The sequence below is a fragment of the Streptomyces sp. NPDC101178 genome, assembly GCF_044767965.1.
GTDB lineage: Bacteria > Actinomycetota > Actinomycetes > Streptomycetales > Streptomycetaceae > Streptomyces.
Genome location: NZ_JBIWOZ010000004.1, coordinates 62,415 through 117,608, shown reverse-complemented (window position 1 = coordinate 117,608; position 55,194 = coordinate 62,415). Strand labels below are relative to the sequence as shown.

Sequence of the window (55,194 nt, the reverse complement as noted above, 5' to 3'; positions counted from 1 at the left end):
TGCCGGTACAGCTCGCCGAAGACCATCGCGGTCTCGGTGGAGGCGTCCTCGCTCAGGTCGTACCGGGCCAGCTCCACACCGTTCGCGCGATTCACCACGCGGATGAACGCGTTGCGCACCTGGCCGAAGCTCTGGCCACGGCTCTGGGCGTCATGGATGGAGACCGGGAACACGATCTTCGCGATCTCGGCGGGGACCGAGGCCAGGTCGACCTCGACCGACTCGTCGTCGCCCTCGCCCTCACCCGTCAGGTTGTCGCCGGTGTGGCGGACGGAACCGTCGGGGCTGTTGAGGTTGTTGTAGAAGACGAAGTGGGCGTCGGAGAGGACCTTGCCCGCCTCGGAGCACAGCAGCGCACTGGCATCCAGGTCGTGATCGGCTCCGGTCGTGGTCCGTACGTCCCAGCCGAGGCCGACCGTGACGGCTGTCAGGCCGGGGGCCTCCTTCGACAGGGAGACGTTGCCGCCCTTCGCCAGGCTCACACCCATGAATTTCCTCCAGTGTTCCGTCGGTCCGCACGTCTGATCGGCCGGTCCCTAGATATCGGCCGGTCTCCAGATCCTGCGATCCGTGCTACGTCGCTGTCACTACATGTACCGCTACTGGTACGAACGCCCCGAGCCGCCACCAAGGTTCCCGGATTGCGCAAACCGTGAAATGAACGGTGGCCGAGTGCCCGGTCCGGGGCACCGGGCCCGGGGCCGAATCAGCGGGCTTCCTCGTCCTTCATGGCCTTCGCCTCGCTCTTGAGGATGCGCACCGACTTCCCCAGGGCGCGGGCGGTGTCCGGCAGCTTCTTCGAACCGAAGAGCACGATCACCACGACGGCCAGGATCAGCAGGTGCCAGGGCTCCAGCCCGTTGCGCAACATTCTGGTCCCGCCCTTCTCTCCGTCCATGCGGCAACAGCTGCCGCGTACGGCAACACTTGCCGCATTGCGCAACTGTACAACTGTCGCTCGGGGACCCTACGGCCACCCCTCAGCGCTCGGCGACGGCCTTGCGCAGGCCCGGTTCCGGTTCGGCGCCGGCCGCCCGGCGCCGTTCGTAGCGCCTCCGCGCAGCCGTGAGCCCCACCGCGTACAGGCCCAGCACCGAGCCGAGCAGCAGGTAATAGAGAGGCGGCAGAGCACTCATCTCCAGCCAGAGACCCAGCGGGGTCAGGGGAAGGAGCACGCCGACCACCGCGAGTCCGGCCGCGGCTGCCCGCAGAGCACCGCCGGCCCGCCGCTCGGCGGCGCTGCGGCCGGTCCGGAGCAGGACCATCACGAGAGCCTGGGTCAGCAGGTTCTCGGTGAACCACCCGGCGTGGAACGCCGCTTCGCCGTCGGTCCCGGCGGCGTTGTGAAGAGCCAGGGCCAGCACTCCGAAGGTGGCGAGGTCGGCGGCGGCGTTGAGCAGTCCGAAGCCGGTGATGAAGCGCAGGAAGTCCCGGGAGCGCAGGACCGTGGGCCGGCGCAGCGCGGACTTGCCCGGGCGGTCGAACGCGAAGGCGAGCTGCGCAGCGTCGAAGCAGAGGTTCTGCACCAGCACCTGCGCCGGGAGCATCGGGAGGAAGGGCAGCATGAGCCCGGCCGTCAGCATGGCGATGACGTTGCCGAGGTTGGAGGAGAGGGTGATGCGCAGGTACGTGGCGATGTTCGCGCTGCTGTGCCGCCCGGCCAGCACCGCCCGGTCGATCGCGGTGAGGTCCTTCTCCGCCAGCACGACGTCGGCCGCCTCGCGCGCCACATCGACGGCGTTGCGCGGGCAGATGCCGACGTCGGCCGCGTGCAGGGCGGGCAGGTCGTTGACGCCGTCGCCGAGGAACCCGGTGGTGTGCCCGGCGGCGCGCAGTGCCGAGACGATCCGCGCCTTGTGCTCCGGAGTGCAGCGCGCGAAGACGGTCGCCCGGTCCGCGACCCGCGCCAGCTCCGCGTCCGACAGCGTGTCCACCAGCTCGGCCGTCACCACGTCGCCGTACCCGCCCGCCGCATCCGTGCGCAGCCCCAGGTCCTCGCACGCGCGGGCCGCCGTGCCCGGGTGGTCGCCGGTCAGCACCTTGACGGTCACTCCGCGCCGGGCCAGTACGCCGAGGGCCTCGGCGGCGCTCGGCGCGGGGACGTCCCGCAGAGTCAGCAGGCCCACGAAGGCCAGTCCGCGCTCGTCCGCCGGGGTGTACGCGCCCGGCCGCGCGGGCCGGTCGGCGCGGGCCACGGCCAGCAGGCGCAGCCCCGACTCCGCCTTCCGGGCGGCGAGGGCGAGCAGCCGCTCCCGCTCGTCCCCGTCCAGCGCGCACCGCTCCAGCACCGCCTCCACGGCCCCCTTGGTCACCAGCGTGTGGACGCCGAGCCGGCCAGGCCGCCGGACCACCGCGGTCGCGACCCGCCGCACCGGATCGAAGGGCAGCGCGGCCACCCCTTCGTATGCCGAAGCCTCCAGGTGCTCCGTGTCCTCCGCGGCGTCCAGCACCGCCTCGTCGAGGGCGTCCGGTGCGGGCAGCTCCGCCAACTGGAGCGTCCACAACGCGCTGAGCGCCGCCCACCGCAGCACCTCGGGATCGGGCCGGTCCGAGCCGTCGACCGCCGCCTCCACGACGGGCCGGTCCTCGGTCAGCGTCCCTGTCTTGTCCAGGCACAGCACATCGACCGCGCCCAGGTCGTGCAGCGCGGGCAGCCGTTTGACGATGACTCCGCTGGTACGGGCGAGCCGGGCCGCTCCCCGTGCGAGGGCCGTCGTGACGATGACGGGCAGCATCTCGGGTGTGAGCCCCACCGCGACGGCCACGGCGAACGGCAGCGTCTCCAGCCCCCGGCCCCGCAACGCGGCGTTGGCCATCAGTACCAGCGGCGGGGTCAGCAGCATGAACCGAATCAGCGTCCAGGAGATGCCCTGCACCGACCGGTCGAAGGCGCTGGCACCCCGCTGCCGGACCCGGCCGTCGTACGCGGCGGCGAACCGGGTCGCCCCTCCGGTGGCCACGATCACCGCCGTACCGCTTCCGGAGGTGACGCTGCTGCCCTGGAAACACAGCTGCGGCTGCGCGAAGGGCCCGGCCCCCAAGAGCGCGGGGTCCGGTACGTCGAGGGGGTGCTTCGCCACCGGCGCCGACTCGCCGGTCAGGGCCGACTGGTGCACCGCGAGCCCGCCGGAGCGCAACACCTGCACATCGGCCGGTACCAGGTCGCCCGGCGCCAGCCGGATCACATCGCCGGGCACGAGATCGGCCACCGGAACCTCCCGCTCCCGGGGTGCCGCGTCCGCCGAGCTCCGGCGCACCACGGTCGCCGTGGTCGCCACCAGCTCCCTGAGCGCGGCCGTCGAACGGTCGGCGCGGTGTTCCTCGGCCGAGCGCAGCAGGCAGCTGACCACGACCAGCGCGAGGATCACACAGGCCGTGCCCCATGCGGAGACGAGGGCCGAGACCAGTCCCAGGCAGAGCAGTACGGAGGTGAAGGGATCCCTGAGACTGCGGACGAAACGCCGGGGCCAGGGAACCGGTCGCCAGGCGGGCAGTACGTTCTCGCCGAACCGCGCGAGCCGCTCCTCGGCCCGCGCCTCCACCAGACCGCGCGGACCGCTGTCCAGCGAGCGCAGTATCTGCAGGGAGGTCTCCACCGGTGGCCGACCGGACCCGCCGCCGGGAGGCGGGCCGGCGGTACGGAACTCCGCGCCGGCGGTACCGGGCTCCGCGCCGGCGATCAGTGGTACGGACTCGGTGCCGGCGACGGGAGGCACGGGCGCCGACGCAGCCGGGGCGGCGGCCGGGAACGGTGTCACGGAGGCCGGGGTGCCGGGGGTGGTCCGGCCGGATCCCGCGGCTGCGCTGCCCTCAGGCACCGAGCTCACGCAGGCGGACGGGCTCCTTCTGGGCGGGGTGGCCGGCGCGCTCGGTGAGCTGGCCGACCATGAGCCGGACGACCGTCACCACGTCGGGGTCGTCGACCAGATAGACCTGTCGGCGGCCCTCACGGCGCGAACGCACGAGACCGGCCAGCTTGAGCTTGGTCAGATGCTGGCTGACGGAGGGGAGCGTGCCGCCCACCCGTTCGGCGAGGCCCGTCACATCGCTCTCGCCCTGGGCCAGCGCCCACACGATGTGCAGCCTCGCGGGTGTCGCCAGGAGTCCGAAGGCGGCTGCGGCCTCGGCCAGCACCTCGGCGGGCGGATCCTGGAAACCGCCGCCGGTACCTGTCGACACGCTTGCTCTCTTCCGTCCGTGGGTCGCCTGCCCGGACCCGTCACCGCATCCGTCGCCGCGACCGAAAGAAACCAGTGTAGAGGCCATGCCGAAGAGGGACGAGATGCGGCAGGAGTGGGCGGTCAAGGTCCGCATCGATCAACAACGATCAACCGCCTCCAGTCGTCCGGCCGATTGCCATGCTGTCCGGGCAGCGGTGTCCGAACGGTCGAACAGAGCTTCGCCAGGCGTGTGCGGCTCAGTCGCGGGAGAAGTGGTCGATGTCCTCCGAGTACGTCGAGAACGCGCACAGCAACGACGGCACCCGCAGCGGCTATGGCCGCGACGACTCCGCGATGGCGCTGAAGATCCTCGTGGCCGGTGGCTTCGGAGCCGGGAAGACGACCCTGGTCGGCGCGGTCAGCGACATCCGGCCGCTGCGGACCGAGGAGCCGCTGAGTGCGGCAGGACGCGATGTGGACGATACGGAAGGGGTGGCACGGAAGACCGCCTCGACCGTAGCGATGGATTTCGGCCGTATCACGATCCACGCCGGTCTGTCGCTGTACCTGTTCGGCACACCGGGGCAGGACCGCTTCTGGTTCCTGTGGGACGAGCTGTCCGAAGGCGCGCTGGCGGCGGTCGTCCTCGCCGACACCCGGCGGCTCGAGAACTGCTTCGCGGCCGTCGACTACTTCGAACGCCGCCGCATACCGTTCGTCGTCGCCGTCAACCGCTTCCCCGGCGCGCGCGTCTACGCCGAGCACGATGTCTCGCACGCCCTCGACCTGGACCGGGGCACACCTGTCGTGCTCTGCGACGCACGCGACCGGACCTCCGGAAAAGATGTCCTGATCCGTACGGTCGAGTACGCCGGGCGGGTGCACACCGCCCGGCTCCTCGACTCCGTGAGCTGACCGCCGACGGCGGCGAACGGCTGCTCAGTCGGCCATGTCCGCCAGGGCGATCACCTTGTCGATCCGCACCCGCACCAGCAGTTCACCGGCCACCCCGTTGCGTCGGCCGAACTCCTCGGCGTCCTCCGGCCCGACGTAGCGCCCGGCGATGCGCGTCGCCCACCGCAGCAGCTCCTCGGGGTCCTCGCTCAGCTCCGCGTGCCCCTGCACCACGGCGAACGCGTACGGCGGCCGGTCGTCGTCGACGCACAGGGAGACCCGGCCGTCGCGCTCCAGATTGCGGCCTTTCACACTCTTCTTGCCGGTGTTGAAGACCAGTGAGTCGCCGTCGAGCAGGAACCAGACGGGCGCGATGTGCGGACTGCCGTCTGCTCGCACGGTCGAAACCTTCGCGGTGCGGGTGCCCTCGGAGAGGAAGGCCCGCCATTCTTCATCGGTCATGTGATGTGCCATGCGCTCATCCTGGGCTCGTTCGCCGCATGGCGCGAAGCGGCGCCCCGGCATGCGGGGGGACCTTGCCCGTACGGAGGCGGTGCGCAAGGCTTACGCGCGTAGCGGGGCACGGGGAACGAAGGCACGGGGAGGACGAGCAGATGGCGCTTGACCGGGGACTTGACTGGCTCCTTGACGATCTCACCAGCAGGGTGCGGTACGTACGGCACGCCTTGGTGCTCTCCAACGACGGCCTGGTCACCGGGGCCAGCACCGGACTGGCCCGCGAGGACGCCGAACACCTCGCCGCGGTCTCCTCCGGCCTGCACAGCCTGGCGCGCGGTTCAGGGCGGCACTTCCGGGCCGGGCGGGCCCGCCAGACCATGGTCGAGTTCGACGAGGCGTTGCTCTTCGTGACCGCCGCGGGTGACGGCAGCTGCCTGTGTGTGCTCACCGCCGCCGAGGCCGACGTCGGGCAGGTGGCGTACGAGATGACCCTGCTCGTCAACCGGGTCGGCGAGCACCTCGGTGTATCGGTCCGCCAGAGCGGCCCCGAGGACGAGAAGCCTTTCTGAACCCCTCTGACCTGCGTTTTTCTGTGGCTGGGAAGAGTTATCCACAGGCTGGTGCGAAGCAGGCCCTGCCGGGCTACCGTGATCACTGAGAGTAACTCGACGTTCACGGGGAGGACGGCCATGATGGTGAAGGAAGCGATCCGCGCGCGGGCCGGGAGCGCGCACGGTATCCGAGGTGGCGAGGCAAGCCGGGACGAGGCCGCGCCCGCCTCGTCCGAAGCGGCGGCGGCCACGGGGGTCACGACGGCCACGGGGCTCACGACTGCCACGGTGGCTGCCGGTCGGGCGGCACAGGAGCTGGGTCTCAGGCGCAGCGAGTTCGAGCTCGCCGTGCACCTGGGGCTGATCGTGGTCACCGCCGGGCCCGGTGGCGGGCGGCCGCGGGTGCGCGAGCGGGAGATCGCGCGGCTGCGCGAGGACCCGGGGTTTCCCGACGGGTTGGCCGAGCGGGTGCGCACCGTCGGCACCGCGGAGGGCGCCGCTCTGCTCGGCATCGCCCCCGCGCGGTTCACGAGGCTGGCCCGGGCGGGCTGCTTCTCGCCGGTCACGTTCTATCTGAACCGGTACCGCGCGGTGGTCTGGCTCTATCTCGCGGACGAGCTGGCCTCGTTCGCGGTGCGGGAGCCCGAACTGCTCGCAGGCCGCACGCCGCTCGGGCTGCGCACGATGCTGGAGGCGGGCGGAGACCGGAGGGCGCGAAACTGGCGGACCCAGCGCATCGAGCGGCTGCTGAAACGGACGGATGACCCTTGGGCGAGGGCCGCGGTCGAGGCGTCCACCCTGGACGCCGCGCACCTGGCGGAGGTGGTCGAGGACCCCTATGAGCGTGCCCATCTCGTACGGGTCAGGCCCGAGCCCGTCTTCGGGCGGCCTGGTTCCGTGGCGGCCAGGGAGACCATGGGGGAGCTGATGCTGGCGGACGGTCCGGACGAGATCCTGTGGCGGCGGATCAATCTGGCACTGAGTCTCGACCGCGCCCGTGACGTCCGGCCGGCCCCCCGGCCGGGCGACGATCCGGAGGCGCGGATGGCGGCCGCCGTTCCGCTCTCCATCCCGTTCGCCACCCCGCTCCCCACCCTGAGCGCGGCCCCACCACGCGCTCTGCCCGACGCGGGGACGGCACCGGTCCCGTCGCCACTCGCCTCGGACTTGCCCTTCGGTGCGCGGGAGTCCGGCGGGAAACGGCTGTTGGCCAGGCTGGGGTGGCGCCGGTGGACCACCGGATAGCCATTGGCCGACAGGTGCTCCCGTTCGGCATCATGTCCGGATGTTGATCAGAGAAGCAGTCACCGAGGACTGGCCCGCCATCTGGCCGTTCTTCCACGGGATCATCGCCGCCGGCGAGACCCTCACCTACCCGCTGGACCTCGGGAAGGAGGACGCCCAGGGGTGGTGGTTCGTCGCCGCGCCGAGCCGTGTGGTCGTCGCCGTCGACGACGCGGGGGAGGTCCTCGGCACCGCGAAGATGAACCGGAACCACATGGGCAACGGCTCGCACGTGGCCAGCGCCACGTACATGGTCGACCCCGCCCACTCGGGCAAGGGCGTGGGGCGGGCCCTGTGCGAGTACTCGGTCGAGTGGGCCCGGACGTCGGGTTACCGGGCGATGCAGTTCAACGCGGTCGTCGAGACGAATACCCGTGCGGTCAAGTTGTACGAGTCCATCGGCTTCGAGGTGATCGGCACGCTTCCCGAGGGGTTCAACCATCCGACCGAGGGCTATGTGGGCCTGCACATCATGCACAAGGCCCTCTGAAACCTCCGCTCGGCGCCGTCCGTCGGCGGCACTTGCCTCCGCTTGGGCCGTCGTCGGCGGACAGTGGCGCGAAGTTGCTGTCCGTCTTGTCGGAAGTGGCGGAGGTATGGCGGGAGTTCGTCCGGGGAGTGACGCACGGGGCGGGTGCGTCTTCGAGGGGAGATGGCAGTACTGTGCGCCCCACCGCCATTCGGGCGATGAGATTCAGCTGGAGGAAGTATCCATGACCATACCCAGGAGATCGTGGCGTGGCGCGGGAGCACTCGTGGCCGCTGCGGTCGTCGGTCTGACCGGAGGCGTCATCTCCGCCGGTCCGGCTGCTGCTCACACCCCCACCTGGGCCGTGACCTGCGATGAGGTGACCATCGACCTCAAGTACTACACGCCGGACGTCCCCAACACGGTGACCGTCACGGTGGACGGCGAGGACCTGCTGCCCACCGAGACGTTCGGCAAGGAGTTCAGCAAGAAGCTCACGCTTCCCGAGCACTCCGAGAAGCTGACCGTGCGACTGGTCGTCAAGGACGGCAGCAAGGGCGGCAACCACTCGTTCGAAGACGAGAAGACGGCTGAGGTGTGCGAGGGGGAGGAGACCCCCACGCCGCCGCCGACCGAGCCCACGCCGACGGAGCCGACTCCTGAGGAGCCGACGCCGACCGAGCCGGCGCCGTCGGAGACTCCGGGCACAGAGACGCCCGAGCCGAGCGCCACGCCCGCGGAGCCTTCGGAGTCCGCGCCCGCGGTGCCCGCTCCGAGCGAGAGCTCGCCGCCGCTGGCCGAGACCGGTTCGTCCTCCACCACGCCGGTCATCGCCGGCGCCGCTCTCGCGGTGCTGCTCGCCGGTGGCGGAATCCTGTGGGCCGTCCGCAAGCGGCGTACCGCCTAGGGTGTGTCCGGCAGATCCTGACCGGGTCCGCGACGCCTGAGCGTTCGGCGTGGCTCCTGCCTCCGAGGCGGTGAGCGGCGTCGGGCCGCCCGAGGCGTCGGAGCGAGCCGCCGGTCGAGGGGCGTGCCGCATCGTTGAAGACGATGCGGCACGCCCCTCATCGCTGTCCGGCGGTCGGGGCCTGCTCGACGGCGGCCGGGAGCGGCGCGGTTGCGGGCGGGGGAGCGGGACCGATCTCGCACCAGACGGCCTTGCCCTCGCCGCGGGGTTCGATGCCCCAGCGGTTGGCGACCGCGTCGAGAAGGAGCAGTCCCCGGCCCGAGGTGGAGGTCTCTCCCGGGGTACGCCGACGGGGCCAGGCACTCGACCGGTCCTGCACCGAGAGCCGGATCCGCCGCACGGGCTCGGGCAGCACCTCCAGAGTCAGGACGGCCCCGCCCTCCGTGTGCAGCAGGACGTTCACCAGCAGCTCACCGGTGACCAGTTCGGCGTCGTCGGCGAACTCGGCCATGTCCCAGTCGGCGAGCGCCTGGCGCACGATGGCCCGGGCGTCCGACAGCCCTTCCGGGTCCGCCTGATGGATGTACTGGTGCAGCCGCGGCGCGTGCGAGGACCCGACGTCGGGGCTACGCCGCAGGACCAGGAGCGCCACGTCGTCCCCCGACCCCCAGCGTTCCCAGAGCCGGTCCGAGAGATGGTCGGCCAGCGCCTCGGCGCCCGCGGGCCCCGCGCTCACCTCGTTGCGCAGCGCGTCCACGCCGGTGTCAAGGTCGGCGCCCGGCTCCTCCACCAGCCCGTCCGTGTACAGCACGAACGTCTCGCCGGGCACCAGGTCCAGCCGGGTCTCCGGGTACTCCTCGTCCTGGAACTCCGTGGAGATGCCCAGCGGCAGACCTCCGCGCACCTGCGGGGTGCCGACCCGCCCGTCGGTATGGCGGATCAGCGGTCCGAGGTGCCCGGCCCGGACCACCCGCGCCGCACCCGTCGCCAGGTCGACCTGGGCGTAGGTGCAGGTCGCGAAGCGGTCGGTGTCCAGTTCGGAGAGGAAGCGCGAAGCCCGCGCCAGCACGGTCGCCGGCGGGTGCCCCTCGGCGGCGTACGCGCGCAGGGCGATGCGCAACTGGCCCATGATCGCGGCAGCGTGGGTGTCGTGGCCCTGGACGTCCCCGACGACGAGCCCGTAGCGGTTCTTGGGCAGGGCGATCACGTCGTACCAGTCGCCGCCGACCTGCCGTCCGCTCCACGCGGCGTGGTACCGCACCGCGATCTCGCCGCCCTCGATGTCCTGTATGCGCGGAGGGAGCATCGCGGACTGGAGCTGGGTGGCGAACTCCCGCTCCTCGTCGAAGAGCATCGCCCGCTGGAGCGACTGCGCCACGATGGCCGCGAGACCCAGGCAGAGGATCCGTTCGTCGGCGTTGAAGACCGTGCGCTCCCGGTAGAACAAGGCGAGCCCGCCGAGCGACCTGGCCTGCGCGACGAGCGGCAGATAAGCCGCGGCCCGGAACCTGAGCGTGCCCAGATGCGGCTCAAGGACCGGATACCGACGAGCCAGCGCCGCCAGCGACGTGATGAACCGCGGCCGCCCGCTGCGGATCGCGTCGGCCAGCGGAAGGTTGCGCTCCAGGTCCCCGGAGCCGAGCCCGTCGAGCGCCTCCAGCGACTCGCCGCTCAGCGCCACGATGTTCAGCGCGGAGTTCTCCACGAGCCCCAGAGCCAGTCCGTCCGCCCCCAGCCGCGCCAGCCCGCCCGGACCGGTGAGCGCGGCCGTCACGTCGTCCACGGTCACCGCACGTGACATCGCGCTGGTCGTACGCTCGACGATGTTGGTCTGCCGCTGCCGGCGCTTTTCCAGATCGAGGACGAAGGCCGAATGGGTGACTTCCGCCGTCGCGTCGCGGACGACCCCCACGATCCGGTGGGCCTTCCCGTCCTTCGACCGGAGGATGCGGGCCTGCACATGGGTCCACTGGGTCGTCCCGTCGTCCAGCGGAACCCGGAAGTGAACGTTGTACGAGTTGCCGCCGCCGGTGATGGCCTCGTCGATCGTGACGTCGAGCCGGGCCCGTTCTGCCGGCTCCAGCCGCTCCACCAGCGCACCGGGACGTGAGTCGAAGGTCGCCGGGTCCACGCCGAAGACCGCGAGCCCGGCGTCGTCGATGTCCAGGGTCCGGGCATCGAGGTCCCAGTCGAAGCTCCCGGTCCGGTTCATGGCGAGGCGCTCCGTCGGCCCGATCTCACCGTTGGCTCTCCGGTCGATCCGGCGGAGCGGAGAGGCTTCGGTGTCCCGCCGCCGTTCGTGGTCGGTCAATGCATGCTCCGGAGGTCGTCCGGCGGGGCGCGCGGCGACGCGCCCCGTAGGCCTCAATTGTCGAGGTGCTTCCACCGGAGTGCCACAGCGGAGCACCACCGAAGTTCCCTCGGACCACGCGCCGGATCCCCCGGCCGACCCGCTGTCCGTAGAGCGGCCGCGGGGTCGCAGAATGGCGGGAGCGGACCGTCCGGCGGTGAGGGACGGCCCTCAAGTCTCCACCGTGCCCAGTGAGCGGAGTGCACACATGATCGACGACCGGCCCGTCCTGCTGGAGACCCGAGGGCGCTCCCTGCACATCACCCTGAACCGGCCCCGCGCCATCAACGCCCTCACCCACACCATGGTGCGGCTGCTGGACGAGGCACTCGCCGACGCTGAGCGGGACGAGGCGGTCACCTCGGTCGTCCTGGCCGGAGCGGGCGACCGCGGCCTGTGCGCGGGCGGTGACATCCGGGCCCTCCACGACGACACCCGCGCCGGAGGCCGTGAGTCGCTGGACTTCTGGCGCGACGAGTACCGGCTGAACGCCCGTATCGCCCGGTTCCCCAAGCCGTACGTGGCCCTGATGGACGGCATCGTGATGGGCGGCGGAGTCGGCGTCTCGGCCCACGGGTCGCTCCGGATCGTCACGGAGCGCTCACGTGTGGCCATGCCCGAGACCGGTATCGGCTTCGTCCCCGATGTCGGCGGCACCCACCTGCTGGCCGCCGCCCCCGGCGAGCTGGGCACCCACCTGGCGCTCACCGGCCGTGCCGTCGGACCGGCCGACGCCCTGCTGTGCGGCCTCGCCGACCATTACGTACCCGCGCGGCGCCTGCCGGAGCTCACCGAGGCCCTGGCCACGGCGGCGAGCGCCGAGGAGGTCGCGCGTTGCGTGCAGGCGTTCGCCGAGGAGCCGCCGGCCGGTGAGCTCGCCGCGCAGCGCGACCGGATCGACGCGAGCTACGCGGCGGACACGGTCGAAGAGATCGTCCAGCGGCTCCGGGGCGGCTCCGGCCCAGCAGGGGACGAGGCGCCGGCAGCGGCGTACGACGAACTCGCCGGCAGGTCGCCTCTCGCGCTCAAGGTCACTCTCGCCGCCGTCCGCCGGGCCGCCCGGCTCGACAGCCTGGAAGCCGTCCTCGACCAGGAGTTCCGCGTCTCCGCCCGGATCCGTGAGGAGCCCGACTTCGTGGAAGGCGTCCGCGCGCGGATCATCGACAAGGACGGCAGCCCACAGTGGAAACCGGCCACCCTCGCCGAGGTGGACGACACCGCGGTCGCCCGCTTCTTCGACCCCCTCGGACCGGACGAGCGGGAACTCGGTCTCGCCCCCGGCAAGACACCTTGAGACCGAGCCCCCGCCCGGAAGCCCCCTCCCGGCTTCCTTCCGCCTACCTGTCGCTGCCGGAGAGGCTCGGCTGCAACTCCCGTACCAGCGCGAACAGCCGGTCCTCGTTCCCCGTCAGCCCCGCTCCGCGCAGGGCGCGGTCGGCCTCCCGCATCGGAGAGGTGAGCAGCGGCAGATACAGGGGCGCCTCTTCCGGGTCCGCGAGCGCGGCCCGGGTGGCCTCCAGCAGGCGGACATACGCCTGCGCCGCGGCGAGCTCGTCTTTGTCCATCTCAGCGTCTCCTGGTCGAAGGTGTCGGACCGTCAAGCATCTCCCATGGGTCTGACAACGCCTCTCCGCGCCCGCTACCGCACTCCGGGAACTCCCGCCGGTGGCTCAATCTCCAGATACCGCCGCCGGCGAGGACCCCGGTAGAGCAGCACGGTCCAGCCGAGCCCGCGCAGCACCTCGGCGCACCCGGCCAGCGCCTCCTCCTCGTGGTTCGCGGCACCGCTGCCCGGCGGCCCGGCCCAGTCGACCCGCACCGACCCGGCCGACTCGCCCGTGCGCACCCGGTATCCGGCCGACACCCGCTGCCCCGCCGCGTCGACGGCCGAGGGAGGGGCTCCGGAACTCTCCAGGGCCAACGCGACCGCCCGTACCGGCCGGTTAAGCTCCCACGGCGCAGGCACGTCCTCCGGACGATCCGCCCGCACATCCCCGGTCAGACGGCGGATCTGCAGCAGACCATCGAAGGCGGTCCGCACCGAGGCGGCGCGCGCCTTTGCACTTTCGGTGAGCGGCGGCCCGTCCCCGGTCGCGGGCTCGAACCCGGCGCCCTCCGCACCGCCCATAGGTCTCTCCCCCCCCCGTGCTCCGAGTCCGGATCCCGCGTCCGTGATCCAGTGTGCACCGGGGCACTGACACCGCCCGTCGCGCGGACGGACGGTGCCGTGCGGGCACGGCAGGCTCAGGCGGCTCCCCGGAGGTCCTCCTCCAGGGCGGCCTTCAGGCGTTCGAGGGTGATCCGGATGTTGCCGCGCTGGAACTGCGCGAAGGTCTTGCCCCTCGTCGCGACCCGGTCGAAGCCGTTGGCCAGGAAGTCCGGCCAGGAGCGCCGGTCGTCGGTCCAGGTCTCGGTCACCCGGGTCCCGCCGTCCACCGCTTCGAACCGGTACTCCCAGGTCGCGATGGGCCCGGGCAGGCGTGGCCGCCGGGCGCCGATGGCATGGACCCGGAAGGCGAAGCGCTCGCCCGGATCGGCCGCCGTCACGGTGCACCGGGTCGTCCAGCTCACGCCGCCGCGCTTGTTCCGGCCCTCGAAGACCATCCCGACGTACGCGCTCCGCCGCTCTCCCCGTACGGTGGCCCCGCGGTTCTCGGGGCTCCAACGGCCCATCGCGGTGGGGTCGCTGAGCTGTTCGTACACGTGTGCCGGAGGGGCGTCGATGACGATGCTGTCCGCCACGGACATGGTGCGGGGCATGGAGCGGCTCCTCGTCCACGGTCGTCGTCGGGCCGGATGCGGGATGCGGCGGACCGTGGCGCCGCGTCCCGGGCCCACCTTACTCGCGAGTAGGTGGTGGGGGAGTGGCCTGGAGCACCGGCACCCACGGTTCAGCGTGCGCGCCGCTCCCGCCGGTTCGCGACCCTCACCCGTACGTCGGTCGGCAGAGCGTGTACGCCCGCGCAGCGTCGTGCGTCCGCCACCACGCCGGCGGCGACCTGGCGTACGACCTCCGCGGGCCGGGCCTCCGGCTCGACCACCAGCGTCACCGCGGCCCGCAGCGGCCGGCCCGCCAGGCGTACCCGGGCGTGCGCGACACCGTCGACCGCGGCCGCCTGCGAGGTCATCGCCCGCTCCCATGCCCGCCGCCGCAGCGCCAGCCCGGCGCTCCGCAGGCTCACCCACCGCGGTCCGGACGCCGACACCTGCCCGGCGAACCACCGGATGGACAGTGCCAGTACAAGGACGAGTGCCACGATCACGACAGGGGTCCACCAGCCGTTCTCCCGCACCCGGGCCAGACCATCGCGGTCCAGCAGCACCCCGTCGGCCGCGCGCTCTGACCACCAGTCCGGTACCTCACGTCCCACCGGGCCCAGCCCCGAACCGTCCCCGACGGCCAGCAGAAGTCCGCCGCCCAGCAGGGCGAGGCCGACCGTCCCGAGGACCACCCGGTTCACCGCGCCACGCCCGATCACCGACATGCTCCCCACTTCCTCTCGCCGCCATCGGCCAGGCGGCCGTCCGTCACGCGGCTCACGCTTCCCCACCGTCCCGAAGCCCCTGCGGAGGATCGTGCCGAGCCTTGCTCAGCATCCCGGACGCAGCGGTGTCCACCGGCCGGTCCGCCGCTGCCGGTCCCGCCGGTCCCGACACCGGCTCCGACACCGGCTCCGGCTCCGGCACCGGCTCCGGCACCGAGGAGGCCAGCCACCCCGCCTCCCGCCGCACCCGGACCCGCAACACGGGCGGACGGGCCAGGCCCAGTTCCAGCAGGCCCGCGCCCAGTACCCGTACGGCCTCGGCGTGTACCTCCTCCGGGTCCCCGTACCCCACGGCGGCCCGCACCAGCGCCCGCCGGTGACGCACGCGCACCCGCGCCCCGACGACCCCGGGGACGCCCAGAGCCCGCTCTCGCAGGGTCCGGGCCGCCGCCGTACGGTCCAGGGCCGCCCGTACCTCCGGGGCCGGCGCCGCCATCCGGAGGCGTCGCCGCAGTCCGGGCAGGAGTGCGCACCCCAGCAGCCAGAGGCCCGCGACTGCCGCGACCGCCCCGCCGAGCCGCACCACCGAGTCCGACGGACCGTGGGTCGCCGCCCAGTCGACCACCGTCGTACGCCATCCGGCGGGCGCGCCCCCGAACCTGACCGCGACCACGTCGGCCAGCACCAGTCCGCACGCCACGGCCCCCACGGCAGCCAGCACCGCCGCCGGGACACGCCGTTGCGACCTGATACGGGGGCCGGGGCGGCGGCCCTTGGCGGTGTCCGGGCCCGGGGCCACCTCGACACCCCGAGGAACCACCGGTGCGGGACCCACCGCCAGCGCGTCGACGCGGACCTCGGCGCGGGGCACTGCCAGCCCCGTCAAGGCCGCCGTCCGGAACTCCGCCCGCTCCCGGATCCGCCGCGCGGCCTCGTCGGCCCGCACCGGATACGGCAGCCGCACTCCGACCGCGATCCGCGCGGAGGCCCCGCGCACGTCGGCCGAGCCCCGGACCACCGACCCACCGTCGGGCAGGGCCTCTGCGGCGGCCCGCTCGGCGATCCGCCGGACCGCCCGCGGGGCCACCGTCGTCGTACCGCGCCCGGCGGCGGGAACCGTCACGGCCGCCTCCCGGCCAGCGAGTCGAGGAACTCCCGCAGCCCGGTGCCCCGGTCCACGAGGTGACCGGCCAGCCAGCCCAGCGCGCCGAGCGCGGCGACCACGAGGAACGCCCCGAACCCGCCGAACCAGCCCGCGAACCCCAGCGCCATGCCCGCCGCGGCTCCGACCGTGCCCCGGCCCGGCCCACCGTCCACCAGGCCGGGCCCGTCCACCCTCCGTGTCACGCGATCACGCCACACGGGTCTCGGTGGGAGCGGCCTCGTCGTCGTCCTCGGGCAGGTGCACGTCGTTGACGGTCACGTTGACCTCGACGACCTCCAGGCCCGTCGTCCGCTCCACCGCGGCGATGACGTTCTCACGTACGTCGCGCGCCACATCGGTGATCGGGACGCCGTACTCGACGACGAGATCCAGGTCGATCGCCGTCTGACGCTCGCCCACCTCGACCTTGACGCCCCGTCCGACGTTCGGCCGCCCGCCGGGCACCCGGTCGCGCACCGCGCCGAGCGTGCGCGAGAGCCCGCCGCCCATGTCGTACACGCCCGGGATCTCCCGGGCCGCCATCCCCGCGATCTTCACGACGACGGTGTCCGCGATCGAGGTGCGGCCCCGCGTCGCCGCGGGCTCGGAAGCGCCGGTGGCCCCGCGTCCCACGGTGGTCGTACCGCCGACTCCGGTGCTCGGCTTCGGTCCGCCGGAACCCGGTCCCGTACCCGCGGCGGGGACGGCTGCGGCTGTCTCGGTGCTGGTCATGGAAACTCCTCGCGTATCGCTCGACTCGTAACGCCTGGCATCTCGTTGGACACGCAGTCCGCCGATTCGTCACGCGAGTTCCCGGAATCTTTCCGCTGATCCCTGATCGGTCGGCGCGGTCCGGGCAGTCCGGTGCGTGACGTTCTGCCGTTCCAGGTGTCCAACGGGAAGAAGCGAGCAGACCGAGAGGGTGTCGTGCAACCGACTGAGGGAGGGGCTGGTCCGTGCCCGGCAACGGGAATCAGATGACGGAACGGGCGCCGGAAGGCGTCCGGGCCGACGAGGCGCTGCTGGTCGTACGGGCCGGAGAAGGCGACGAGGAGGCGTTCGAGGCACTGGTGCGGCGGCACAGCCCGGCCATGCTGCAACTCGCGCTGCGGCTCCTGGGCGACCGGGCGGACGCGGAGGACGCCGTTCAGGACGCCTTCGTCAGCGCCTGGCGCAAACTTCCCGAATTCCGCCGGGACGCCTCCTTCCACACCTGGATGCACCGCATCGTCACCAACCGCTGTCTCAACCGGCTCCGGTCCCGCAGACCGTCGGCGGACCTCGACTCGGTGCCCGAGCAGGCCGCCCCGGAACACCAGGCGTCACCCGCCCGCGCCTTCGAGTCACGGGCCGCGGCCGACGCGCTGGCCGAGGCGATGGCGGGCCTGTCGCCCGAACAACGGGTCTGCTGGGTGCTCCGCGAGATGCAGGGACTGTCGTACGAGACCATCGCGGACACGGTCGGAATCAGTCTGCACGCGGTCCGCGGCCGGGTCTTCCGGGCCCGCCGCTACCTGACGGAGGCGATGAGCGCATGGCGATGAGCGCCAACCCCGAACGGCCGGAAGCGAGCCGGTCGCAGGAGATCCGGCCGGAAGAGAGCCGGTACGAAGAGGAGGAGAGGCTCGCCTGCGGGCGCCTGCTGAGCGGTGTCTGGGACGCCGGTGACGCCGGCCGGACAGCCGACGACCCGCACCTCCTCACCTGCCCGCACTGCTCGGCCGCCCTGGCCGAACTCACCGGCCTCGGCGATGCCGTACGCCGTACCTGCGCCGAGGAGCCCGGAGTGCCCGAGGCGGCCACCGCCGCGATCACGGCCCGTGTGATGGACCTTGTACGCCTCGAACTGCGCCCCGGCCGCCCGCTTCCGCTCGGAGAACCGGAGGAGGACCACTGGATCGTCGAGGCGGCGGCCGCACGGCTGCTGCGGGCGGCGGTCGACGCCCTGCCGGGCGTACGCGCCGGGAGCTGCCGGATCGCTCCGCTCGACCCGGCCGACCCGACGGGCCCGGTCCGCGTACGCGTCGAGGTCGCGGCGAGCCTGGACCGGTCACTGCCGGACGTGGCCGACGCCGTACGCGCGCGGATCGCCGCGGTCGCCGACCAGGACATCGGAATCCTGCTCGGCGCGGCGGACGTCCTGGTCGTCGACATCCTGGACGACGAGCACGGCGACGGTGACGACGAACAGAGCTACGGCAGGGGAGGAGCAGCGTGATGACCGCCGACACACTCCGGGACCGGCTCGCGGAAGCGGCGGCCGGGGCCGCTCAGGACGTCCCCGGCGTCGCCTTTCTGAGCCCCGGCGTCGTCGACCTGCTGCTGACGCGCGTGGCCGACCGGGCCCCGCGTCTCGCGGCGGGGTCCGGACCGCGGACGCAGGGGGTGCGGGTGAGCCGGGACGAGGCAGCCGGTGCCTGGCACATCGACATCCGCCTCGTCCTGCGCCGCGGCCACCGGGCCCTCGACGTCACCCGGGCCGTGCACGCCGCGACGCTGGCGGCGGTCCGCGCCGAGCCGGAGGTCGCGGCGCGAGTGACGGTGACCGTGACGGGGGTGGTCTGAGCGGACCGGGCCGCCCGTCCCGCAAACCGCCGGTCCGCCCGCCCCGGAAATCAGGCGCTGGATCAGGCGCGCCACTCAGCCGTGCGCTCCGGCGACGCCTCCGCCAGCGCCTTCACGATCGCGTCCGCGTCGCCCTGGAAGCCGTACACCGGCGTCCCCGGCTGCTGACGCCACGAATCGTCCAGGCCGCCCGCGTCGACCGTGTCGAAACCGAGTTCGTCGACGAGGTCGCGTACGGCCTGCTTGGCCGCCGGGTCGTCGCCGGCCACCGGCAGCGCCTGCCGGCCGGGGGTGCCCTGCGGACGGCCACGGTCCAGGATGTCCTGCGCGTACGTCCCGTTGAAGGCCTTGATCACCGGGTGGCCGATCTGCTGCTCGGTCCACCGGCTCTCCGGCAGCCCGTCCTCGATGGCGGCGATCCGCCCGTCGCGCTGCGGGTAGTAGTTGCCGGTGTCGATGACCGCGACGCCGTCCGCCGCCCCGTCCAGGAACCCGGCGGGCAGGTCGGGTACGGCCTTCAGCGGGACGGTCACGACGACGACACGGGCGTCCCGCGCCGCCTCGGACGCGGCGACAGGCGTGGCTCCGGTCTCCTCGGCCAGGGCCGTCAGGGTCTCGGGGCCGCGGGAGTTGGCGACCGACACGTCATGTCCGAGTGCGGTCAGGCGCCTGGTGAGATTTCCGCCGATGTTGCCCGCGCCGATGATGCCGATCTTCATGGATCCGACCTTCCGGTACTTGCTGAGTGGACAGAGGTGGTTCTGTCGCTCCACCAACTCCGCTGTCCGGTCGGCTATTCCGGACCGGTGCAGTTCGGTGTGGGCCATTTGAGTGTCCTTGCCGGGCGCTCGCACGGGACGGGGAAGGATGTCCCACCGGACCGATCACCGCGGGTCCATCCTGGTCGCCGAGTCCATACGGGCCGTTGACCGAAGGAGCGTCGCAGTGACGACGAGGGGCATCTCGCAACCGGTGGAGACCGGTGCCGCGGAAGAGGACGAACTGCCGGTACGGCGCAAGGAGCCGGGCAACGTCGTCGTCAAGTGGATGACCACCACGGACCACAAGACGATCGGCACGCTCTATCTCACCACCTCTTTCGCCTTCTTCTGCGTCGGAGGACTGCTGGCCCTGGTGATGCGCGCCGAACTGGCGCGGCCCGGAACCCAGCTGATCTCGAACGAACAATTCAATCAAGCGTTCACGATGCACGGCACGATCATGCTGCTGATGTTCGCGACGCCGCTGTTCGCCGGATTCGCCAACTGGATCATGCCGCTGCAGATCGGCGCGCCCGACGTGGCGTTCCCGCGGCTGAACATGTTCGCGTACTGGCTGTACCTCTTCGGCTCGCTCATCGCGGTGGCCGGCTTCCTCACGCCCCAAGGGGCCGCCGACTTCGGCTGGTTCGCCTACGCGCCGCTAAACGATGCCGTTCGCTCGCCGGGCATCGGCGCCGACATGTGGATCATGGGTCTGGCCTTCTCCGGCTTCGGCACGATCCTCGGCTCGGTCAACTTCATCACCACGATCATCTGCATGCGCGCCCCCGGCATGACGATGTTCCGCATGCCGATCTTCACCTGGAACGTCCTGCTGACCGGTGTCCTGGTCCTGCTCGCCTTCCCGGTCCTGGCCGCCGCCCTGCTGGCCCTGGAGGCGGACCGCAAGTTCGGCGCCCACGTCTTCGACGCGGCCAACGGCGGCGCGCTGCTGTGGCAGCACCTCTTCTGGTTCTTCGGACACCCAGAGGTCTACATCATCGCTCTGCCGTTCTTCGGCATCGTCACCGAGATCTTCCCGGTCTTCAGCCGCAAGCCGGTTTTCGGCTATATCGGTCTGGTCGCCGCCACCATCGCCATCGCCGGACTCTCCGCGACCGTGTGGGCGCACCACATGTTCGTCACGGGTGCGGTATTGCTGCCGTTCTTCTCGTTCATGACCTTCCTCATCGCGGTGCCGACCGGTGTGAAGTTCTTCAACTGGATCGGCACGATGTGGAAGGGGTCGATCTCCCTCGAAACCCCGATGCTCTGGTCGATCGGATTCCTGGTCACCTTCCTCTTCGGAGGACTGACCGGCATCATTCTCGCCTCGCCGCCGATGGACTTCCACGTCTCGGACTCGTACTTCGTCGTCGCGCACTTCCATTACGTGGTCTTCGGCACCGTCGTCTTCGCGATGTTCGCCGGATTTCACTTCTGGTGGCCGAAGTTCACCGGCAAGATGCTGGACGAGCGGCTCGGGAAGATCACCTTCTGGACGCTCTTCATCGGTTTCCACGGAACGTTCCTCGTGCAGCACTGGCTCGGTGCCGAAGGAATGCCACGCCGTTACGCCGACTATCTCGCGGCGGACGGATTCACCGCGCTCAACACCATCTCCACCATTTCCTCCTTCGTGCTCGGCCTCTCCCTCCTGCCGTTCTTCCACAACATCTGGAAGACCGCCAAGTACGGCGAGAAGATCCTCGTGGACGATCCGTGGGGCTACGGCCGTTCGCTGGAGTGGGCGACCTCGTGCCCGCCGCCGCGCCACAACTTCGTCACCCTGCCGCGGATCCGCTCCGAATCCCCGGCCTTCGACCTGCACCACCCTTCCCTGCGGGTGATCGACGAGGCCGCCAACCGGCACGACACCTCCGTGACCGTGGCGCCGGGGGACAACCAGGAGTGAGCGCGGCCCGCCCCGAACCGGAGAGTGCGACGAGAGGAGGACGCGTGAACCCCGACAAGGACAGCGCCCGCGGCCTGGCCCAGCTGGAGGGCTACCTGCTGTGGAACGCCGAACTCGACAGGGCGCGAGCGCAGGCGCGCCGCTTCACCGACGAGCTGCCCTGGCTCACCACCGCCCAGCGCGAGGACGTGGAACGCGTCTACCTCACCGACCGGGTCGCCGTCTCCCGCGAATCGCTCACCCGGGTCCGCGACCGCGCGGCCGAACTGCGCGGGGAGTACAGCGCACGCTACGAGCGGCTCCGGGCCCGCTGCGTCGCGCTCTCGGTCGTGGCGGTGGGCGCGGTCACCTGCGTCGGTACGTCGCTGACTCTGCTGCTGCGCTGAGCCGGCCGGGATCCGGTGCGGCCCGGAGGCGGCCGCCCGGATCCCGGCCGCGCGACGGTTGCCGCCCGCCGCCCGGTGGACCACGCGTCGTCCGGGGCCCACCGCCGGACGTCCCGTCAGGCAGGCACGCCGGACCGCCTGGACGCGCGGTGCGCCGCGTCCAGATCGGCCAGCTGCGCCGCGATCCGTTCGGCGTGCGCCGGAGGCAGCGCGGCGGCCGGGTCGTGGAGGTGGACCGCGCAGGCCGTCGTCGTGTCCACGAGGCGCTCCACGGCGCCGGCCACCTCCTCGAACGCGGCCGTACTCCCCGCGACCGGCGGGAGTTCGGCCGCCGAGAGGTCCAGCGCGGCCCGCGCCACGGCGAGCGAGCGGTAGGCGTCGCGGCGCAGCGCCCCGCGCCCCGGGCCGTCCTGAGGGTGGGCCAGTACGTGGCGGAGATACCGGTGCGCCGCCGCCACCGCCGTGTCCACCGCGTCCCGCACCCGGTGGCCCCGCTGTCCGGGCAGCGGCAGATGTCCCGCCAGCAGCACGATCGCGCAGGCCGTCAGCGACTCCACGACCCGGCCCCACGCGGCCTGCGGTTCGCCCGCCAGGAGGACGAGGGAGAGCACCAGCACCGTGACGACCGCCGTCTGGGCGGCGAAGTGCCGGGTGGCGACGGGGATCAGCGCCCCGCACACGGCGACGGCCGCGACGGCCACCAGCGGCTGGGCCACCGACACTCCCGCCACCGACACTCCCGCCACCGACACTCCCGCCACTGATGCTCCTGCCAGCGCGAGGAATCCGGCGAAGACGGCGGCGCCCGCCACCGTCCCCGCGGCCCGGCTCAGCACGCGGGAGACGAGCGGCCCCAGATCCGGCTTCACCAGGAACACCGCCGTCGCCGGCATCCAGTACCAGTGCTCGTGCTCCAGGCCGAGTGCCACCGCCGCACTGATCCCGCAGCACAGCGCCACGCGGAACCCGTACTCCCGCCCCGCCGGCCCGAAAGCCCGGCGCAGCAGCGGAGCGAGCCCGGACCGCCGGCGCGCGGTCCGCAACGACTGGCCGGCCCGGTGGTCGAACGCCTCCGCAGCCGCGAGGAGGGCGTCGTCCAGCGCGCGGAACCCCGCACCGGCCCGTACCGGCGCCGGCAGCGACCCGCAGGGACTTCCCGTACGCACCGCGCGCGCCAGCCGCAGCGGCCCCTCCGCGACCCGGTCGGGCAGCGGCTCACCGGCCCAGGCCAGCGCCGTCGCCGCCTCGGCCAGCGGCAGCGCCGCCGTGTACTGGGCGTGCAGCCGCCGCTCGGCCGCCGAACGCGCCTGCCGCCGCAGCCGGGGCCCGGAGAGCGCGTCCTGCGCCTGGTCGAGTGCGGCCGTGAGCGCCGCCCGCCGGGCCGGAGCCCGTGTACCGCCCGCCGCGCGCAGCAGCTCGGCCACCGCCGCGTACACCGAGGCCACCGCCTCGCGCTCACCGTCGTACCGGTAGGGGCCTGCGGCGGTCCGCCGCCGCGACGGCAGCACCAGCCGCAGGAACAGCGCCCACCCCGCACCTGCCAGGAACAGCAGCGCCCGCTCCCCACCGGACTCCGGCAGCGGCATGCCCGCCCCGACCACCGCCGCGACCAGCAACTGCGTACCGCACGCCGAGGCCACGGGCCCCGTCGAGCTGAGCGCCCCCGCGACCAGCCCCAGCAGACCGAGCAGCACCGGCAGCACGAACGACGCGGCGCCCGGCGGACCGACCGCCGGCAGCGCCGACCCGATCAGCAGCCCGGTTCCACCCGCGAGCGCAGGGATCCCCACCCGCGAGACGGACGAGCGCCGACCGCCCGGCCGGTCGTTGATCCCGGCGAACATCGCCCCCAGCGCAGCCGGAACACCCGCTGTCGGCCGGTCGGCGATGACCGCGAGGAGCAGCGGCAGCATGGCGAGCGCCCCGCGCACCACCGCACCACCGTGGACAGGTCCGCGCTGGGTGCGCAGCACATGGCCGAGCCAGAGCGGCAGCGGCCGTGGCGCGGGAGGGGAAACGGGTGACACCACCGGGCTCCGGTCCACAGGGGGAGGGGGATCCGCCGGGGGACGTCATCGGCCCGGGCGCTGCCACCAGTGTGGATCACCGAGGTGGAGGCGGTGCTTCACCGGCGTTTCCGCCAGGTGAAAGATCACTGCGCGCCCCTGAGGCCATCGCGTGCCCGTAAAGGTCACCGCCGGCTCGTAAAAGGGCACCGGGAAGGCCACCGCATCACCCTCACTGTGTCCCGAACTTCTGCGTCCACACAGGCCCGCCGCCGGAGTCCACCTTTCCGATGCCCATCTCCTTGAACGAGCAGTTCAGAATGTTCGCGCGGTGGCCCGGACTGTTCATCCACGACTCCATCACATCGGCCGGAGTCCGCTGGCCCTTGGCGATGTTCTCGCCGTAGGTGCTCCACCGGTATCCGGCCGCGGTGATCCGGTCGCCCGGGTCGCGGCCGTCCAGCGAGGTGTGGGAGAAGTAGTCCTGGGCCGCCATGTCGGCGGAGTGCCGCCGCGCCGCCGTCGCCAGCAGATCGTTGGAGGTCACCGGCTCGCACCCCTCCTTCGCTCGCTCGGCGTTGACGATCTGGAGGACCTCGCCGTCCTCCGAGGCCGGCGGAGCGGGCGCCGGCGGCGGCGGGGGCTGCGGGGCCGGGGCGGCGGTGCTCGGGGCAGGCGGCCGGGTGCTCTTCGTCGGTGAGGGCTTCGGCTTCGGCTCGGCCGACGGGCTCGCCGACGGCGAGGCGCTGGCCGACGGCGACGCGGACGAGGCCTTGGCCGACGGTGACGCGGTCGTCGGCGTGGGGGAGGGGCCGTCACTCGCGGTGGGGAGGGTCGCGCTCTCGGACGGGACCCCGGCGCTGAGCGTCGTCGCGTCCCGGTCCTCCTCGTCGGTGTACAGGTGCACGGCCGCGCCACCGGTCCCGAGCGCGGCGACGGCGATCACGGCGGCGATGGCCGAGTTGCGGCGCCGCCGCCGTACCTGACCGCGCCGGCGCTCGGCCCGTCCGGCACCGGTGGTGGAGGGCACCGTGAGGTGTGCGGCCGTCGTCAGCAGCTCCGGGGCCACCGCGCCTCCCGCCGCCCCGGCCACCGGGACCAGCGCCAGACCGACCAGCAGCCCCTCCGCCGGTACGAGCCCCGAGCCGTGGCCCGAGCAGACGGTGCAGTCGCGGGCGTGGCGGGCCAGCCGCTTGCGCCACAGGGCCGACGGGATCCCGTCCCAGCCGGCGAGGATGTCCTCCAGCAGCACGCACGGCGGGTCGGCCGCCAGCGCGCCCACCACGACCCGGGCCGCCTCCAGCTGGGCCTTCATCCGCTGCACGCGTACGGCGGTGTGCTGCGGGGTGAGCTCCAGGGCCGCGGCGACCTCGGCCCGGGACAGATGGCCCGCCGTCTCCAGCCACCAGAGCGACAGCAGCGCGCGGTCGTCCTCGTCCAGCCACCGCGTCGCCTCCGCCACCTGGCGCCGCTGGCCGGTCAGCCCGAGCCGGAGAATGGTCAGCTCGACGAAGTCGGCGCGCGGATCGGCCAGATCGAACGTGTCGTCCAGCCGGCCGGCCGAGATTGCGTCCGACTGGCCCTCGCGCCAGTGCCGGCGTATCTCGTTCATGGCGATCGCCACCAGCCAGGAACGGAATCTCTCCGGGTCCCGCAGCTCGGGCAGGCTGCGCAGCATGCGCAGCACCGTCTCCTGGACCACGTCGTCCACGTCCGCGTGCCCGTTCAACGCCCGTCCGACGACGTTGTAGAGCAACGGCAGGTACGACGCGACGAGCCGGTCCTTGGCCTCCTGGTCGCCGTTCCGCGCCGCCGCGATCAAGGCCGTCCCGTGATCCTTGCCCATGCTGTGCTCACTCTTCCGGGGTCCGGTGCTGTCACTTCCCACACTCGGGAGATGCGGTGCGGGCCGGACGATAACAAGAATCGGATAAGCATCCCGGAATTCTTCCGGTCCCTCCCGCGGCCCCTCCCGCGCCCCGGAACATCCGACAAGGCCACACCCGGTCCGTGCGACGGGATGCGACCCGTGGCACGGACCGGGTGTGAGCGGACGGGGCCGGCCGGTCACCGGCGACGGTTCAGGTGCGCGGCGGCCCGTCCTGGTCGCGCTCCGTGCCGAACTGCTGGCGGAGCTTGTCCTGAGCGCCGTCGACCTGGCCGCTGTATTTGCCCTTGGTCCGGTCGTCGACCATGTCTCCGGCCTTGTCGATGCCCTTGCCGGCCTGGTCCTCATGGCCCTTGAGCATCTTCTTGATCTTGTCCAGTGCGGACATGCCTGACCCTCCTCACTCGGCACCCCCCACCCATCAAGGGTCACCGCACGCGGCCCGACTCGCATCCCCGCGCCGGCGCCGAGGAGTCCGCACGGTGGACGCGAGGTGTGAACCCGAGCCGACTGGGCAGATACCGGTCACCTGGAGGAGGTGGTGGCCATGGGCCGCATCCGCATCGTTGTCCGTCGACCCCCGCCCCCGTCCGGGCCGCCCCCGCTCGACCTGCGAACCCCGTCAGGGCGCCCGCTGCCCTACTGAAGGGTTCGCGCCGACGGGTTCGCGTGCCGGATTCGCGAGGCCACCGCCCGGCATCGCGCCGGCCCGTCACCGACCGGAGTACGGCGGCCCGTCGTCGTACCGCGTCGATGGCGGCCCCGGTAGCGGTGCGAGCTGTTCCACCAGCGCTTCCAGCTCCACGACCGCGTTCTCCGTCTCATGGCGGATGTTCTGGTGCTCGGCCACGATCGCCCCGAGCAGCAGCGCCGTGAGTGCCACGCACCCGTTGAGCACGGTGAGGTTGGCCATGATCTCCATGAGCGAGTGGCCCGCGAACGGACCCAGAGCGTCCGTACCGGCGGTGATCGCCAGTACCGACACCACCAGGGCGCACGGCGCGCTGCCGGGCAGCTGGAAACGGAGAGCCGCCCAGATGATCACCGGGAACACCAGGTAGATCATGGAGAGCGAGCTCCGAGTGGAGACGAGCCCCGCCACGACCACCACGCCCGCGAGCAGGCACGCCTCCGGCCACCGGTCGGACAGCCGGGGCCACCGCGCCCGGCTCAGCACCAGCAGTACGGGGGTGACCACGAGGACCCCCATGGCGTCCCCGGCCCACCAGGACGACCAGACCAGCCAGAACCGCCCCGGCGGAACCTTGTCGTCCAGCATCAGCGTCACACTTCCTGCGGTGGCGCTGATCAGCATCCCGGCGAACGCGCCGAGGAAGACCAGACAGACCCCGTCCCGCAGCCGGGCCAGCTCGCTGCGGAAACCGACCCTCCGCAGCAGCGCGTACGCGGCCAGCGGCGCGAGCGTGTTCCCGAGGACGATGCCGAGACGGGACACGGTGAACGCGTCACCGATGGCGGAGACCGTGAAGAGCGCGCCCAGGGCGATGCCCGGCCAGGTCCGGGCGCCGAGGTACAGCAGAGCGGCTAGCGAGATCCCGGTGGGCGGCCAGAGCGGCGTGACCACGGCGCCGTCCACCACCACCTGGCGCGTCAGCCCGAGCCGGCCGGACAGGTAGTAGGCACCGGTCACGCCCAGGATCTGAGCCACGTACACGGCCCGACGTCTGGCTTCCTTGCTGCGGATCACAGCACTCATCAGACACCGGCCGCGCGGAGGAGGCGGCCGGTGACACGCGCCCCGCCGCCTCGCGTCAGCGCGCCCGGGCCGGAGCGTGCCGCAGGACGAGCACCGCCGCGTCGTCCTCGTGGCCCGTCAGCTCCGCGGCCCCGAGGACCCCGTCGGCCAGCGCGTCCGCACTCGCCCCGGCATGTGCGGCGACCAGCCGCCGTACCCGGTCGAGGCCCTCCTCGATCACCAGCGATGGACCCTCGACGACTCCGTCGGTCAGCAGCACGATCGCACCGTCCGCGTCCAGGGTCCGCCGGGTGACGGGATACCTCTCGCCCGTCTGGATGCCCAGCGGCAGGCCCCCCGGGTCCTCCGTGACGCCCGACCGCCCGTCCACGGTCCCCCACACGCTCGCCACGTGCCCGGCCCGCGCGCTGTGCAGCTCCCAGGTGTGCGGGTCCAGCCGCAGGAACGTACAGGTCGCGAAGAGGCCGGAGTCCACCGACAGCAGCAGGTCGTTGGTGCGGCCCATGACCTCACCCGGGTCGGAGACCGTCCCCGCGATCGCCCGCATCGCGATCCGCACCTGGCCCATGAAGGCGGCCGCCTCGACGTCGTGCCCCTGGACGTCGCCGATCGCGAACCCCAGAGCGCCGTCCGCCAGCGCGAACCCGTCGTACCAGTCACCCCCGATGTCCAGCCCGTCACGGGCGGGCGCGTACCGTGCGGCGGACCGGAGGCCGGGAAGCTCGGGAAGGGTCGCCGGAAGCATGTCGCGCTGAAGGGCCTGCGCGAGTTCCACTCTGGCCTGGTGGAATTCCACCTCCCGCCGAGCGCGGGCAGTGAGGCTCTGCAACGTGGTGAGCAGATCCTCGGCGCTCACCGAGCGGGGAGTCCGACGCCGGTTCATGGGCTGCTCCGCGGTGCGTGAGTCCCTGAATCATATGGTGCCCTCCCCGCGGCGGCGACTTCGCCGACGACCGGCCTGCGCCCGTGGCCGGATGGCCCCGCACGCCGGGCCGTTGTCAGTGGCCGGTGGGATGCTGCCTGCATGGACGAGCTGATGAGGCAGCGACGGGTGTACGGCACCGACCACGACGATCCGCACCCCGGCCCGAGGCCGGGCCACGACTACCGGGAGCTGGTCGGCGGCCCGCTCGACGGGCTGCTCCTGGACGTCACCGGCTGGAGCGAGAGCGCCTTGCGCGAGGGCGTCGGGCTGGTCACCGAGATAGGTGCCTACGGACCGGGCGGCCGTGCGGAGTACGCGCCCCGTTCACTCGACGGCCACCACTGGGACTGGCGGGGCGACGTGCGTTAGGACCAGCGGCGGACCGGGGGAGAGGGCGCTGCTCACCGTCCGATAGGTTCTGCGGTCATGTGGGCTTTGAGTGCTGTCGGATACCGTCGGCTGGGTGCGGCCGCCGCCCTGGCGACCGCCGTGGGCGGCTGGATCTCCGGAAAGCTGCCGGCCCACGACCCCTGGGGTCTCTGGACCGGCCACGGCTCCGCCGTGACCACGGCCGCGGCCGTCCTCGCCTACGCCGGACTCACGGTCCTCGTCGTCGCCTGGTGGCAGTACGGCAGAACCGCCTCCTCCGTCCGCGAGACACTCACCACCCTCGCCTGGTGGACCGCCCCGTTCCTGCTCACGCCTCCGCTCTACAGCGCCGACGTCTACAGCTACATCGCGCAGGGCGCGATGGTCGTCGAAGGCCTCGACGTCTACACCCTCGGCCCCTCCAGCCTGGATCCCGCCGGGATCGGCGGTGACGCGGCGGCGAGCGTGGGCAACCACTGGCGTGACACCCCGGCACCGTACGGACCGCTCTTCCTCCTGCTCTCCGCCGCCGTCGCGAAGACGACCGGCGGCACGATCGTCCCCGCCGTCCTGGCGATGCGGCTCATCGCGCTCGCCTCCCTCGTCCTCATCGTCTGGGCCCTGCGGCGGCTGGCCCGGGAGCACGGCATGAGCGAGAGCCGCGCCCTGTGGCTGGGTGCGCTCAATCCGCTGCTGCTGATGCACGTCGTCGCGGGCATGCACAACGACGGCCTGATGATCGGCCTCATGCTGGCCGGCCTCGCGCTCGCGCTGCGCGGCCGCTGGGTGGCCGGCAGCGCGCTGGTCGGGCTCGCGATGATGGTCAAGTCCCCGGCCGCCGTGTCGCTGCTGTTCATCGGCGTGATGGTGCACGCGTCCGCGGCCGGGCCGCAGATCCGGCGGTGGGCCAAGGGGCTTCTCGCGCCCGGCCTCGTCGCCTGCGCCGTCGCCGGTTCGGCGACGGTGGTCAGCGGCACCGGCTTCGGCTGGCTCAGGACCCAGGGCGTCGCGGGCAACATCCACACGGCGCTCTCCGTCGTCAGCGACCTCGGCCTCGGTCTGGGCGAGCTGGGCCGCCTGCTCCTGGGCACCGACCCGGAACCGGTGAAGTCCTTCGTGCAGAACCTCGGCCTGGCGGCGGCGGTCGTCCTGATCCTCGTCCTGGCACGGCGGTCGATGAAGGGCCTCCTGCCACCGGTCCACGCCCTGGGCCTGGGACTGCTGGCGCTGGTCGCGCTCTCGCCGATGGTGCAGCCCTGGTACCTCCTGTGGGGACTGGTGGTCGTGGCCGCCACCCAGCAGTACGGCCGGATCCCCACGGTCCTGATCGTGCTCTCGGCGGCGCTCGTCTACGAGACCCACCCCACGGGCGCCACTCCGCCGTTCGGATTCGCCCTCGCCGGGCTCGCCGCCCTCCTCGCCACCGTCGCCGTACGCCGGTCCCCGTTCCTCCCGGACACCGCATCCGTGCCCGCACCCCGCAGCGGTCCGCTGAAGCCCCCGCTCACCACCGAGGCCCCGCAGGGCACCGCGTAGACAGTCCCTCGACGCCCCACGCGGGCCTCCGGTAGGCTCGTCGCGTCCTGTTGTCGCCGATAGAGGTGGACGTTGCGCATCTGAGGTCCGCGATCATCACGCGGTACGGCCTGGCCCGTACACCGGTCACGACGCTGTCGGCATGCCTGCCGCCCGTGATCTCCGCGTGGATGCGACCTCGGTGCCGAGCCGTCCCCCACCTGCGCAGGGCAGTTCTCCCACCACTCTCCGGTCCCCGAGCCGGGTCGCCGCGTGCTGTTCGCCACGAAGCCCCCCGACCCTCATGCTTCCGACTGCGAGAACACACCATGAGCCATCCCACCGCGCCCAGCGCCTCCGTGGCCCTCTCCGACGTCACCTTCCGGTGGCCTGACGGCACCGGCCCCTTCGACGGCCTCTCCCTCACCGTCCCGCGCGGCCGGACCGGCCTCGTCGGCACCAACGGCACCGGCAAATCGACCCTGCTGCGCCTACTCGCCGGACACCTGCGCCCCACGGAAGGGTCCGTCACCGTGGGCGGAAACCTCGCCTACCTGCCGCAGGACATCACCCTCGACACCGGCCTGCGCGTCGACGCGGCCCTCGGTATCGCCGAACGGCGGACCGCCCTGCGCGCCATCGAATCCGGAGACGTAACGGAGGAGCACTTCGAGACGGTCGGCGACGACTGGGACGTGGAGGAACGCGCCCTGGCCATGCTCGGCTCCCTCGGCCTCTGCGCCGTCGGACTCGACCGCACCGTCGGGCAGCTCTCCGGCGGCGAGACCGTCCTGCTGTGCCTGGCCGCGCTGCTCCTGGAGCGCCCCGACGTCCTGCTGCTCGACGAGCCGACCAACAACCTGGACCTGTTCGCCCGCCGCAGGCTCTACGACGCCGTCGACTCCTGGCGCACCGGCGTCCTGATCGTCGTCAGCCACGACCGGGAGCTGCTGGAGCGCGTCGACCGCATCGCCGAGCTGCGGTCGGGCTCCGTGAGCTGGTACGGAGGCGGCTGGTCCGCCTACCAGGAGGCCCTGGCCACCCAGCAGGAGGCCGCGGGCCGGATGCTGCGTTCCGCCGAGGCCGACGTACGGCGCCAGCGGCGCGAGCTGGAGGAGACCCGGACCAAGGTGGCCCGCCGCCGGCGCCACGACAAGAAGCTCGACGGTCAGCGGAAGGCGCCGCGCATCGTCGCAGGAGAGCGCAAGCGCTCGGCCCAGGAGTCCGGCGACCGGCTGCGCGGGCTGCACGAGGACCGGCTCGACGAGGCCCGCGAGCGCCGGGAGGAGGCCGCCGAAGCCGTCCGCCGGGACGCCGAGATCAAGGTGAGCCTGCCGCACACCGCCGTACCGGCCGGCCGCACCGTCCTGACCGTACGGAATCTGACCCTGCCCTACGGACGGCTGCGCGAGGCCGGCCTCCAGGTGCAGGGCCCCGAACGCATCGCCTTGGTCGGCCGCAACGGGGCGGGCAAGACGACGCTGCTGCGCACCATCACCGGGGAACTCGCACCGAGCGAGGGCGAGGCCACCGCCTCCGTGCCGCTGAAGTTCCTCCCGCAGCGGCTGGACGTCCTCGACGACGCGCTGAGCGTGGCCGACAACGTCGCCCGTACGGCTCCGGGCACGACCGACAACGAGATCCGCTCCCAGCTCGCCCGGTTCCTCTTCAAGGGCGCCCGGGCCGAACAGCCGGCGGGCACCCTCTCGGGCGGCGAACGCTTCCGGGCAGCGCTCGCGGCGACGATGCTCGCCGCCCCGGCCCCGCAGCTGCTCCTGCTGGACGAGCCGACGAACAACCTGGACGTGGCCAGCGTGCGACAGCTCACCAGCGCTCTGGAGGCCTACGAAGGCGCCCTCGTCATCGCCTGCCACGACCTGGCGTTCCTGGAATCCGTGGGCATCAGCCGCTGGATCCTGCTGGAAGACGAGCTGCGGGAGACCGACGCCGAGGGGGTCCGTGAACTCTTCGGCGCCACGGAGTCCACTGCGGCGGGTCCGTCATGAGGCGGGCGGCAGCCTGCGCTCAGGCCGCTTCGTAGCGGTGGGCCCGCCCGCCCCGCCACTCCACCCAGACCGGGTTGTCCAGGATCCGGTCCGCTTCTTCGAGGCCGGCCTCGTTCAGGAACACGATCACGTCGTGGTCGCTGTGGGCCAGCCCGAGTATCTCGTCCCGGCCTTCGTAGTGCACGGTCACCCGGCGGCCGCCCGAAGAGGTCGGCCGGTGGATGACGATCGGGGGATTAGCCATGGGTCCACCCTGCGACGCGCTCCGCACCCGCGCATCCCCGAACGGTCCGCTCCGCCGCGAACCTGGCCTTCACGGGCGGCGTGAAGGCCCTCACCGCCCGGCGGCACCGATTTCCACCGTTGTGGTGACGCGCACCAGGGACGGGGTGCGCGGCGCGGAGCCGAATCCGAAGGCGACGGGCGGATCGAGCGGCGCGAGCGGCCCCAGGTCCGTCCCGTCCAGCACGGCCTCGGCGGCCAGGACCGGTCGCAGGTCCCGCGCCCCGTACCACTCCCGCCGTCCCGGGCCCGCCCGGCCCAGGGTGCGTACGCCGGGCATCAGCAGCCGGGCCGGCACGTCGCACAGCGCGGCCCAGAGCGGGCTGCGGACGAGCGCGGCCGGTACGGCGGAAAGCAGCCGGCCGAGGGCGGCCCGGCGTCCCGCGCGCAGCCGAAGGCGCAGCGGCCCCGCCGCCACGGTCCAGACGTGCCCGCTACGCGAGACGGAGCCGGTGACGGACACCGGCACCACCTCCACCCGGTCGAAGCGGTAGGTGGCGGCCACGAAGTCCGCGACCCGCCGGGACGGCGCCAGCAGCACCCGCTCGCCGTCGGGATGCTCGACCATCACGTCACTGAACGGCCCGAACGGCGAACGCGGCCAGTGGCCTACCACCAGCCGGGTCCCCGAAGCCGTACCCACACCCGCGATCCAGCCGTCGAACCGCAGCCGCTCGCCCGCCACCGCCGCCTACTCGAAGCGCGAGACGTCGCCGGCGCCCCGGCGGACGATCTCCGGCTCGTCCCCGGAGAAGTCGATCACCGTGGTCGGCTCGGTGCCGCAGTCGCCCGAGTCGATGACGGCGTCCACCTCGTGGTCGAGCCGCTCCTTGATCTCCCAGCCCTGCGTCAGCGGCTCCTCCTCGTCCGGCAGCAGGAGCGTGCTGGAGAGCAGCGGCTCGCCCAGCTCGGCCACCAGCGCCTGGGTCACCACATGATCGGGGATGCGTACGCCGACCGTCTTCTTCTTCGGGTGCAGGAGCTGGCGCGGCACCTCCTTCGTCGCCGGGAGGATGAAGGTGTAGCTGCCGGGCGTGGCCGCCTTGACCGCGCGGAACACGTCGTTGTCGACGCGGACGAACTGCGCGAGCTGCGCGAAGTCGTGGCACACCAGGGTGAAGTGGTGGCGGTCGTCGAGGTCGCGGATGGACCTGATCCGGGCGATGCCGTCGCGGTTGCCCAGCTGACAGCCCAGCGCGTAACAGGAGTCGGTCGGATACGCGACGAGCGCACCGGACCGGATGCTGTCGACCACCGTGCTGATGGTGCGCGGCTGGGGATTCTCGGGGTGCACGTCGAAGTACTTGGCCATCCGCCGAGCTTACGTGTTCACCGGGCGGCCCGTCCGGACAGCGCCGGAGGCGGCCCGGCACACCGGACCGCCTCCCTCTTCGGCTCTCGTACGGTCAGACCGCGGCCGGACCGACCAGCTCCTCCAGGACGTCCTCCATCGTCACGAAGCCGATGACCGTGCCCTTGCCACCGGCGACGGCGGCGAGATGCGTACCGGCGGCGCGCATCGCCGTCAGGGTGTCGTCGAGCGGGGTGTCGATCTCGACCCGGATGACCGGGTGGACCGCGCTCGTGGGCAGCGGCTTGGTGCGCTCCGCGACGCCGAGGGCGTCCTTGATGTGCAGATAGCCCAGCACCCCGTCGTCCGGCCCGGTCACCGGCAGCCGGGAGTAGCCCGAGGCGACCGCGGCCCGCTCCAGCTGCTGCGGGGTGATGCCGAGGTCGACGGTGACGGTCCGGTTCAGCGGGACCATCACCTCGCCGACCGGCCGGGTGCCCAGCTCCAGGGCGTCCCGCAGCCGCTCGCCGTCGGCGGGCGCGAGGAGACCGGCGTCGCTGGAGTCCTTCACCAGCCGGACCAGCTCGTCGTCGGTGAAGACCGAGGCGACCTCGTCCTTGGGCTCCACCTTCAGCAGCCGCAGCAGCATGTTGGCGAACGCGTTGATGCCGAAGATGACCGGGCGCAGCGCCCGGGTCAGCGCCACCAGGGACGGGCCGAGCGCCAGGGCCGTGGCGACGGGCGCGGCGAGCGCGATGTTCTTCGGGATCATCTCACCGATGAGCATGTGGAGGTAGGTCGCCAGGGTCAGCGCGATGACGAAGGCGATCGGGTGGACCAGCGCGTCCGGCACGCCGATCGCGTCGAACGGCGGCTCCAGCAGATGCGCGATCGCCGGTTCGGCGACGGCGCCCAGAACCAGCGAGGAGATCGTGATGCCGAGCTGGGCCGTGGCCATGGCGGCCGACAGGTGCTCGATGCCCCACAGGGTGCTCTTCGCCCGCCGGCTGCCGCCCCGGGCCTGCGGCTCGATCTGGCTGCGGCGCACGGAGATCAGTGCGAACTCCGCGCCGACGAAGAACGCGTTCGTGAGGAGCGTGAACGCGCCGATGAGAAGCTGAACGGTGGTCATCGGACGTCCTCCTCCACGAGGGACAGGGCCGGCAGCGGCGCGGTGATCCGCACCCGGTCGGCGCGGTGGTGCTCGATGTCGAGCACGTCGAACTGCCAGTCGTCGACCTCCACCCGGTCCGTGCGGACGGGGATGCGGGCCAGCTGGTTGGCGAGGAGACCGGCGAGCGTCTCGTACGGTCCTTCCGGCGCGGCGAAGCCGATCCGGTCGAGCTGGTCCAGCCGGATGCTGCCCTCGGCCTCCCAGACCTGGCGGCCGTCGCCGAGCGGCTCGGCCGGTGCCAGGTCGGGGCGCTCGTGCGGATCGTGCTCGTCGCGGACCTCGCCGACGACCTCCTCCACGATGTCCTCCACCGTGGCGACGCCCGCGGTACCGCCGTACTCGTCGATGACGACCGCCATCGTCCGGTGCCGCCGCAGTTGCGCCAGCAGCCGGTCCACCGGCAGGGAGTCCGGTACGAGAAGGGGCTCGGTGGCCAGAGCGGTGACCGGGGTCCGGGTGCGCTCTGACTCGTCCAGGGCCAGCACGTCGCGGATGTGGATCGTCCCGATGACGTGGTCCAGGCTGTCGCGGTAGACCGGGAAGCGGGACAGGCCGGTGGCGAGTGTGAGGTTGGCGGCGTCGGCCGCGGTGGCGTGGGCTTCCAGGGCCCGGACGTCCACGCGGGGCGTCATCACGTTCTCGGCGGACAGCTCCGCCAGGTGCAGGGTCCGGACGAACAGTTCCGCCGAGTCCTGCTCGATGGCGCCCTGGCGGGCCGAGTGCTGCGCGAGGGCGATGAGCTCCTGCGGGGTGCGGGCCGAGGCCAGCTCCTCGGCCGGCTCCAGGCCGAACCGGCGCAGGGCACGGTTCGCGGTGTTGTTGAGGTGGCGGATCAGCGGAGCGAAACAGGCGGTGAACGCCCGCTGCGGGCCGGAGACCACCTTGGCGACGGCGAGCGGGCTGGAGATCGCCCAGTTCTTCGGGACGAGCTCACCGATGACCATCAGGACGACGGTGGAGAGCGCCACACCGAGCAGGGTCGCGACCGTGGAGACGGCACCGGCCGGGACACCCACGGACTCCAGCGGGGAGCGCAGGAGCCCGGCGAGGGCCGGCTCGGCCAGCATGCCGATGACCAGGGAGGTCACGGTGATGCCGAGCTGGGCGCCGGACAGCTGGAACGTGAGCCGCTTGGCGGCCTTGAGCGCGCTTTCGGCTCCGCGCTCACCTGCCTGCGCGGCCCGTTCGAGCTCGCCGCGCTCGATGGTGGTCAACGAGAACTCGGCCGCGACGAACACCGCGCACGCCAGAGTCAGACCAAGGGCGAGAAGGAGCAGGAGTACTTCGCTCACCGTGTCACCTCCGTCCCCTGGTGAGCAGGGGTGGGGATGACACGGTTCGTACTGGGAGGCTCACCCATTGCGGTACCGCAGCTCCTTCTCTGTCCGGGTCGTCGGGTTCGACGTTGGCGGCGGGTGGGAACCCGCCCTGTAGATAGTAAAGGGGCCGCAAAGCAATCGGGAGTGGTGCGCATCACAGGATGGTCCGGATGGGTAGAGAGTGTTCTCAGCACACGATCTGCCCCACGAAGTGCCACACGAAAAAGGAGTGGACGCCGGACATGGTGTTCAAGAAGTTGCTCGGAGCTCTCGGTGTCGGCGGCCCGTCGGTCGACACCGTTCTGCAGCCCGTCCCCGCCCTCCCGGGCGGCCCGCTCTCCGGCGAGGTCCGCCTGCGCGGCGGCGGCAGCGAGGTGACGGTCGAGCAGATCACCCTCCTCCTGGTCGCCCGGGCCGAGGTGGAGGGCCAGGACGAGGAGCACGAGTCCACGGTCGTCCTCGAACGGTTCACCGTCGGCGGCGGGTTCCGGCTCGCCGAGGAGACCGAGCACACGGTGCCGTTCACCGTCACCCTGCCCTGGGAGACCCCGGTCACGGAGCTCCACGGCCAGCCGCTCGGCCCCGTCCTCGGGATCCGTACGGAGCTGGAGGTCGCCGGGGCACGGGACAAGGGCGACCTCGACGCGCTCGCGGTGGCACCACTGCCCGCCCAGGAGGCGGTCCTGGAGGCGTTCGGGCAGCTCGGATACGGCTTCAAGTCGGCCGATCTGGAGCTCGGTCGCATCCGGGGGACCGGTCAGCAGCTGCCGTGCTACCAGGAGATCGAGATCGTGCCGCCCGCCGGACACGCGCACGCGGTCAACGAGATCGAAGTCACCTTCCTCGCCTCGCCCGGCGGCCTGGAGGTGGTGATCGAGGCGGACAAGCGGGCCGGGCTCTTCTCGGGGAGCCACGACACCGTGCACCGCTTCACCACCTCGCACCAGGCTCTGCCGCAGGCCGACCGCAACGCCGAGGTCGACGCCTGGCTGCGCCGGGTGATCGGCGCCCACGCGGCCCACGCCGCGCCGTACGCGTACGCGCAGAGCGGTCATCACCATGACGATCACCACCGCTCCGGCCCCGGGACCGGCGCGGTGGTGGCGGGAGTCGCGGCAGGGGTGGCCGTCGGCGTGGTCGGCGGAATGGTCGCCTCCGAGGTGGTCGACGAGATCGGCGACGCCTTCGAGGGCGACGACGGCGGGGAGGGCGACGAGGAGGAGTGACCCGGCGCGCGGCCCCGCGCGGCCGAACCGGCCGAGCGGGGCCGCAGGCTGCCCCCGGCCGCAGGCTGCCCCCGGCCGCAGGCTGCCCCCGGCCGCAGGCTGCCCCCGGCCGCAGGCTGCCCCCGGCCGCAGGCTGCCCCCGGCCGGGGGCAGCCGCTCCGCCGGCCGAGGGCTGCTTGGTCCGGGTGGAGGCCACGGCAGGTGTGATGAGCCCCGGGCGAGGAAGGTGGGGAGGGAACCGCCGCTCGGACGTCGATGCCGACGAGGAGATCCATGAACGCCGCGCCCCGGCCTCCCGACCCGCCCCACCAGCGCCCCGACGGGGTCACCGACACGACCGTCGCGGCGCTCGGCGCCCTCTCGAAGGCGCTGGAGACCACCGAACGGGCCCGAGGCGCCCTCTACACGTTCCACCAGCTCACCGGCAGCGCCGACCTCAGCCTCGACGACGCGGTACGGCTGCTCCGCGAGGCGGGCCACGGCGCGCAGGCCGACCGGGTCGAGCGGGAGGTCCTCGGCCGCAACGTCATCCCCGGCCACTGGACCTTCCAGATCGTCGAGGAGTACAACGCCACCTACTACGACGTGTTCCGCGCGGTCGAGCAGGAGATCCGGGGCGAACTCGCCGAGGGCCGCGACCACCTGCACGAGGCCGAGATGAAGGAAGCCCGGCGCACGCGTGGCCACCGGGACCACACCGCGAACTGATCCTGTTTCCGGCGGTACACGGGCGCGTCGCACGCATCCGTCCGGCCCTTCGGTGCGGAAGGATTCCTCGGTGCGGAAGTTCCGTACCCGTCCGGCCGGAAGGATTCCGCACCCGTCCAACCGAGAGGGAGACCGTGCCAGACCCCGACGTCGTCATCGTGGGCGCCGGAGCGGCCGGGCTGAGCCTGGCTTACCACCTGTGCGCGCCGGGCGGCGCCGTACCGCTGTCGGTCGTCCTCGTCGACGCCCCGCAGGGACCGTTGCGGCCGCCCCCGCGCACCTGGTGCTACTGGGAACCGCCGGGCGGCGCCTACGACTCGGCGCTCACCGCCTCCTGGCCGCGGCTGCGGGTGCGGGCGGCCGACGGGACGCCCACGGTGACCGACCCGTCGCCCTACCGCTACAAGATGCTGCGCTCGGACGCCTTCGAGGCCCTGGCCGGCCGGCGGCTCTCCGGCGCTCCGGCCTTCCGCCGGACCGAGGCGATGGTGACCGCCGTACGCGACACACCGGGCGGCGGAGCCGAAGTCCTCGGCCCGCACGGACAGGTCCTCGTCCGCGGCCGCCAGGTCTTCGACTCACGCCCGCCGGGCCGTCTCCCACCCGCCCGCACCACGCTCCTCCAGCACTTCACGGGCTGGTTCGTCCGCACCGAGCGTCCCGTGTTCGACCCGACGACTGCGGACCTGATGGACTTCCGCACACGGCAGCCCTCGCGCGGACTCTCCTTCGGCTACGTCCTGCCGCTCGACCCGCAGACCGCCCTGGTCGAGTACACCGAGTTCTCACCCGCCCCGCTCGCCACCGAGAGGTACCGGCACGCCCTGGACCACTACACCCAAGAGGTCCTGAAACTCGGCGGGTTCCGGGTGACAGCACAGGAACGCGGCGTCATCCCCATGACCGACGGTCACTTCCCGCGGAGCGCCGGGAGCTCGGTGCACCGCATCGGCACCGCAGGCGGCGCGACCCGGCCCTCCACCGGATACACCTTCGCGGCCGTGCAGCGGCAGAGCCGGGCCGTCGCCGACCAGCTCCGAGCGGGGCGTGAGCTGCGGATGCCGACACCGTACGGGGCATGGCCCCGCGCGATGGACGCCGTCATGCTGCGGGCGCTGGACAGCGGCCGGGTGGACGGCGCCGACTTCTTCACCCGCCTCTTCCGCGGAGTCCCGGCCGCCCGGCTGCTCCGCTTCCTGGACGGCAGCTCACACCTCCACGAAGACCTGCTCATCGGCCTGCGCACACCGGTCGTCCCGATGCTGCGGACCGTCGCCGAACTCCCCTTCCGCGCCCGACGCGAACCACCCCCGCCGACCACCCACGAGAAGAGCACCCCATGACCCTGTTGCGCGACGACGACCTGTCCGCGGCCTTCGACCACGGCTCCGCCGCCTACGACCGCCTCGTCGCGGCCAGCCCCGGCTACCACGCCCATCTGCGCCGCTCCGCACGCCGGTTGGGGCTGCCGGACGGCGGACGCGGGCTGCGCGTGCTCGACCTGGGATGCGGTACGGGCGCCTCGACGGCCGCGCTCCTCGCCGCCGCCCCGCACGCCCGGATCACCGGCGTCGACGCCTCCGCCGGCATGCTGGACCGGGCGGCGGCGAAGAGCTGGCCGGCGGGCGTCGACTTCGTGCACGCGCCGGTCGAGGAGCTGGCGGACCGGTGGCGGCCCGGCTCCTTCGACGCCGTGTTCGCCGGCTACCTCTTCCGCAACCTCACCGACCCCGACAAGACCCTCGACCTGGTACGCGACCTGCTCGCCCCGGGCGGCCGCCTCGCCGTGCACGAGTACACGCTCGGCGGATCGCCGCTCCACCGAGCGGTGTGGAACACCGTCTGCACCGCGATCATCCAGCCCGCCGGACGGCTCGCCGGTGACGCCGGGCTCTACCGCCATCTCCGGCGCTCCGTCGTCGAGTTCGACACGGCACCCGCCTTCGCGGCGCGGCTGCGCCGGGCCGGCTTCTGCGGCGTACGCGTCCTTCCGCTGCCCGGCTGGCAGACCGGGATCACGCACACCTTCGTCGGCCGCGCGGGGGAGGAGGCGTGATGTTCCTGCGCGACAGCGGTACGGGTCACCGGCGCGGCCGCGACCGCCGGGCAGCCGTCCTCCCGGCCCCGGCCGGCCGCGCCCGCTTCACCGGACCGGAAGCTCCCGCCGTCGCGGTCGTCGGCGGCGGCATCGCCGGACTCGCGGCGGCCACCCTCCTCGCGGAGCGCGGCGTACGCGTCACCCTCCACGAGCGCGAACCGGGCCTGGGCGGACGGCTGTCGGGCTGGTCCACCGAACTGGCCGACGGCACCACCGTCACCATGAGCCGCGGCTTCCACGCCTTCTTCCGGCAGTACTACAACCTGCGCGGCCTGCTGCGCCGGGTCGACCCGGGCCTCGACTCACTGACCCGGCTGCCCGACTACCCGCTGCGCCACAGCTCCGGCCTCCACGACAGCTTCGCCCGCGTACCGCGCACGCCTCCGCTCAGCGCCCTCGGCTTCGTCGCCCTCAGCCCCACCTTCGGCGTCCGCGACCTGGCCCGGATGAACCCGAGAGCCGCTCTGCCGCTGCTCGACGTCCGGGTGCCCGAGGTCTACGAACGCCTCGACTCCATCAGCGCCCACGACTTCCTCACCCGCATCCGCTTCCCCGAAGCCGCCCACCACCTGGCCTTCGAGGTGTTCTCCCGCAGCTTCTTCGCCGACCCACGCGAACTGTCGGCGGCGGAGCTGGTGCTGATGTTCCACATCTACTTCCTCGGCTCCAGCGAAGGCCTCCTCTTCGACGTCCCCGACGAACCCTTCCCCACCGCCCTCTGGGACCCGCTCCACCGCTATCTGACGGGCCACGGCGTCGACGTACGGACGCGGACACCGGTCCGGCAGGTTCGGCCGCTGCCCGACGGCGGGCTGGACCTCACCACCGACGAGGGCACCACGCGGTACGACGCCCTCGTCCTCGCCCTGGACAGCGGCGGCCTCCGGCGCGTCGTCGCCGACTCCCCGGAACTCGGCGACGCCGACTGGCGGGCCAGGATCGAACGGCTGCGCACCGCCCCGCCGTTCCTGGTCTCCCGGCTCTGGCTCGACCGGCCGGTGGCGTACGACCGGCCGGGCTTCCTCGGCACCAGCGGCTACGGGCCGCTGGACAACGTGAGCGTCCTGGACCGCTGGGAGGGCGAGGCCGCCCGCTGGGCGCGGCGCACCAAGGGGTCGGTCGTCGAGCTGCACGCGTACGCCGTCGCACCGGACGCCGACCGGGGAGCCGTCCAGGCCGAGGCGGTACGCCAACTCCACCGGATCTACCCGGAGACGGTCAGCGCCCGCATCGTCGACGAGCGGCACGAATGGCGCGCGGACTGCCCGATGTTCCCGGTCGGCGGCTACCGGGACCGGCCCGGTGTGCGCAGCCCCGACCCGGCCGTCATGGTGGCCGGGGACATGATCCGTACCGACCTGCCGGTGGCGCTGATGGAACGCGCCGCCACCAGCGGATTCCTCGCCGCGAACGCCCTGTTGGAGCGCTGGGGCGTACGCGGGCAGACGCTCTGGACCGTTCCGCGCACCGGCCGCTCGGCCGCGCTGCGCCGGTTGGCGGCGCTCGGATCGGAGTGAGCGGCCGAACGTCAGCCCGGGAACCGCCCGCTGTCGCGCAGCTCCCAGCGCCGCTCCGCGTACGCCAGGTCGTCCCGCCACAACCGGCCGGCCGAGGCGCGCATGAGCGGCCGCAGGAGCGGCGCGGCCGCCCGGGCCACCGCGAAGCCGCGCCGGTCCGACGCGGCGACCACCGCCTCCGTCACGGCGGTGCGGGGCTGCCCCCGCTCGTCCGGGGCCAGAGGGGTGGCATGGGTCTCCACCACGGACCCCGCGCCCTCGCCCTCGACGATGTGCATGACGACCGTACGGGGTTCGGGCGCCGTGAACCGGGCCCGGACCGGCACCACCAGCCGCCCGGCCACCTTGAAGGACACGTCGACCAGGAACCCGTCGTCGTCCCCCTCGCCGTCGGCGGGCGTGCCGGTGACCGTCAGATCGACGAACGAGTACGGGTGGAACCACGCCCCGTGCCACGGGTCGAGCCGGTTGGCCACCACGTCCTCCGGCTCGCAGCGGCCGACGCCCGCGTAGACCGCCTCCACCGCGTCCCGGACCCTCGGCCGGGGAGGAACGTACGGCCGCTCCGAAGGCGCCTCACCGCCCACCCGGTCGAGCTGCACCCAGAGCAGCACCCCGTCGTCGAAGGCCGGGAAAGGCTCCCAGCCGGCGAACGGCCCACCGTCCAGGGCCAGCCCGTGCCAGTGGCAGACCAGCGTGCCGCAGCGGACCGGGCTGTCGCGCAGCGGCGCCCCGAGGTGCGGGCACGCTCCCGGACCGGCTCGGAGCCTCCCCTCGGCGTCACGCCACGCGACCACCTCGGTGGAGGCGACCGTGACGCCGAGAGTGCGGCCGGGAGGCAGCTCGCGCGAGGCGCCGATCACGTACCAGTTGCCGGACGGCCGGCTCTGCGCCCGCTTGAGGGCCTGTGCGATCAGCGCCGGTTTCGCCGCCCGCCACGTCGGTTCCTGCCGCTCCCACGCAACGGGTGCGCGGCGCAGCCGCAACGGGATGCGGCCACGGCGCCCGGCTGCGGGGCTCATACCGGCTCCTTCTGTACGGGCGCGGCCGCCCGGGTCCGGGAAGGACGGGCCCCCGCGACCGGTCCCGGAGCGCGCCGGTGCGTCCTGCGCGCGGCGACCGCCCGTACCAGCCCGTCCAGCGCCACGACCGCCCGTCGCCGGCGGGGCACGACCGCGCGGCGGTGCAGCACCGCGTAACCGTCGGCCGCGATCGCGTCGAGGATGCCGCTGTACAGCACGAACGCCGTACGGATGCAGGGCCGCGACAACGGGTCGAGCATCGCGATCCCGGGCAGGGCGTCCCGGTAGACGGCCCGGTTGTGGGCGGCGGCGGCCCGCAGGACATCGGTGATCCGAGCGTCCCGCGCCCCCGTCCGCCGGCTCCACTCGAAGCGTTCCCGGTCCACCCCGTGCGCGGCCAGCAGCTCGGTTGGCAGATAGACCCGGCCCCGGTCCAGGTCTTCGCCCACGTCCCGCAGGAAGTTGGTCAGCTGGAAGGCGACGCCGAGCGCGGCCGCGTGCGGTGCGGCCTCCTCGCGCGGCACCACCGTCCCGAGCACCGGCAGCATCTGGAGGCCGATCACCGCCGCCGAGCCGTGCATGTACCGCCCGAGCTCCTGGTACGAGGCGTAGCCGCCGACCGTCAGATCGCTGCGCATGGAGGCCAGGAAGTCGGTGAAGTGCCGATGCTCGATGCCATGCCGCCGTGCCGTGTCGGCGAGCGCGCGGATCACCGGCTCGGTGGCCCGGCCCTGCCGCAGACCCGTCTCCAGCTGGGACTCCAGCGCCAGCAGGGCCCGGGCGCGCTCGCCGGGCGTGGCCGGTGAGCCGAGGTCGTCCACGATGTCGTCGGCCCAGCGGGCGAATCCGTACAGGGCGTGCACGGCCGGGCGGCGGTCGACGGGGAGCAGCCGGGTCGCGAGGAAGTACGTCTTGCCGTGACGGGCGTTGAGGTCCCGGCAGCGGGCGTACGCGGCGCGCAGGGCGGGATCGTGGATGGCTGCGGCGTCGAGTTCACGGACGGTCATGCGGAGGCGCCTCTCCAGTCGGTACGGGGGCCGGTGATCCTCTGAGCTGCCAGCTTCCCGGAGATCAGGACGGTCGGCACGCCGACGCCGGGCGTGGTCCCGCATCCCGCCAGGACGGCGTTGGCCGTGCCACGGACCAGGTTGCGCGGGCGGAACGGGCCGGTCTGCGGGAAGGTGTGGGCCACGGCGAACGGAGTGCCCGCCGCATGGCCCTGAGCGGCCCAGTCGACCGGAGTGACCAGCCCCTCCTCCTCGATCGCCGCGCCGAGCCCGGGCATCTCGCGCCGCTCCAGCTCGGTGAGCAACGCGTCCCGGTAGCGGGGGCCCAGCTCCTTCCACTCCCGTACGTCCGGTCCGACCTCGGTGTTCGGGCAGGGCGCCAGCACGTAGTGCAGGTGCTTGCCGGGCGGGGCGAGGGAGGGGTCGGTCGCGGTGGGCCGCGTGATGAGGAGTGAGGGGTCCGACATCAGGTCGCCGGTGCGGGTGAGTTCGTGGAACGTGCTCTTCCAGGCGGCGCCGAACGAGATGGTGTGGTGCGCGAGATCCGGCCAGGTCCGGTCCGTGCCCGCGTGCAGGATCACGGCGGACGGCGAGTGGCGCAGGCGCAGCGGCCGGCGGGGTGAGCGGCCGAGGAGCCGGTAGGCGATCGGGAGGTCGGGGGTGAGGACCACGGCGTCGCAGGGGATGCGCTCCTGGTCGGTGACGACGGCGGTGATCCGGTCGCCGGAACGCTCCAGCCGGGTCACGGTCCGTCCGTAGCGGAGGTCGGCGCCCGCCTCTGCGGCCGAGTCCGCCATCGCCCGCGGCAGCGCGTGCATGCCGCCCTTCGGGAAGTACACGCCGGCGATCGTGTCCATGTAGGCGATGACGGCGTACGCGGCGAGCGCGCGGGCCGGCGGGACGCCCGCGTACAACGCCTGGAACGAGAAGACCCTGCGCAGCCGCTCGTCCGAGACGAAGCTCCCGATCCGGGCGTCGAGCCGGCCGAACCCGCCGAGGGCGGCGAGGCGCGCCAGGTCGGGGTGGGCGAGCTGGAGCGGCGAGTCGAAGTTGGCGTCGATGAACCGGCGCATCTGCACCTGGTAGAGACGCTCCAGCCACTTCCGCAGCCGCCGGTAGCCGACCGCCTGCCGCGCCCCGGCGAACCGCTCGACCGCCTCCTCCATCGCGGCCCCGTCGGTGTGCACGTCGAGCTGCGACCCGTCGGCGAACCGGGCCCGGTAGGCGGGGTCCAGCCGGAACAGCTCCAGCCGGTCGGCCAGCCGGTCGCCGACCGCGGCGAAGGCCTCCTCCACCAGATCCGGCATGGTCAGCACGGTCGGACCGGTGTCGATGCGGTAGCCGCCCGACTCCAGGAGTCCGGCCCGGCCGCCGGGCCCGTCATCCCGCTCGACCAGCGTGACCCGGCGGCCCGCGCCGAGCAGATGGAGCGTCGCGGCCAGCCCCGCCAGACCGGCACCGACCACCACCACATGGTCGGTGGGCCCCTTGACCGTGATCACCGGACCTGTCCTCCTTCGGCCGTGGTCAGGACCCGGGCCGCCGCCGGGCTGTCGTGTCCGCGCAGGTCGTCGTGGGCGGGGCGGCCTCCGGAGACGGTGTGCAGCAGGCCAAGCAGCTGCCGGCCGCCGTGCGCGTCCGCGTCGACGGCCTCGCCCAGACGGCGTACGGCATGGTCGCGGAGGCGCTCCGCCTTCCGCTCCACATGGGCGCGCGCTCCGGTCGCCTCGAAGACCTCGCGCACGTCCGCGAGCTCGGCCTCGGTGACGTCGGCGTTGCCCACGGCACGGCCGAGGACGGCCAGCGCCCCCTGGTCGCCCTCGGCCTCGGCCCGCTCGCGGGCGACGGCGAGGAGGTAGGTCGGTTTGCCCTCGCGGATGTCGTCGCCGGACGGCTTTCCCGTCCGCGCCGGGTCCCCGAAGACGCCGAGCAGGTCGTCCCGGAGCTGGAAGGCGATCCCCGCGCCACGGCCCGCCGAACGCAGCGCGGCCGTGGTGCGCTCATCGGCGTCGGCCAGTGCGGCCCCGATCGCCAGTGGCCTCTCGACGGAGTACAGCGCGCTTTTGAGGCAGGCGGTCCGTATCGCCCGCGCCGCCGAGGAGCCTCCGGTGGCCTGGCCGTGCAGGTCCAGATACTGGCCCGCCACCATCTCGGTCCGCATGGAGCGCCAGATGGCCCGGATCCGCCGTCGTACGGGGGCCGGCAGCGGTGTCTCCGCGACGGTGTCGTCGGCCCAGACCAGCGCGAGGTCCCCGGCCAGCACGGCGGCGGAGGTGCCGAACGCGGAGCCCACCTCGGAGTCGGGGGCCAGGCCCGCCCGGTCGGCGAGATCGATGTGCACGGCGGGTCTGCCCCGGCGCAGCCGCGAGCGGTCCATCACGTCGTCGTGGATCAGCGCACAGCTCTGGATGAGCTCCAGCGCGACCCCGAGCCGCAGCGCCGCCGCGGTGGTTCCGGCGTCCGCCGCGCCGCAGGCCCTCATCGCCCACCACAGGAGCCGAGGGCGCATCCGCTTGCCGCCGTCCAGCGTGAAATTGGCGACCCGCCCGGCCAGGTCACCGCAGAACGAGGCGTCGGTCTCCGACGCCTCGGCGACCCGTTCCGCGAGGACCGCCCGCGCGGTACGCAGAACGGCGCCGACCACGTCCGCGTCGACGGCCCCGGCCTCGGTGGCCGACGGCCCGGGGCCCGTCGCGAGCGGGTGGGCGGCGAAGGAGTGTTCCACGGCCGGGATGCGGGCCATCTCACGTCCTTCCGGTCAGGCATGCGGCGAACCATTCGCCACTCCTTCCGCACACGTACCCCGTTCGGATGCGGTGAGGCAGGACTGATCGGGCGCGTGTGCCGCGCGAGGAAGGAGGCTGTGGTCAGAGACGATCACGACACCGGCACGCTCCCGGCGGAGAAACACCCACAGAGGCGTACCGGGAAGCGTCGGCCCGCCCGTTCGGCCTACGGGACGTGGCCCGGCGGCGCGGTGAACGGCCGGACGGCCGGTCACCTGCGGGCGAGTTGCCCGCGGTGACCGGCCGTCCGGTGAAGGTGTACGGGCCGACGCGGATCAGCGGACGTCGACGTAGTCGCCGGCGCTCGTGGAGCCCAGACGGGCTGCGGTGGCCTTGAACTCGGCCTTCCAGGTGCCGTCCTTCTTCGCGGTGAAGCCCTTGGTGAAGACGCCCTTGCTGTTCGTCCGCACGGTGGCCAGCCTGCTCCACGTCTTGGAGCCCTTGGCCTGGAACAGGATGTTCACCAACTGGCCGGAGGTGTTCCTCCAGGTACCGTCCAGGCTGCGCAGGGTGCCCTTCGCCGTGATGGTGCGGCCCTTGCGGACCGGCTCCGGGGAGGCGTTGAAGCCGGCGATGAGGGTCCGCAGCTTGACGTCCACGAAGTCGGTGCCGCTGACGGCCGCGGCGCGGTCGGCGGTCCCGGCGTAGCGGGCGCGCCAGGTGCCGTCCGCCTTGGCGGTGACCGAGGTCGCGACGGCACCCTTGGCGCTGGTGGTGACGGTGGCGGCCCTGCTCCAGGTCTTGGCGCCCTTCGCCTGGAACTCGACGACGACGGGCGCCTTGGCCAGCGGGCTCCAGGTGTTGCCGGTGGCACCGGCGGTCTGGAGGGTGGCGGCGATCTTCAGCTTGCTGCCCTTGCCGATCGGCTCGGGAGCGGCGTTGAAGGAGATGATCCGGGCGGGCACGGCGGAGACGGTGAGCGCGGCGGCCGAGGTGGCCGTCTCGGCGGACGCGTTGACGAACACCGCGCGGTAGCGGTGGGCGTTGACGGCGGCGGACGCCTTCACCGACAGCGTGACGGAGGTGGCGCCGGAGACGGTGCTCCAGGTCTTGCCGGCGTCGGTGCTGCGCTCCCAGCGGACCGAGTCGTAGCCGGTCGCGGCGGCCGTGAAGACGGCGTCGGCGCCCGAGCGGGCGGTGCGCGAGGCGGGGTGCCGGGTCACGACCGCGGCCGGGACGGCGGTGCCGAAGTAGAGGGGCTGGGCGACGTCCTGGGCGCGCGAGGGCATCCAGGTCGAGTCGGAGCCGTCGTGCGAGTTGAAGGTGGTGAGGAAGCAGGCGGTCGTGCGGCAGCCGACGGTGGTGGTGCCGGAGGTGAACGTCTCGGTGAGCTTCACCGTCAGGGTGAAGGAGCCGTCGGTGCCGACCTGGCGGACCCAGGCCGCGTTGCCGTAGAGGCTGGGATACGTGGTGCCGGACAGCGCGACCGACTGCGCCAGGTACACCCCGCGGCCGGGCTGGTAGCCGGTACCGACGACGGTGACCTGGGTCTCCTCGCCGAGCCCGGTGACCTGGCTGACGGTCAGGGTGGGGACGCTGGTGGTGCCGGTGATGCCGACCGGGTCCAGCGCCGTACCGGCCGGGTACATCGGCCGGTCCTGGTAGGCGAATATCCGTGCGCCTTCCTCGGTGAGGGAGGTGGCGATGCCGGTCCAGTCGAGGACGGAGCCGCTCAGCGCGCCGGCGGCGGCCTCCAGGGTGGCGAGCGGCACGCCGGCCGTGAGGACGGGGGCCTGACCGGCGGTCAGGTCGGTCGTCACGTCGGCGTGGAGCGTGCCCTTGCCGTTCTTGAGGACGACCCTCGGGTTGGCGAGGGTGATGGCGGTGATGCCGTGGCTGGGCACCGCATAGGTGACCGAGCCGGCGAAACGTACATCGGCGTTCCGCTTGGCGGGGTCCACCGAACCGTGCTTGACCGGGTAGCCGATCAGCCCGGTGGCGTCCTTGGTGGCGCCGCCGGCCACCGTCACCGTGCCACCGCTGCCCGTGACATAGCCGACCCAGGACTTCTTGAAGCCCCAGGAGGAGCCGCCGGAGACCAGGATCGGGGCGGCCGCCGAGGTGGAGCCGGGCTGCTGGTCCGGGGCCTGGTCCGCGGCGGCGGAGACCGGGGCCGCGACCGCCGGTACGGCGAGGGCACCGGTGCCCAGGGAGACGACGGTCAGGGCGGCGAGAGCGGCCAGGTGGCCGCGGCGGGGCATGGACATGCGCTGCATGTCTCCTTCGGGGAGAGGCACGGACAGCTGTGGGGCGCAGCTGTGCCCGGGGTGAATAGGAAAGAAGGGGGATACCGGCTTCTCGCGTGGGGACCCGAAGACGACAGTCGTCATATTAGGTGAGCCTTACCTAAATGTCACCGCCGGGTCGGTGATGCCCGCTGCCGCTTGACCTTGACACCGTGGCAAGGTCTTCACTGCAGGACCAGGAGGTGGTCTCGATGACGGTCACGGGACAGGACACGAATCAAGGACGAGCGCTCCGGGGGCTGGCGGACGACGACGCGTCCGTACGGCTGCGGGCGGCTCTGGCGGCCGGGACGGAACCCGACCCGCACCACCTCGACCCGCTCGTCGAGCGGTGCGCGGTCGAGCCCGAGTTCTTCGTCCGCGACATGCTCACCTGGGCGCTGACCCGGCACCCGGTCACCCTGACGCTGCCCGTGCTGCTCGTCGAACTCCGCTCGGAGCGTACGCAGGCAAGGAGTCAGGCGCTGCACACGCTGTCCAAGATCGGCGACCGGCGGGCCTGGCCCGCCATCACCCGGGCGTTCATGACCGCCGCCGACGACGAGGTGGCGCGGAGCGCCTGGCGGGCGGCGGTCGTACTCGTGCCGGAAGGTGAGGAGCCCGCTCTCGCCGAGGTGCTGGCGACGCAGCTCGGGCGCGGTGAGCTGGAGACACAACGGAGCCTCAGCCGCGCCCTGGTCGCCCTGGGCGAGGCGATCGGGCCGGCCCTGCTCGCCGCGACGACGGCACCCGACCCGCGCGTCCGCGCCCACGCCCTCGCCACGCAACGGCTGCTGCGCGACCCGGACACCGGGTTCACCTTCGCCGTCGAGGAGGCGAAGCGCGTCGTGGCCCTCGGCGGAACGGGCCAGGAGGGACGATGAGGCGTGTTGATCGGTGAGGTGGCGCGGCGGTCCGGGGTCAGTGCCCGCATGCTCCGGCACTACGAGTCGCTCGGCCTGGTGTCCCCTTCGGGCCGCACCGGCTCCGGCTACCGCGAGTACGGCGCGCAGGACATCCGGCGGATCTTCCACATCGAGAGCCTGCGGGCGCTCGGGCTGTCGCTGCGCGAGGTCAAACGCGCACTCGACGACGCGGACTTCACGCCCTCGTCGCTCGTCGAGGACCTCATCCGGAGGACCCGGACACGCATCGCGGCGGAGACCGAGCTGCTCGGACGGCTGGACCGGCTCCACGCGGCGGACCCCGCCGACTGGGAGAACGCACTCCAGGTCGTCACGCTGCTCCAGGCGCTGGGATCCAAGAGCGCCGACGCGCGCCAGCGCGCGGCCCTCTCCTCCGCCGAGGCGGTTCCGGTCCCGGTGGAGGCGCTGGTCGAGGCGGCGCTCGACGAGAGCGATCCGCACGTCGCGGGCGCCCTTCGCTGGGCGCTGGCCCGCTCGGGCGACGGTGCGCCGGCCCTGCTGGCCCAGGGGCTCGGCTCACCGGTGGCCGCCGTCCGCGAACGCGCCGTCCGGTCCCTCGCCGAGCTGGACGGCGGTGCGGTCGTCGGCCATCTCCGCGACGCCCTCGCGCACACCGACCCGGTGGTCCGGGGTCACGCTGCTGTGGCGATCGGGGCCCGCGGCGAGGCCGACGCCGTCCCGGCCCTTCTCGACATGGTGGTCGAGGGCCGGAACGACACCGACGCGGCCGACACGCTGAGCGTGCTGGCGAGCGACACCGCGGCGGCGGACCGGATCGCGCACCGGCTCGTCGAGCGCCTCGCGCAGGGCGCCACCGCAGCGCCCGCACGCGGACGGCTGACCCAGGCGCTGGCGGGCATTCCGGGAACGCGGGCGTCACGGGCCCTCGCGGAGCTGTCGCAGGACGCGGACCGGGCTGTCGCGGTGACCGCCACGTACCTCCTTCACCTGCGCGACCCCGGCTGACGGACGCCCGGGGATGCCGCCTACGAGGTCAGCGTCCACGGCCGCGGCTTGTCCGCGAACACCCAGCGGTTGCCCGCCAGCGCGTCGTTCTCCTCCGGCAGCGGGCCGCGGCCGTGCCGGTGGGTGAAGTAGAAAGGAGTGTGGACGGCGGTGGACCAGCCCTTGTCCGCCAGGTGGCCTGCGGAGTCGGGGCGGGGAGCCAGGTCGAAGAGGCTGAGCAGGTCGATGCCGATCCGTTCCCTCGTGGACGTGTAGAGCGGGCTGTCGCGGTACGCCAGCAGGTCCTTCTCCAACTTGGCCTCGAACGCCAGCGCACTGCCGCCGGCACTGAGCCGGTCGACCGTGTCGATGAGGTACGTCTCGGCTGCCGGAGGCAGGTAGAACAGCAGCCCCTCGACCAGCCAGACGCTCGGCGCGGACGGGTCGAAGCCCGCGCCGGGCAGCGCGCCCGCCCAGTCGTCGCGCAGATCCATCGGGACCGGCACGCGAGCCGCCTTCGGGAGGGCCGAAAGACCGTCGAGCACCTGGTGCTTGAACGCCAGCACCTCCTGACGGTCGATCTCGAAGATCACACAGCCGGCGGGCCAGTCGAGCCGGTAGGCCCGCGCGTCCAGTCCCGCGCCGAGCAGGACCACCTGGCGGACATCCTCCGCGTGGACCGACCGGAGCAGGAAGTCGTCGAGGACCCGTGTCCGCAGCCCGAAGTACCGGGCGAACCGTCCCCACAACGGGTCCCTGTCCCCGTCCGGGACCTCCCCCGGACGGACCGGCCAGCCCTTGGACGCCGGAGCGGCCAGCACGAAGTGCTCCGCGTAGACGTCCTGCGCCAGGCTGTCGGGGCGGTGGGTCTCGATCGCCCGCGCCGCTGCGACCAGCAGAGCCGTCACGCCGACCCCGCCGGCCACGCCTTCCACACCGGTGTTCCGGTGCGCTGTTTCGACCATGTGTGCACTCCCTTGGTACGTGGAATTCGCGGGCTCTACGGAATCAGCACCGGTTTGACCACCAGGCCCGCCTCGCAGTCGCGTTCGGCCTCGTTGATCCCGGCGAGCGGATACGTACGGATCAACTGGTCGAACGGGAACCGGCCGGCCTGCCACAGCCCGGTCAGCCGGGGGATCAGCAGCCCCGGTACCGCGTCGCCCTCGCAGATGTGCGAGAGCCTCCGGCCCTGGTCCAGCGTCCCTGGTTCGAGCGGGAGCGCGGTGTGCAGCCGGGCCACCAGGCCGAGGTGACCGTTCGGACGCAGGGCCCGTAACGCGTCGTTGATCAACCGCGCCGACCCGGTGGTGTCCAGCGCGTACGCCGCGCCGCCGTCCGTCAGCCGCCGGATGCGGCCCGGCAGGTCGGCGGAGTCGGAGTGCACCGGGACGGCGGCCAACTTCTCGGCCAGGGAGAGCCGTTCGGGATGCCGGTCGACCGCCACGGCCACCGCTCCGGCAGCGGTCGCCGCCATGACGGCCGCAAGGCCCACCGCTCCCGCCCCGAGGACCACGACCGTGTCGCCGGGACCGGCACCGAAGGAGTTGAGGACCGCCCCGGCGCCGGTGAGGAAGCCGCAGCCGAGCGGCCCGAGCATGGCCAGGGGGAGTGAGGGGTCGACCCGTACGGCGTTACGGGCCGGGACCATCGCGTACCCGGCGAACGAGGACTGGCCGAACCACCGCGGGGCCAGCGCGCGCCCGGCCGCGTCGGTGAACCGCGCCGCGTGCTCCGGGCGCCCGCCGAAGAGGTTGAGCGCGGCGAACCGGTCGCAGTACGCGGGCGCCCCACCCAGGCAGCTGTGGCAGTGCCCGCAGGAGTCGAAGCTCAGCACGACATGGTCGCCGGCGAGGAGGCCGGTGTCCGGCCCGCCGGTCTCCACCACGACCCCGGACCCCTCATGGCCGAGCACCGCCGGCAGCGGCGAGCGGCCGGCCGAGCGCCGGACGGCCAGATCGGTACGGCACATCCCGCACCCCGCGATCCGCACCAGGACCTCGCCCTCGGCCGGCCCCGCGTTCAGCACCACCTCCTCGACGGCGAACGGGTCCTCGTACGAGCGCAGTACCGCCGCGGCGAACCTCATCGGGCCGCCTCCCGTGGCCGGTGCACGACGAACGGCCGGAGGTTCCCGTACAGGCCCCACGGCCCGCCCGCCACGCCGACACCGCTCTCCTTGATGCCCGCGAAGGGCTGGGCGAGCGACAGTTCGGCGTGGTGGTTGATCCACGCCGTTCCGCACTCCAGCCGGCCGGCCACTTCCTCCGCCCGGTCCAGGTCCGTTCCCCACACCGAGCCGCCGAGGCCGTAGCGGGTGGCGTTGGCCGCCTCGACGGCCTCGTCGAGATCCCCGTACGGCACCACCGGCAGCACCGGACCGAACTGCTCCTCCGTCACCACCGGGCTGTCCGGCGGGACATCGGCCAGGATGGTCGGAGCGTGGAAATATCCCGGCCGGTCCAGCCGGTGACCACCGGCCACCGCCCGCGCCCCTTCCGCCAGGGCCCGGGCCGTGCACCGCTCCACCCGGGCCAGCTGCGCCGCGTTGTTGAGCGGACCGAGCTCCGTACGGGGGTCGAGACCGGCCCCGACCACGACGGTCTTCGCCCGCTCCGCCAGCGCCTCCACCACCTGGGAGTGGAGCCGGGCCGGGGCGTACACGCGCTTGACGGCCATGCACACCTGCCCGCAGTTGCGGAACGCCGCCCACAACAGCCGGTCCGCGATCCGCTCCACATCCACGTCGTCCAGCAGGACGGCGGCGTCGTTGCCGCCCAGCTCCAGCGTGACCCGGGCGAGTCCGGGCGCCGCGGCCGCCGCGACGGCCCGGCCGGTCTCCACCGAACCGGTGAACGTCACATGGCGGATCCCCGGATGGGACGCCAGGAGCGAGCCGAGAGGCTCCCGGCCGGTGACGACCGTCAGCACGCCGTCGGGCAGGGCGGCGGACAGGACGGATCCCAGCAGCCGGGTGGCGAGCGGGGTGAAGGGGGAGGGCTTGAGCACCACCGTGTTGCCCGCGGCGAGCGCGGGCGCGAACTTCGCCGAGGCGAGCTGGAGCGGAAAGTTCCACGGGACGATGGCGGCCACCGGCCCGAGCGACCGCCAGCGGATCTCGCTGTGCACCGGCCGCCCGTCGGCGATCGTCCGCGCCTCGGGAGTCATCCCGGCGAAGTGGCGCAGGCGGGCCGCCGTACGGGCCACCTCCGCGTACGACTCGGCCAGCGGCTTGCCCTGTTCACGGGTGAGGAGGCGAGCGAGGTCCGCCCCGGCCGCCTCCACGGCGTCGGCCGACGCGAGGAGGGCGGTGGCGCGGGCGGCGGGGTCGGACCGCCAGCCCGGCCAGGCCTCGTGGGCCCGGCCGACGGCCTCGTCCAGCTCCTCCGGCCGCTGGTCAGGCGCTTCGTCGAAGGTTTCGCCGGTCGCCGGGTCGATGACGGTGAAGCGTTCACCGCCGGGTTCACGGGGCTCCATGCCGGCGGTCAGCGTGCGGCCACGGCGGTCGCGTGCTCCTGGGCGTGCCGGTCCATCTCCGCCCGGAAGGCGGCCACCAGTCGCGGCTGGATCCTGCCGGCGTTGCGGTCGCCTCCCTCGCAGACCGCCCCGCGTACGCCCACGATGTCCGTCCCGATCCGGGTCAGGGTGGCGAGGTCCTGCGCCTTCACGCTGCCCGCCAGGGCCGCCAGCAGGCCGGCCTCGTGCGCCAGCCGGACGAACTCCCCGCACGCGGCGGGCGCCACGTGGTCGAACAGCCGCGTCCCGTCCTTGATCGCGGTGTCGAGCATCGCCGCGTCGGCGCCGGAGCGGCGGGCGATGTCGGGCAGCGCGAGCGGGTTGACGCAGCCGATCCGATGCGCGTCGGCGTACCCGGAGGCGACGACGAACGCGTCCGGCCGGTAGTCCTTCACGGCCCGCACGACCCCGCGCATCACCTCCACGGCCTGGTCGGGCGTCGTGCACCCGTAGAGGCCGACCTTGATGTACGTCGCTCCGGAGACGGCCGCGCCGAGCGCCGCCTGGGCCACCGTGCCGGGCTTGTACGGCACGTCGCCCACGGTGGCGGAGACCGGCTTGTCCGCCGGGACCGCCGCGCGGATCTCCCTGATGACCCACGGGAAGTTCGCGCCGAGCGAGCCCTCGTCGGGCTTCTTGACGTCGACGATGTCGAGGTGTTCCGCCGCCTTCGCGCACTCGAGAGCCTCTTCGACACCGTCGGGGGAGATGAGAAGCAGCAACGTGGATTCCTTCCACCGCGTGACCACCCGTCCCACGGGCGGGGTGCGCGGATTCGCCGGGATCTTGTGCGGTCGGCTCATCCTGGTCGCGGCCCGTGATCCCCGGCAGGGCGCGAGGGATGGCGAACGGGTCACTGCCGTGACGTGTTCACGCCCCCTTGGTGCGCCCTCGGCTGTCTAACCCCGCGATTCATGGGCACATGGCTCTCACCACACTCGGAAGGGAAACAATCATGCTGGGTATAGCCGCGGCCGTTCTGTTCTTCATCGCCTTCCTGATCAACGCGGCGGACATCTCGACGAACGAGGTGTTCGCATCGACGAACGTCATGCTCATCGGTCTGGCGCTGCTCGCCCTGCATGTGGCAGGCATCGGTTCCGGTCTGCGCACCGGTTCGTCGCGCAGGCGCTGACACACGCGGAACGCCTGGCCGGGCCCGCCCCCGGCCCCCATGGGCCGGGGCGCGGCCCCCCAGGGCAACCATCGTGGACGGGGCCGCGGCGCCCCCCCCGCCGCCGGCCCCGCCCGCGCTGCTTGGGCCTGCCCGGGGGGCGGGTGGGCCCCGGGTTGGTCGCCGCGGGCGGCCCCCCCCGGGGGGGGGGGGCCCGGGGGCCCCCCCCCCCCGGGGGGGGGGCCCCCCCCCCGGCCAGGCGTTCCGTGCTGTCCGGGCCCG

Annotated in this window: 54 protein-coding genes and 2 pseudogenes (1 of these 56 cut by a window edge); 23 read left to right on the top strand and 33 right to left on the bottom strand. The window is 72.9% G+C overall.

What is annotated here, in order from left to right:
- The 4 genes from ACIRR8_RS12910 to ACIRR8_RS12895 form a co-directional block, all read right to left on the bottom strand.
- Positions 1-488: the 5' portion of a TerD family protein gene (locus ACIRR8_RS12910; RefSeq protein ID WP_161281521.1), read on the bottom strand. It extends 88 nt beyond the left edge of the window; 488 of the gene's 576 nt are visible here — the first part of the coding sequence; its start codon is at positions 486-488; its stop codon lies beyond the left edge, outside the window.
- Positions 489-706: 218 nt separating this feature from the next.
- Positions 707-871 carry a Sec-independent protein translocase subunit TatA gene (gene tatA / locus ACIRR8_RS12905; protein WP_404062862.1) on the bottom strand — a complete coding sequence of 55 codons (165 nt, stop codon included), beginning with the start codon at positions 869-871 and terminating at the stop codon, positions 707-709.
- 109 nt (positions 872-980) lie between these two features.
- The gene (gene mgtA, locus ACIRR8_RS12900) at positions 981-3,818 is read right to left on the bottom strand and encodes a magnesium-translocating P-type ATPase (protein ID WP_404064287.1); all 2,838 of its coding nucleotides are present in this window, start codon (positions 3,816-3,818) and stop codon (positions 981-983) included.
- On the bottom strand, positions 3,811-4,179 hold the full coding sequence (locus tag ACIRR8_RS12895) for an ArsR/SmtB family transcription factor (protein ID WP_404062859.1): 369 nt from the start codon (positions 4,177-4,179) through the stop codon (positions 3,811-3,813). Before ACIRR8_RS12895 ends, mgtA begins: the two co-directional genes overlap by 8 nt.
- Positions 4,180-4,439: 260 nt before the next feature.
- On the opposite strand from ACIRR8_RS12895, the gene ACIRR8_RS12890 reads away from it, so the two are divergent.
- A complete protein-coding gene (locus ACIRR8_RS12890) occupies positions 4,440-5,075 on the top strand; it encodes a GTP-binding protein (protein WP_404062856.1) in 636 nt (211 codons plus the stop codon).
- Positions 5,076-5,099: 24 nt separating this feature from the next.
- Here the strand turns inward: ACIRR8_RS12890 and ACIRR8_RS12885 are convergent, their stop codons facing one another.
- On the bottom strand, positions 5,100-5,528 hold the full coding sequence (locus ACIRR8_RS12885) for a PPOX class F420-dependent oxidoreductase (protein WP_404062853.1): 429 nt from the start codon (positions 5,526-5,528) through the stop codon (positions 5,100-5,102).
- Between the two features lie 140 nt (positions 5,529-5,668).
- On the opposite strand from ACIRR8_RS12885, the gene ACIRR8_RS12880 reads away from it, so the two are divergent.
- From ACIRR8_RS12880 to ACIRR8_RS12865, 4 genes are all read left to right on the top strand, one after another.
- Positions 5,669-6,082 carry a roadblock/LC7 domain-containing protein gene (locus ACIRR8_RS12880; protein ID WP_404062850.1) on the top strand — a complete coding sequence of 138 codons (414 nt, stop codon included), beginning with the start codon at positions 5,669-5,671 and terminating at the stop codon, positions 6,080-6,082.
- A gap of 120 nt (positions 6,083-6,202) precedes the next feature.
- The gene (locus tag ACIRR8_RS12875; protein WP_404062847.1) at positions 6,203-7,309 is read left to right on the top strand and encodes a DUF6397 family protein; all 1,107 of its coding nucleotides are present in this window, start codon (positions 6,203-6,205) and stop codon (positions 7,307-7,309) included.
- Between the two features lie 40 nt (positions 7,310-7,349).
- Positions 7,350-7,838 carry a GNAT family N-acetyltransferase gene (locus ACIRR8_RS12870; protein ID WP_404062844.1) on the top strand — a complete coding sequence of 163 codons (489 nt, stop codon included), beginning with the start codon at positions 7,350-7,352 and terminating at the stop codon, positions 7,836-7,838.
- Between the two features lie 223 nt (positions 7,839-8,061).
- Positions 8,062-8,724, top strand: coding sequence for an LAETG motif-containing sortase-dependent surface protein (locus ACIRR8_RS12865; RefSeq protein ID WP_404062842.1), 663 nt, complete (start codon positions 8,062-8,064; stop codon positions 8,722-8,724).
- A 157-nt stretch (positions 8,725-8,881) separates the two neighbouring features.
- Here ACIRR8_RS12865 and ACIRR8_RS12860 read toward each other — a convergent pair whose 3' ends face one another.
- Positions 8,882-11,035 (bottom strand): SpoIIE family protein phosphatase, encoded by a 2,154-nt coding sequence (locus tag ACIRR8_RS12860; protein WP_404062839.1) that lies wholly within the window; start codon positions 11,033-11,035, stop codon positions 8,882-8,884.
- 247 nt (positions 11,036-11,282) lie between these two features.
- On the opposite strand from ACIRR8_RS12860, the gene ACIRR8_RS12855 reads away from it, so the two are divergent.
- Entirely contained in the window at positions 11,283-12,368 is a 1,086-nt protein-coding gene (locus tag ACIRR8_RS12855; protein ID WP_404062837.1) for an enoyl-CoA hydratase/isomerase family protein, read from the top strand.
- Positions 12,369-12,411: 43 nt separating this feature from the next.
- Here ACIRR8_RS12855 and ACIRR8_RS12850 read toward each other — a convergent pair whose 3' ends face one another.
- The 7 genes from ACIRR8_RS12850 to ACIRR8_RS12820 form a co-directional block, all read right to left on the bottom strand.
- Positions 12,412-12,639 (bottom strand): hypothetical protein, encoded by a 228-nt coding sequence (locus ACIRR8_RS12850; protein WP_404062834.1) that lies wholly within the window; start codon positions 12,637-12,639, stop codon positions 12,412-12,414.
- Between the two features lie 74 nt (positions 12,640-12,713).
- Positions 12,714-13,202 (bottom strand): hypothetical protein, encoded by a 489-nt coding sequence (locus tag ACIRR8_RS12845; RefSeq protein ID WP_404062831.1) that lies wholly within the window; start codon positions 13,200-13,202, stop codon positions 12,714-12,716.
- Between the two features lie 116 nt (positions 13,203-13,318).
- On the bottom strand, positions 13,319-13,834 hold the full coding sequence (locus ACIRR8_RS12840; RefSeq protein ID WP_404062829.1) for an SRPBCC family protein: 516 nt from the start codon (positions 13,832-13,834) through the stop codon (positions 13,319-13,321).
- A gap of 131 nt (positions 13,835-13,965) precedes the next feature.
- Positions 13,966-14,559 carry a hypothetical protein gene (locus tag ACIRR8_RS12835; protein WP_404062826.1) on the bottom strand — a complete coding sequence of 198 codons (594 nt, stop codon included), beginning with the start codon at positions 14,557-14,559 and terminating at the stop codon, positions 13,966-13,968.
- A gap of 52 nt (positions 14,560-14,611) precedes the next feature.
- The gene (locus ACIRR8_RS12830; RefSeq protein WP_404062824.1) at positions 14,612-15,682 is read right to left on the bottom strand and encodes a DUF6286 domain-containing protein; all 1,071 of its coding nucleotides are present in this window, start codon (positions 15,680-15,682) and stop codon (positions 14,612-14,614) included.
- The gene (locus ACIRR8_RS12825; protein ID WP_404062821.1) at positions 15,679-15,906 is read right to left on the bottom strand and encodes a hypothetical protein; all 228 of its coding nucleotides are present in this window, start codon (positions 15,904-15,906) and stop codon (positions 15,679-15,681) included. The genes ACIRR8_RS12830 and ACIRR8_RS12825 overlap by 4 nt, the downstream gene beginning before the upstream one ends.
- Before the next feature lie 4 nt (positions 15,907-15,910).
- Positions 15,911-16,435, bottom strand: a complete 525-nt coding sequence (locus ACIRR8_RS12820; protein ID WP_404062818.1) for an Asp23/Gls24 family envelope stress response protein — start codon at positions 16,433-16,435, stop codon at positions 15,911-15,913.
- A 224-nt stretch (positions 16,436-16,659) separates the two neighbouring features.
- Between ACIRR8_RS12820 and ACIRR8_RS12815 the strand changes: the two genes are divergently transcribed.
- Genes ACIRR8_RS12815 through ACIRR8_RS12805 form a run of 3 tightly spaced genes read left to right on the top strand, consistent with a single transcriptional unit; the run spans position 16,660 to position 18,268 of the window.
- Positions 16,660-17,247, top strand: coding sequence for an RNA polymerase sigma factor (locus tag ACIRR8_RS12815; RefSeq protein WP_404062815.1), 588 nt, complete (start codon positions 16,660-16,662; stop codon positions 17,245-17,247).
- Positions 17,238-17,921 (top strand): hypothetical protein, encoded by a 684-nt coding sequence (locus tag ACIRR8_RS12810; RefSeq protein WP_404062812.1) that lies wholly within the window; start codon positions 17,238-17,240, stop codon positions 17,919-17,921. The genes ACIRR8_RS12815 and ACIRR8_RS12810 overlap by 10 nt, the downstream gene beginning before the upstream one ends.
- Positions 17,921-18,268 carry an Asp23/Gls24 family envelope stress response protein gene (locus ACIRR8_RS12805; RefSeq protein WP_404062809.1) on the top strand — a complete coding sequence of 116 codons (348 nt, stop codon included), beginning with the start codon at positions 17,921-17,923 and terminating at the stop codon, positions 18,266-18,268. Before ACIRR8_RS12810 ends, ACIRR8_RS12805 begins: the two co-directional genes overlap by 1 nt.
- Before the next feature lie 62 nt (positions 18,269-18,330).
- On the opposite strand, the gene ACIRR8_RS12800 is transcribed toward ACIRR8_RS12805, so the two are convergent.
- Positions 18,331-19,095, bottom strand: coding sequence for an NADPH-dependent F420 reductase (locus tag ACIRR8_RS12800; protein WP_404062807.1), 765 nt, complete (start codon positions 19,093-19,095; stop codon positions 18,331-18,333).
- A 118-nt stretch (positions 19,096-19,213) separates the two neighbouring features.
- On the opposite strand from ACIRR8_RS12800, the gene ctaD reads away from it, so the two are divergent.
- Both ctaD and ACIRR8_RS12790 read left to right on the top strand, forming a co-directional pair.
- Positions 19,214-20,944, top strand: a complete 1,731-nt coding sequence (gene ctaD, locus ACIRR8_RS12795) for a cytochrome c oxidase subunit I (RefSeq protein ID WP_404062804.1) — start codon at positions 19,214-19,216, stop codon at positions 20,942-20,944.
- A 44-nt stretch (positions 20,945-20,988) separates the two neighbouring features.
- Complete coding sequence (locus tag ACIRR8_RS12790; RefSeq protein WP_404062802.1) at positions 20,989-21,330, top strand: hypothetical protein; 342 nt, start codon at positions 20,989-20,991, stop codon at positions 21,328-21,330.
- A 116-nt stretch (positions 21,331-21,446) separates the two neighbouring features.
- On the opposite strand, the gene ACIRR8_RS12785 is transcribed toward ACIRR8_RS12790, so the two are convergent.
- The 5 genes from ACIRR8_RS12785 to ACIRR8_RS12765 form a co-directional block, all read right to left on the bottom strand.
- Positions 21,447-23,243, bottom strand: a complete 1,797-nt coding sequence (locus ACIRR8_RS12785; RefSeq protein WP_404064285.1) for an FUSC family protein — start codon at positions 23,241-23,243, stop codon at positions 21,447-21,449.
- A gap of 325 nt (positions 23,244-23,568) precedes the next feature.
- On the bottom strand, positions 23,569-25,182 hold the full coding sequence (locus ACIRR8_RS12780; RefSeq protein WP_404062799.1) for a sigma-70 family RNA polymerase sigma factor: 1,614 nt from the start codon (positions 25,180-25,182) through the stop codon (positions 23,569-23,571).
- A 235-nt stretch (positions 25,183-25,417) separates the two neighbouring features.
- Positions 25,418-25,612 carry an antitoxin gene (locus tag ACIRR8_RS12775; RefSeq protein WP_404062797.1) on the bottom strand — a complete coding sequence of 65 codons (195 nt, stop codon included), beginning with the start codon at positions 25,610-25,612 and terminating at the stop codon, positions 25,418-25,420.
- A gap of 324 nt (positions 25,613-25,936) precedes the next feature.
- A complete protein-coding gene (locus ACIRR8_RS12770; RefSeq protein WP_404064282.1) occupies positions 25,937-26,932 on the bottom strand; it encodes an MASE1 domain-containing protein in 996 nt (331 codons plus the stop codon).
- Between the two features lie 64 nt (positions 26,933-26,996).
- Entirely contained in the window at positions 26,997-27,824 is an 828-nt protein-coding gene (locus ACIRR8_RS12765) for a PP2C family protein-serine/threonine phosphatase (RefSeq protein ID WP_404062795.1), read from the bottom strand.
- A 141-nt stretch (positions 27,825-27,965) separates the two neighbouring features.
- Here ACIRR8_RS12765 and ACIRR8_RS12760 point away from each other — a divergent pair, with 141 nt between their 5' ends.
- From ACIRR8_RS12760 to ACIRR8_RS12745, 4 genes and pseudogenes are all read left to right on the top strand, one after another.
- Positions 27,966-28,235, top strand: coding sequence for a hypothetical protein (locus ACIRR8_RS12760; RefSeq protein ID WP_404062792.1), 270 nt, complete (start codon positions 27,966-27,968; stop codon positions 28,233-28,235).
- A gap of 57 nt (positions 28,236-28,292) precedes the next feature.
- Positions 28,293-29,771 (top strand): polyprenol phosphomannose-dependent alpha 1,6 mannosyltransferase MptB, encoded by a 1,479-nt coding sequence (gene mptB / locus ACIRR8_RS12755; protein WP_404062790.1) that lies wholly within the window; start codon positions 28,293-28,295, stop codon positions 29,769-29,771.
- Positions 29,772-29,941: 170 nt separating this feature from the next.
- Positions 29,942-30,691: pseudogene (locus tag ACIRR8_RS12750) on the top strand (ATP-binding cassette domain-containing protein); the annotation flags it as partial.
- A 123-nt stretch (positions 30,692-30,814) separates the two neighbouring features.
- Positions 30,815-31,556, top strand: a pseudogene (locus ACIRR8_RS12745) (ATP-binding cassette domain-containing protein); the annotation flags it as partial.
- A 219-nt stretch (positions 31,557-31,775) separates the two neighbouring features.
- Here the strand turns inward: ACIRR8_RS12745 and ACIRR8_RS12740 are convergent.
- The 5 genes from ACIRR8_RS12740 to ACIRR8_RS12720 all read right to left on the bottom strand — a co-directional run bounded on the left by ACIRR8_RS12740 (position 31,776) and on the right by ACIRR8_RS12720 (position 35,795).
- Positions 31,776-32,000, bottom strand: a complete 225-nt coding sequence (locus ACIRR8_RS12740) for a hypothetical protein (RefSeq protein WP_404062787.1) — start codon at positions 31,998-32,000, stop codon at positions 31,776-31,778.
- 90 nt (positions 32,001-32,090) lie between these two features.
- The gene (locus tag ACIRR8_RS12735; RefSeq protein ID WP_404062784.1) at positions 32,091-32,723 is read right to left on the bottom strand and encodes a hypothetical protein; all 633 of its coding nucleotides are present in this window, start codon (positions 32,721-32,723) and stop codon (positions 32,091-32,093) included.
- A gap of 6 nt (positions 32,724-32,729) precedes the next feature.
- Positions 32,730-33,350: an L-threonylcarbamoyladenylate synthase gene (locus tag ACIRR8_RS12730; RefSeq protein ID WP_404062780.1), complete on the bottom strand. Its 621-nt coding sequence runs from the start codon at positions 33,348-33,350 to the stop codon at positions 32,730-32,732.
- A gap of 94 nt (positions 33,351-33,444) precedes the next feature.
- On the bottom strand, positions 33,445-34,461 hold the full coding sequence (locus tag ACIRR8_RS12725; protein WP_404062778.1) for a hemolysin family protein: 1,017 nt from the start codon (positions 34,459-34,461) through the stop codon (positions 33,445-33,447).
- Entirely contained in the window at positions 34,458-35,795 is a 1,338-nt protein-coding gene (locus ACIRR8_RS12720) for a hemolysin family protein (RefSeq protein ID WP_404062775.1), read from the bottom strand. The genes ACIRR8_RS12725 and ACIRR8_RS12720 overlap by 4 nt, the downstream gene beginning before the upstream one ends.
- Positions 35,796-36,064: 269 nt before the next feature.
- Between ACIRR8_RS12720 and ACIRR8_RS12715 the strand changes: the two genes are divergently transcribed.
- The 5 genes from ACIRR8_RS12715 to ACIRR8_RS12695 all read left to right on the top strand — a co-directional run bounded on the left by ACIRR8_RS12715 (position 36,065) and on the right by ACIRR8_RS12695 (position 41,371).
- Positions 36,065-37,048, top strand: a complete 984-nt coding sequence (locus ACIRR8_RS12715) for a sporulation protein (RefSeq protein WP_404062773.1) — start codon at positions 36,065-36,067, stop codon at positions 37,046-37,048.
- A gap of 273 nt (positions 37,049-37,321) precedes the next feature.
- The gene (locus ACIRR8_RS12710; RefSeq protein ID WP_404062771.1) at positions 37,322-37,756 is read left to right on the top strand and encodes a hypothetical protein; all 435 of its coding nucleotides are present in this window, start codon (positions 37,322-37,324) and stop codon (positions 37,754-37,756) included.
- A 134-nt stretch (positions 37,757-37,890) separates the two neighbouring features.
- Entirely contained in the window at positions 37,891-39,099 is a 1,209-nt protein-coding gene (locus tag ACIRR8_RS12705) for a lycopene cyclase family protein (protein ID WP_404062768.1), read from the top strand.
- The gene (locus ACIRR8_RS12700; protein WP_404062765.1) at positions 39,096-39,812 is read left to right on the top strand and encodes a class I SAM-dependent methyltransferase; all 717 of its coding nucleotides are present in this window, start codon (positions 39,096-39,098) and stop codon (positions 39,810-39,812) included. The genes ACIRR8_RS12705 and ACIRR8_RS12700 overlap by 4 nt, the downstream gene beginning before the upstream one ends.
- A complete protein-coding gene (locus ACIRR8_RS12695; protein ID WP_404062762.1) occupies positions 39,812-41,371 on the top strand; it encodes an FAD-dependent oxidoreductase in 1,560 nt (519 codons plus the stop codon). Before ACIRR8_RS12700 ends, ACIRR8_RS12695 begins: the two co-directional genes overlap by 1 nt.
- Before the next feature lie 11 nt (positions 41,372-41,382).
- Here the strand turns inward: ACIRR8_RS12695 and ACIRR8_RS12690 are convergent, their stop codons facing one another.
- The 5 genes from ACIRR8_RS12690 to ACIRR8_RS12670 form a co-directional block, all read right to left on the bottom strand.
- Complete coding sequence (locus ACIRR8_RS12690; protein ID WP_404062759.1) at positions 41,383-42,393, bottom strand: DUF5914 domain-containing protein; 1,011 nt, start codon at positions 42,391-42,393, stop codon at positions 41,383-41,385.
- Positions 42,390-43,400, bottom strand: coding sequence for a phytoene/squalene synthase family protein (locus ACIRR8_RS12685; protein ID WP_404062755.1), 1,011 nt, complete (start codon positions 43,398-43,400; stop codon positions 42,390-42,392). Before ACIRR8_RS12685 ends, ACIRR8_RS12690 begins: the two co-directional genes overlap by 4 nt.
- On the bottom strand, positions 43,397-44,902 hold the full coding sequence (locus ACIRR8_RS12680) for a phytoene desaturase (protein ID WP_404062752.1): 1,506 nt from the start codon (positions 44,900-44,902) through the stop codon (positions 43,397-43,399). The genes ACIRR8_RS12685 and ACIRR8_RS12680 overlap by 4 nt, the downstream gene beginning before the upstream one ends.
- Positions 44,899-46,143: a polyprenyl synthetase family protein gene (locus ACIRR8_RS12675; RefSeq protein WP_404062749.1), complete on the bottom strand. Its 1,245-nt coding sequence runs from the start codon at positions 46,141-46,143 to the stop codon at positions 44,899-44,901. The genes ACIRR8_RS12680 and ACIRR8_RS12675 overlap by 4 nt, the downstream gene beginning before the upstream one ends.
- A 318-nt stretch (positions 46,144-46,461) precedes the next feature.
- The gene (locus ACIRR8_RS12670) at positions 46,462-48,393 is read right to left on the bottom strand and encodes an HtaA domain-containing protein (RefSeq protein WP_404062746.1); all 1,932 of its coding nucleotides are present in this window, start codon (positions 48,391-48,393) and stop codon (positions 46,462-46,464) included.
- 230 nt (positions 48,394-48,623) lie between these two features.
- On the opposite strand from ACIRR8_RS12670, the gene ACIRR8_RS12665 reads away from it, so the two are divergent.
- Both ACIRR8_RS12665 and ACIRR8_RS12660 read left to right on the top strand, forming a co-directional pair.
- Positions 48,624-49,295, top strand: coding sequence for a HEAT repeat domain-containing protein (locus ACIRR8_RS12665; protein ID WP_404062743.1), 672 nt, complete (start codon positions 48,624-48,626; stop codon positions 49,293-49,295).
- A 3-nt stretch (positions 49,296-49,298) separates the two neighbouring features.
- A complete protein-coding gene (locus ACIRR8_RS12660; protein WP_404062740.1) occupies positions 49,299-50,303 on the top strand; it encodes a MerR family transcriptional regulator in 1,005 nt (334 codons plus the stop codon).
- A gap of 20 nt (positions 50,304-50,323) precedes the next feature.
- Here the strand turns inward: ACIRR8_RS12660 and ACIRR8_RS12655 are convergent, their stop codons facing one another.
- The 4 genes from ACIRR8_RS12655 to ACIRR8_RS12640 are packed head-to-tail and all read right to left on the bottom strand — an operon-like array spanning position 50,324 to position 54,520.
- Positions 50,324-51,247, bottom strand: a complete 924-nt coding sequence (locus ACIRR8_RS12655; protein ID WP_404062737.1) for a class I SAM-dependent methyltransferase — start codon at positions 51,245-51,247, stop codon at positions 50,324-50,326.
- 35 nt (positions 51,248-51,282) lie between these two features.
- Positions 51,283-52,371 carry an NAD(P)-dependent alcohol dehydrogenase gene (locus ACIRR8_RS12650; RefSeq protein WP_404062735.1) on the bottom strand — a complete coding sequence of 363 codons (1,089 nt, stop codon included), beginning with the start codon at positions 52,369-52,371 and terminating at the stop codon, positions 51,283-51,285.
- On the bottom strand, positions 52,368-53,759 hold the full coding sequence (locus ACIRR8_RS12645; RefSeq protein WP_404062732.1) for an aldehyde dehydrogenase family protein: 1,392 nt from the start codon (positions 53,757-53,759) through the stop codon (positions 52,368-52,370). Before ACIRR8_RS12645 ends, ACIRR8_RS12650 begins: the two co-directional genes overlap by 4 nt.
- 8 nt (positions 53,760-53,767) lie before the next feature.
- Entirely contained in the window at positions 53,768-54,520 is a 753-nt protein-coding gene (locus tag ACIRR8_RS12640) for a (5-formylfuran-3-yl)methyl phosphate synthase (protein WP_404062729.1), read from the bottom strand.
- A 233-nt stretch (positions 54,521-54,753) separates the two neighbouring features.
- Between ACIRR8_RS12640 and ACIRR8_RS12635 the strand changes: the two genes are divergently transcribed.
- Complete coding sequence (locus tag ACIRR8_RS12635; RefSeq protein ID WP_404062727.1) at positions 54,754-54,933, top strand: hypothetical protein; 180 nt, start codon at positions 54,754-54,756, stop codon at positions 54,931-54,933.
- The last annotated feature ends 261 nt before the right edge of the window (positions 54,934-55,194 follow it).

Excerpts from the sequence above, each read along its gene's own strand:
- ACIRR8_RS12845 (WP_404062831.1), bottom strand. The coding sequence starts at position 13,202 with ATGGGCGGTGCGGAGGGCGCCGGGTTCGAGCCCGCGACCGGGGACGGG.
- ACIRR8_RS12700 (WP_404062765.1), top strand. The coding sequence starts at position 39,096 with ATGACCCTGTTGCGCGACGACGACCTGTCCGCGGCCTTCGACCACGGC.
- ACIRR8_RS12645 (WP_404062732.1), bottom strand. The coding sequence starts at position 53,759 with ATGGAGCCCCGTGAACCCGGCGGTGAACGCTTCACCGTCATCGACCCG.
- ACIRR8_RS12655 (WP_404062737.1), bottom strand. The coding sequence starts at position 51,247 with ATGGTCGAAACAGCGCACCGGAACACCGGTGTGGAAGGCGTGGCCGGC.
- ACIRR8_RS12635 (WP_404062727.1), top strand. The coding sequence starts at position 54,754 with ATGCTGGGTATAGCCGCGGCCGTTCTGTTCTTCATCGCCTTCCTGATC.
- ACIRR8_RS12685 (WP_404062755.1), bottom strand. The coding sequence starts at position 43,400 with ATGACCGTCCGTGAACTCGACGCCGCAGCCATCCACGATCCCGCCCTG.
- ACIRR8_RS12840 (WP_404062829.1), bottom strand. The coding sequence starts at position 13,834 with ATGCCCCGCACCATGTCCGTGGCGGACAGCATCGTCATCGACGCCCCT.
- ACIRR8_RS12785 (WP_404064285.1), bottom strand. The coding sequence starts at position 23,243 with ATGCTGCCGCTGCTCCTCGCGGTCATCGCCGACCGGCCGACAGCGGGT.
- ACIRR8_RS12695 (WP_404062762.1), top strand. The coding sequence starts at position 39,812 with ATGTTCCTGCGCGACAGCGGTACGGGTCACCGGCGCGGCCGCGACCGC.
- ACIRR8_RS12800 (WP_404062807.1), bottom strand. The coding sequence starts at position 19,095 with ATGGCCCACACCGAACTGCACCGGTCCGGAATAGCCGACCGGACAGCG.
- ACIRR8_RS12650 (WP_404062735.1), bottom strand. The coding sequence starts at position 52,371 with ATGAGGTTCGCCGCGGCGGTACTGCGCTCGTACGAGGACCCGTTCGCC.
- ACIRR8_RS12690 (WP_404062759.1), bottom strand. The coding sequence starts at position 42,393 with ATGAGCCCCGCAGCCGGGCGCCGTGGCCGCATCCCGTTGCGGCTGCGC.
- ACIRR8_RS12805 (WP_404062809.1), top strand. The coding sequence starts at position 17,921 with ATGACCGCCGACACACTCCGGGACCGGCTCGCGGAAGCGGCGGCCGGG.
- ACIRR8_RS12865 (WP_404062842.1), top strand. The coding sequence starts at position 8,062 with ATGACCATACCCAGGAGATCGTGGCGTGGCGCGGGAGCACTCGTGGCC.
- ACIRR8_RS12765 (WP_404062795.1), bottom strand. The coding sequence starts at position 27,824 with ATGAACCGGCGTCGGACTCCCCGCTCGGTGAGCGCCGAGGATCTGCTC.
- tatA (WP_404062862.1), bottom strand. The coding sequence starts at position 871 with ATGTTGCGCAACGGGCTGGAGCCCTGGCACCTGCTGATCCTGGCCGTC.
- ACIRR8_RS12675 (WP_404062749.1), bottom strand. The coding sequence starts at position 46,143 with ATGGCCCGCATCCCGGCCGTGGAACACTCCTTCGCCGCCCACCCGCTC.
- ACIRR8_RS12775 (WP_404062797.1), bottom strand. The coding sequence starts at position 25,612 with ATGTCCGCACTGGACAAGATCAAGAAGATGCTCAAGGGCCATGAGGAC.
- ACIRR8_RS12710 (WP_404062771.1), top strand. The coding sequence starts at position 37,322 with ATGAACGCCGCGCCCCGGCCTCCCGACCCGCCCCACCAGCGCCCCGAC.
- ACIRR8_RS12850 (WP_404062834.1), bottom strand. The coding sequence starts at position 12,639 with ATGGACAAAGACGAGCTCGCCGCGGCGCAGGCGTATGTCCGCCTGCTG.
- ACIRR8_RS12820 (WP_404062818.1), bottom strand. The coding sequence starts at position 16,435 with ATGACCAGCACCGAGACAGCCGCAGCCGTCCCCGCCGCGGGTACGGGA.
- ACIRR8_RS12880 (WP_404062850.1), top strand. The coding sequence starts at position 5,669 with ATGGCGCTTGACCGGGGACTTGACTGGCTCCTTGACGATCTCACCAGC.
- ACIRR8_RS12855 (WP_404062837.1), top strand. The coding sequence starts at position 11,283 with ATGATCGACGACCGGCCCGTCCTGCTGGAGACCCGAGGGCGCTCCCTG.
- mptB (WP_404062790.1), top strand. The coding sequence starts at position 28,293 with ATGTGGGCTTTGAGTGCTGTCGGATACCGTCGGCTGGGTGCGGCCGCC.
- ACIRR8_RS12810 (WP_404062812.1), top strand. The coding sequence starts at position 17,238 with ATGGCGATGAGCGCCAACCCCGAACGGCCGGAAGCGAGCCGGTCGCAG.
- ACIRR8_RS12760 (WP_404062792.1), top strand. The coding sequence starts at position 27,966 with ATGGACGAGCTGATGAGGCAGCGACGGGTGTACGGCACCGACCACGAC.
- ACIRR8_RS12890 (WP_404062856.1), top strand. The coding sequence starts at position 4,440 with ATGTCCTCCGAGTACGTCGAGAACGCGCACAGCAACGACGGCACCCGC.
- ACIRR8_RS12740 (WP_404062787.1), bottom strand. The coding sequence starts at position 32,000 with ATGGCTAATCCCCCGATCGTCATCCACCGGCCGACCTCTTCGGGCGGC.
- ACIRR8_RS12665 (WP_404062743.1), top strand. The coding sequence starts at position 48,624 with ATGACGGTCACGGGACAGGACACGAATCAAGGACGAGCGCTCCGGGGG.
- ACIRR8_RS12885 (WP_404062853.1), bottom strand. The coding sequence starts at position 5,528 with ATGGCACATCACATGACCGATGAAGAATGGCGGGCCTTCCTCTCCGAG.
- ACIRR8_RS12780 (WP_404062799.1), bottom strand. The coding sequence starts at position 25,182 with ATGGGCAAGGATCACGGGACGGCCTTGATCGCGGCGGCGCGGAACGGC.
- ACIRR8_RS12730 (WP_404062780.1), bottom strand. The coding sequence starts at position 33,350 with ATGGCCAAGTACTTCGACGTGCACCCCGAGAATCCCCAGCCGCGCACC.
- ACIRR8_RS12870 (WP_404062844.1), top strand. The coding sequence starts at position 7,350 with ATGTTGATCAGAGAAGCAGTCACCGAGGACTGGCCCGCCATCTGGCCG.
- ACIRR8_RS12835 (WP_404062826.1), bottom strand. The coding sequence starts at position 14,559 with ATGTCGGTGATCGGGCGTGGCGCGGTGAACCGGGTGGTCCTCGGGACG.
- ACIRR8_RS12715 (WP_404062773.1), top strand. The coding sequence starts at position 36,065 with ATGGTGTTCAAGAAGTTGCTCGGAGCTCTCGGTGTCGGCGGCCCGTCG.
- ACIRR8_RS12725 (WP_404062778.1), bottom strand. The coding sequence starts at position 34,461 with ATGACCACCGTTCAGCTTCTCATCGGCGCGTTCACGCTCCTCACGAAC.
- ACIRR8_RS12875 (WP_404062847.1), top strand. The coding sequence starts at position 6,203 with ATGATGGTGAAGGAAGCGATCCGCGCGCGGGCCGGGAGCGCGCACGGT.
- ACIRR8_RS12670 (WP_404062746.1), bottom strand. The coding sequence starts at position 48,393 with ATGTCCATGCCCCGCCGCGGCCACCTGGCCGCTCTCGCCGCCCTGACC.